The organism is Corynebacterium senegalense (assembly GCF_900411315.1).
GTDB lineage: Bacteria > Actinomycetota > Actinomycetes > Mycobacteriales > Mycobacteriaceae > Corynebacterium > Corynebacterium senegalense.
This window is the reverse complement of the sequence record NZ_LS990887.1, coordinates 224444-280775: the sequence shown is the minus strand read 5'-3', so window position 1 is coordinate 280775 and position 56332 is coordinate 224444. Positions and strand designations below refer to the sequence as shown.

The following is a 56332-nucleotide window of genomic DNA, read 5'->3' as shown; positions in this document are numbered from 1 at the left end:
TCGCCAGGCTCCTCCAGTACCGCGCCTACCAGCAGGTCGCCGACCTCCTCGGCGAGTGGCAGAGGCACGCTTTACGACGCTACCCCCGCGCCACCTCCGTCGAGCCGCAGTTCGCCGACCTGCTGCCCCCGGTGACCCTCGGCCACACACCTGCGACCTTCGCCCAGCTGGCCGCGGGAGTCTTCCGCCCACGCCCGCCCGAGGGCGTGCGCACTGACCACGTGCACGCCCAGGCTGTCTCCGTGCCCGAGCAGGCGGGCAAGATCCTGGACACGCTGCGCCTCATCGGGGCGGGGCAGTGGGTGGGCTTCGCCTCGCTGACAAAGGACTGCCTGCGCTCCATGGAGGTGGTGGGGCGCTTCCTCGCGCTGCTCGAGCTCTACAAGGCCCGGGCGCTGGAGGCGCAGCAGGAGGAGGCCCTGGGCCCGCTCGAGGTGTCGTGGACGGGCCTGGAGGTGGACCCGGCCGTCGTGGCTGCGAGCAATTGGAGTTAGCATCGGTGCCCATGGACCCTGCCGCCGACTTGCCCCCGGAACTGTCACCTGACTTGCCGATGGTCTCCCAGCTGCGCTCGCGGCTGGAGTCCGTCATGCTCGTGCTGGACACCCCGGCGGATGCTGCTGCGCTGGCGCGGGCGCTGGGGGCGGGCCAGGGGGACGTCGAGAAGCTTCTGCGGGAGTGGAAGGGCGAGCTCGACGCGCGCGGCAGCGGCATCGACCTGCGGGAGAGCGCGGAGGGCTGGAGGCTCTACACCCGGCCGGAAAACGCCGAGGCGGTGGAGGCGTTCCTCCTCGACGGCTCCCAGACGCGGCTGTCGCGCGCCGCAATGGAGACACTGGCCGTGGTGGCCTACCGCCAGCCGGTTACGCGCTCGCAGGTGGCGGGGGTGCGCGGCGTGAACGTCGACGGGGTGATGCGCACCCTCGCCCTGCGCGGGCTGATCGCGGAGGTTGACCCCGACGAGGCCTCGGGCGCGCACCGCTACGTCACCACCGAGCTCTTCCTTGAGCTGCTCGGGATCGACTCGCTCGACAGACTGCCCGATCTGGCGCCGCTTCTGCCCGACATCGATTCGATTGAGGACGCTTGGTAGCGTCGCTGGTAGCCTGAACCGGGTACATGCACGAACGTGCACAACCGCATATGACAGTAAGGATTCTCCGATGACTCCTCCCGCTCGCCGTGACGGCACACCGGATAGAGAGAAGGACACCACGTTCTACATCTCCTATGCGAAGCCGGCGAAGAAGCAGAACGTCCGCCTGGACGAGCGCCGCGCCGCGGAGCCCCACCCCCTCGAGGACAACTGGTGGGACGAACCCGACGCGCCGGAACCAGCCGCCCGCCCCGGCGCCGCCGAGGGCGAGCGCCTGCAGAAAGTGCTCGCGAAGGCCGGGGTGGCCTCGCGACGCCACGCCGAGGTGATGATCGACCAGGGCCGCGTCGAGGTCAACGGCAAGATCGTGACCCAGCAGGGCATGCGCGTCAACCCGCGCGTGGACATCATCCGCGTCGACGGCACACGCATCAACGTCAACGAGGAGCACGAGTACTTCGTGTTTAACAAACCGCGCGGCGTCCAGTCCACCATGAAGGACGAGATGGACCGCACCTCGGTGGGCAGCTACGTGGCCGAGAAGACGGCCTCGGGGCAGCGCCTCTTCCACGTCGGCCGACTCGACGCCGACACCGAGGGCCTGCTGCTGCTCACCAACGACGGCGAGCTGGCCAACCGACTCATGCACCCGCGCTACGGGGTGCGCAAGACCTACATGGCCACAGTCCTCGGCGAGGCCAAGCCCGCGCTGATCAAGCAGCTGAAGAAGGGCATCGAGCTTGACGACGGCCCCGCCGCCGCCGACTACGTCCAGATCGTCGACGTGCACAACGGCCAGTCGATCATCCGCCTGGAGATCCACGAGGGCCGCAAGCACCTCGTGCGCCGCATGCTCAAGGCGGCCGGCTACCCGGTGCAGCGCCTCGTGCGCACCAAGGTGCACACCGTCCAGCTCGGCGACATGAAGCCGGGCTCCATGCGCGCCCTGAACAGCGCCGAGCTGACCTCGCTGTACAAGGCGGTGGAGATGTGATGAGAGCCGACCTGCTGACCCTGTCCAACTTGCCCGACGGCGGCCTCGTCCTCGCCGTCGACGGCCCCTCCGGCACCGGCAAGTCCACCACCTGCCGGGCGCTGGCCAAGCTGCTGGGCGCGAAGTACGTCGACACCGGCGCGATGTACCGGGTGGCCACCCTCGCGGTGCTGCGCGCGAGCGTCGACCCGGCCGACACCGACGCCGTCATCGAGGCGACCCGCGACCTGCCCCTGAGCGTGTCGGACGACCCCGACTCCACCGAGGTTCTCCTCGCCGGGGAAGACGTCTCCCGCGAGATCCGCGAGGCGGACGTGACCCGCAACGTCTCGGCCGTCTCCGCGATCCCCGAGGTCCGCGTCAACCTCGTCGAGCTGCAGCGCCGGCTCGCCCGCGAGGCGCACCGCGCGATCGTGGAGGGCCGCGACATCGGCACCGTCGTGCTCGCCGACGCGCCCGCCAAGGCCTACCTCACAGCCTCGGCGGAGGTGCGCGCCCGCCGCCGCTACGACCAGGACGTCGCCGCGGGCCGCGACGCCGACTACGACACGGTGCTTGCCGACGTCAAGCGCCGCGACGACCTCGACTCCTCCCGCACGGTCAGCCCCCTGCGCCCGGCGGAGGACGCCCAGGTGATCGACACATCCGACATGGACCTCGACGAGGTGCTGCAGGCCCTCGTGGAGCTGATTCGAAGGAGCGCGCAGTGAGCCACGAGACGAACAACGACGGCGTCGAGCAGAATTTCGAGCAGCCCTTCGACGGGGGATTCGACGAGCTCGCCGGTGACTTCGACACCGATTTCGACATCGATTTCGACCCGGAGACCTTCGATGCCGGGGCCCTGGGCTCCGAGGAGCTCAGCGAGGAGGAGTGGGCGCAGGTCGAGGAGGCCTTCGGCTTCTCCCAGCCCGGCCACGTGGAGGAGGCGCTTCCCACGGTCTCGATCGTGGGCCGTCCGAACGTGGGCAAGTCGACCCTGGTGAACAGGTTCATTGGGCGTCGTGAAGCCGTGGTCGAGGACCACCCCGGCGTGACCCGCGACCGCGTCAGCTACATGGCCGACTGGGGCGGGAGGCGGTTCTGGGTGCAGGACACGGGCGGCTGGGATCCCGACGCGAAGGGCATCCACGCCGCGATCGCCCGCCAGTCCGAGGCCGCGATGGAGACCTCCGACGTGATCGTGATGGTGGTCGACTCCCACACGGGCGTGACCGAAACCGACGCGGTGATGGCCCGCAACCTGCAGCGCGCGGACGTGCCGGTGCTGCTGGTGGCCAACAAGTTCGAGTCGGAGTCGCAGTGGGCGGACGTCGCCGAGTTCTACGCCCTCGGCTTGGGCGACCCGTGGCCGGTCTCCGCGCTGCACGGCCGCGGCGGGGCCGACGTGCTCGACGAGATTCTCCGGGTCTTCCCCGACGAGCCGCGCGCGGCGAACTCGATCACTGAGGGCCCGCGCCGCGTCGCACTCGTGGGGCGGCCGAACGTGGGCAAGTCGAGCCTTCTGAACAAGCTGTCCAAGAAGAACCGCTCCATGGTGGACAACGTCGCCGGCACGACCGTCGACCCCGTCGACGAGCTCATCCAGCTCGACGACGCCCTGTGGAAGTTCATCGACACCGCGGGCCTGCGCAAGAAGGTGAAGAACGCGCAGGGCCACGAGTACTACGCCAGCCTGCGCACCCGCGGCACGATCGAGGCCGCCGAGGTCTGCGTCGTGCTCATCGACGCCTCCCAGGAGATCTCCGAGCAGGACCAGCGCGTCATTTCAATGGTGCTGGAGGCCGGCAAGGCCATGGTCATCTGCTTCAACAAGTGGGACCTCATGGACGAGGACCGGCGCTACTACTTCGACCGCGAATTCGACGAGATGGTCGGCCACCTGCCGTGGGTGACCAAACTCAACATCTCGGCCGACACCGGCCGGGGACTGCACCGCCTAGAGCCGGCGATGCGCGAGGCCCTGGAGAATTGGGACAAGCGCGTGTCCACCGGGCAGCTGAACAACTGGCTGCGCGAGGCGATCGCGGCGAACCCGCCGCCGATGAAGAACAACCGCCTGCCGCGCGTCCTCTTCGTCACGATGGTGACCACGCGCCCGCCGACAATCGTGCTGTTCACCACCGGATTCCTCGACGCCGGCTACCGGCGCTACCTGGAGCGCAAGTTCCGCGAGTCCTTCGGCTACCACGGCACCCCGATCCGCATCGCGGTGCGGGTGCGGGAGCGCCGCCAGAAGCGCTAGCCGCGGCGGTAGAGGAAGGCGTCGGTGCGGTAGGGCAGCGGCACGAGCTGCCCGGGGCCGAAGCCGAGGCGCTCGTAGAGGTACCAGGTGAGGTTGGCGGTCATCTTCTCCCTGGTCCGCTCCCCGGCGCGCAGCCAGTAGGAGCGGGTGGCCATGAGGTCGAACAGGTCGAAGGTGCTCACCCCCTGGATCCAGGTCAGACGCCGCTCCTCCCGCAGGCGCCAGGGCGCGCGCACGTCGGGGTAGAAACCCTGGCGCTGCACGTCGCCCGAGTGCATGATGCGGCTCAGGCGCAGCACCCAGGGGTGGCGCACGTCGAGGGTGTTCCAGCACAGCAGCAGCGCCCCGCCGGGGCGCACGACGCGGTCGGCCTCGGCGCTGGCGCGGGTGGGGTCCACCCAGTGCCAGGTCTGGGCTGCGGTGTAGGCGTCGACGGTGGCGTCGGCAAGCGCTGTTTGCTCCGCCGTCGCGCGCCACGCGGGGATGCCCGGGTGGTTGCGGCGCAACGCGCGGACCATGTCGGCGGAGGGGTCGCAGGCGAGCACGCGGTGCCCGGCGGTGGCGAGTAGCGAGGTGAGCTTGCCGGTCCCGGCGCCGACGTCGACGACGGTGGCCGGGCTCGGGGTTCCCGTTTCCGCCAGCAGCGCGGTAACTTCTACAGGGTACGACGGCCGGGCGAGGTCGTAGGCGCTCGCCCCCGTGCTGAAGGAGCCCGCCGAGGACCTCCTGTGCGCCGCGTCGCGGAACGCGGGCGTGTCCTTCGTGCTCGGCTTCATGGGAGATAATCTAGCAACGCCCCACGGGCGGGGAGGAGACTCGGGTGCCACACACGGTGCGGGTAGCAGCGGCCGCGGTCGCGTTCGCGGTGCTGCCCTTCATCGCGTCCTGCGACGCCCAGGGCCACACGCAGGCAGGCTTGCCGACGCCCGTTCGCACCGTCCAGGACGCCAGCGCCGTCCAGGCCCGGGTGGAGGGCACCCCGGCCACGCAGCGCCGCACGATCACCGCTGGGGGCCTGCAGCGCAGCTATCTCCTGACGATCCCGCCCGGTGCTTCGGGCGCGCGCAGGCTGCCGCTCATCTTCGTCTTCCACGGCTACAACGAGGACGCGGAGTCCATCCACCGCTATTCGCACTTGGACCGGGCGGACGCACTGGTTGTGTACATGGACGGCAGGGACAAGGCTTGGGCGCCCGCCCCGTATGCCACGACGACGGGGGAGCAGGACCTGGCGTTCGTGGACGCCGTGCGCGCCCAGCTGGACGGGGAGTTCGGCGTCGACCGCGCCCGCGTCTTCGCCGCCGGCCTGTCCAACGGCGGTGGGTTCGCGGCGTACGTGGGCTGCCAGAGGGCGCAGGACTTCACGGCCATCGCCACCGTGTCGGCGGCCTTCTACGAGCGGGTGTCTGAGGGGTGCTCCCAGATCCCGCTGAAGCACATCGACTTCCACGGAACGAACGACACAGTCATCGGGTACAACGGAGGCACGCGGCACCAGACGGTCTACGATTCGGTGGACACCATGCTCGACGAGGCCGCCGAGCGCAACCACTGCTTCCCGGCCGCGGTGACGTCGAACCCGTCGGCGAACCTCACGGAGCGCCGCTGGCAGCAGTGCGACGCGGCGCTCGTGCACTACCGGGTCAGCGGCGGGCAGCACGTGTGGCCGGGAGGCGGCAACGACCCCACGCGGACGGTGACCGAGGACTTCGCCACCCGCCGCATTCTCGAGTTCTTCGGCGTCAGCTACCGTTAGGACGATGGTGAACGACCGAGGTGCCGTGCTCGTGGTGTACAACCCCGCGAAGGTGAACGAGCGGAAGCTGCGCGAGAGCGTCGCCACCCACGCCCCGCGGGGCACGCGCGTGGAGTGGGCCGCGACGACGCCCTACGACGACGGCCACGCCCAGGCCGCGGCCGCCCGCCCGGGGATCGGCACCGTGGTGGTGGCCGGCGGGGACGGAACCGTCCGGGCCGTCGCCGCGGCCCTGGCCGGATCCGGGGTGAGGCTAGCCGTCGTGCCTGCGGGGACGGGCAACCTGCTGGCGCGCAACCTCGGCATGGACCTCGACCTGGACGCGTCAGTGCGCCGGGCGTTCGCGGGCCGTGAGCGTCCCGTCGACTTCTGCGCCGTCACGCTGCACCGGCCGGACGGCACCAACGAGCGCTCGGGTTTCACCGTCATGGCGGGGCTGGGGATCGACACCGGGATGATCGAGCACACCGACGAGCGGCTGAAGAAGCGGATCGGCCCGCTGGCCTACGGGCAGGGCATCCTCAGGTCGCTCGCCCGGGGGCGCAACGTGAAGGTGACCTACACCGTCGACGGCGAGCGGGTGGGCGAGACCCGCCTGCACACCCTGATCCTGGGAAACTGCGGCCAGCTGCTCAACGAGTTCCCGCTCTTCCCCGCGGCCAGGCCCGACGACGGCCTGTTCGACCTGGTCGCGATGGCCCCGCGGGGACCGTTCGGGTGGATCGACATCGGGAACCGCCTCGTGGCCGCGGCTGTTCGCGCCGCGCTGGGTAGGCCCCGGCCCGAGGAATCCCCCAGGCGGGTGGTGCCGCGCCGCGCTGGCGTGCTCGAGTACGCGCAGGGCACTCGAGCCACCGTGCAGCTGGCCGCGCCGCACCTCTTCGAGCTCGACGGGGACCCGGTGGGCGAGGTGAGCGCGGTGGAGGTGGAGATCCGCCCCGGCGCGCTGCGCGTGATGGGGGAGTAGCCCGGCGCGAAAAAGGCCGGGAGCGTGCGCTCCCGGCCTGTCTTTCTGTCGGGCTAACAGGATTTGAACCTGCGACCCCTACACCCCCAGTGTAGTGCGCTACCAAACTGCGCCATAGCCCGTGTACTGCGGTAACCTGTGGTGCCCGCGGCAACTCGGATAGATTACATCACGCACGGAGGAAAGGTGTAATCGCCTGGTCAGGGCGCGTTTCGTAGACGGGTGAATTACGCCAGTGTGGTTTCGATGCTGGTGCCGCCCGCGAAGCCGTCGATGCGGGATCCCTGGGCCGCGGCGAGCAGCGCCTGCTTCTCCTCGGCGCTCAGCGCGCCGGTTAGGGTCACCTCGCGGGTGAACGAGGTGCCGCCTAGGTGGGTGACCTCGACGCGGACGTCGTCAAGCTTCATGCCCTTGGCGGCCTCTCGGATCGCCTGCGAGCTGGAGACAGCGAGCGCGCTCATGAACAGGCCCGTCGATGTCACGCCCTGGCCCTTGCCGCCGGAGTTCTTCGCGCGGTCGGTGGTGATCGCGCGGTTGGAGGTGCGCACCACGTCGCCGTAGCGGGTGCCCCGCGCACTGTAGGAGACCGCGTTGGTGTCCGTGGTCGGCTCGGCGACGAACTGGGGGTCGATGTACTGGCGCGCCCACGACCCGATGATGTCGGCGGCGCGCTGCGCGGTGCCCTGGCGGGTGAGCAGGTGGTCGGCCTTGTCCAGGGCCATGAGCGACTTCGGGTAGCGGGTGAGGCGGAAGATGGTCTGGGCGTTGTCGATGCCCACCGTCTGGTCGATCGGGGAGTGCACGAGCAGCAGTGGCTTGCGCAGGGTGGGCAGGTAGGTCTGCGGGTCGGTCTCCGCCAGGTCAAGGAGGAACTCCCGAGAGATGGTCAGGTCGCGCCCGCCCAGGGTGACCACCACGGATCCGTTCGCGTCGGCCTCGCCGATCTTGTCCGCGTAGTGCAGCACCGAGTGCGCCGGGTCGAAGGGGGCGCCCACCGCGGCCACCGCCTTCAGCGTCTTCTTCAGCTCGGGGCGCGTCGCCGCCTTGAGCGCCGCCGCCCCGCCGAGGGAGTGGCCGATGAGCAGCTGCGGCGCCTGGTAGTGCTCCGCCAGCCACTGCGCGGCCTCGACGATGTCGTCGACGTTCTGGCTGAAGGTGGTGTCCCGGAACTCGCCCTCCGACTGGCCCAGGCCGGGAAAGTCGAAGCGCAGGGTGGCGATGCCGTGCTCTGTGAGCTTCTTCGAGATGCGCGATGCGCCCGGGGTGTGCCGCGAGCCCGCGAAGCAGTGGGCGAAGATGGCGTAGGCCTCGGCCGGGTGGTCGGGTTGGTCGATCGTGCCGGCCATCATGGTCCCGGTGGACGACGGGACCTTGACGTTGAGGGAAAGCATGGGGGAGAAGGACCTCCTGGGTCGGTAGCGCTGCTGCGGGGCCGGCTCGCGCGGCGAGGGCGGCCGACGGAACTAGAGGATATTGCAGGAAGAGCCCGGGCGGGAAAGTGGCTGCCGTAATGTGGTGGGGTGACGCAGACGCCGAGGAAAGGACGTGCCGCAGATGGGTGCTTTTGACTGGTTCTGGAAGGCCATGGGGTCGAGTTCGGAGCGCAACGACAAGGCGTCGAAAAGCATTGTTTCCTCGGCCCACGAGCTGATCGGCTCGTTCGAGCAGCGTGACGACGCCTCACTCGCCGCCGCCGTCCGCGAGACCGTCGAGGGGGGAGAGGTGCGCGACAAGGCGGCGTTCCTGGCGATCCTCTCCGTCGCATCCTCGCGCACCCTTGGCATGACCCCCTTCGAGGTACAGAACCAGGCGGTCCTGCGGCTGCTGGAGGGCGACGTGATCCAGATGGCCACCGGCGAGGGCAAGACCCTCGTCGGTGCGATCGCGGCGACGGGCTACGCCCTGACCGGGCGGCGCGTCCACGTCATCACCGTCAACGACTACCTCGCGCAGCGCGACGCCGAATGGATGCGCCCGCTGGTGGAGTTCTTCGGGCTCAGCGTGGGCGCGGTGACGGAGGCCTCGACGAGGCGGGAACGCGCCGGCGTCTACCGGCGCGACATCGTCTACGCGCCGGTCGCGGAGGTCGGCTTCGACCACCTGCGCGACAACCAGATCACCCACCGCAGCCAGACGGTCCAGGCCCCCGCGGACGTGGCGATCGTCGACGAGGCCGACAGCGTGCTCGTCGACGAGGCCCTCGTCCCCCTCGTCCTCGCCGGCTCGCAGCCCGGCACCCAGGCCACCGGGCGGATCACCGAGGCCGTGTCGCACCTGCGGGAGAAGAAGGACTACGTCATCGACACCGAGGGCCGCAACGCCGTCCTCACCGACGAGGGCGCCCGCCGCGTGGAGGCGCTGCTGGGCATCGACTCGCTGTACTCAGACGAGCACATCGGCGACACCCTGGTCCGCGTCAACCTGGCGCTGCACGCCCGCGCGCTGCTCATCCGCGACATCCACTACATCGTCGACGAGGGCAAGGTTTCGCTTGTCGACGCCTCCCGCGGCCGCGTCGCCGAGCTCCAGCGCTGGCCGGACGGCCTGCAGGCGGCCGTCGAGGCGAAGGAGGGCCTCGACGTGTCCGAGGGCGGGCGCATCCTCGACTCGATCACCCTGCAGGCGCTCATGGGCCGCTACCCGCGGGTCTGCGGGATGACCGGAACCGCCGTGGAAGCCACCGACCAGCTGCGCTCCTTCTACGGGCTGCACGTGTCCGTGATTGACAGGGCCCAGCCGCTGCGGCGCTTCGATGAGGCGGACAGGATCTACGCCACGATGGAGGAGAAGGACGCCGCGATCGTCGAGGAGATCGCGCACCTCAACTCGCTCGGCCAGCCGGTGCTCGTGGGCACCCACGACGTGGCCGAGTCGGAGGGCCTGGCGGAGGCGCTGCACGGGCGCGGGATCGCTGTCAACGTGCTCAACGCGAAGAACGACCAGGAGGAGGCGCGGATCATCGCCGAGGCGGGCGACGTGGGGCGGGTGACGGTGTCCACCCAGATGGCGGGCCGCGGCACGGACATCCGCCTCGGCGGGGCGGACGAGGCGGACCGCGCCCAGGTGGCGGGCCTCGGCGGCCTCGCCGTGATCGGCACCGCGCGGCACCGCACGGCGCGCCTGGACAACCAGCTGCGCGGCCGCGCAGGACGGCAGGGCGACCCCGGCCTGAGCGTTTTCTTCGTCTCGCTGGAGGACGACATCGTCGCCACCGGCGGCGCCGGCGAGCAGGTCACGGCGCACCCGGGGGAGGACGGGCGGATCGAATCGGGGCGTGTCTCCAGCTTCGTCGAGCACTGCCAGCGCGTCACCGAGGGCCAGCTCCTGGAGATCCACTCCCAGACCTGGAAGTACAACAAGCTGCTCGCCGACCACCGCGCGATCCTCGACGAGCGGCGCGCGGCGCTGCTGGACACCGACCTCGCCTGGCGCGAGCTTGCGGAGCGCAGCCCGCAGCGCGCCGCCGAGCTGGGCGAGCTGCCCGCAGAGGTCCGGGAGCAGGCGGCCCGGGAGATCATGCTGTTCCACCTCGACGACGAGTGGTCGGAGCACCTCGCCCTCATGGACGACGTCCGCGAATCGATCCACCTGCGCGCCATCGCCCGCGAGACCCCGATCGACGAGTACCACCGCATCGCCGTGCGCGAGTTCACGGACCTGGCCAACCGTGCGGTGGACCGGGCCGTTGAGACCTTCAACGAGGTCACCATCGACGCCGAGGGCGCCCACCTGGCCGACGCAGGGTGGAAGCGCCCGAGCGCCACGTGGACCTACATGGTCTCCGACAACCCCCTGGCGGGGTCCGGAAATTCCTTCATTTCGGGCGTGGCTAACATCTTCCGCTGAGCCCGCCCGAACGGGCGCCGGGGGTATGCTGCGGTTTGGGTGCGAACGAGTGCCTTTGTCCGCAGCCGCCCGGCCCAGCCGGTACTATGTCTAACAGTTGATTTGAAATCCCTCGACAGCGTCAGGAGAAATTCATGAGCGAGAACACTGGTACGCCGGAGACTCAAGTAGAAACCACTTCGGTGTTCCGTGCAGACCTGCTGAAGGAAATGGAGTCGGGCGCCGCCGCGTCGGACTCCGTGGGGGGCGCCGAGAACCTCCCCGAGGGTGCCGCCCTGCTCGTTGTCAAGCGCGGCCCGAACGCAGGCTCCCGCTTCCTGCTCGACCAGGACACCACCACCGCCGGCCGCCACCCGGAGGCCGACATCTTCCTGGACGATGTCACCGTCTCCCGCCGCCACGCGGAGTTTCGCCGCAACGACGGCAGCTTCGAGGTCGTCGACGTGGGCTCCCTCAACGGCACCTACGTCAACCGAGAGCCCCGCAACTCCCAGACGCTGTCCAACGGCGACGAGATCCAGATCGGCAAGTTCCGCCTTGTGTTCCTGACCGACTCCGAGTAGAGCCCGCCCGCAGGACGCAAATCGGCCGTGCGCGCGGGCGCGTTCGGCTACACTCTCCCCAACGGCCCGGGCGCAACGCCGGGGCACAAGCCAGGACTCCGAAAGAAAACTCGAGCAGACATCGTGAGCGCACTTCGCAAGACTTCCCCGCAGCAGCCTGCCGCGCGCGCAGGCGCCAAAACCATGTCAATCGGTGTTGTCCTCAACCGGCTGCGGGAGGAATTCCCCGACGTCACCGTCTCGAAGATCCGCTTTCTGGAGTCCGAGGGCCTGATCACCCCGCAGCGCACCGCCTCCGGCTATCGCCGCTTCACCGACGAGGACGTGGAGCGCCTGCGCTACATCCTGGTCACGCAGCGCGACAACTACCTGCCCCTGAAAGTCATCCGCGAGCAGCTCGACGCGATGGACTCCGGGCAGGTCACCGCGCTCATGTCCGCGAGCAACGCCGAGCCCATCGTATCGCCCGAGACCTTCCGGGCCCCGGCGGCGACGCGGCTCAGCGACGTCGACCTCGCCGCCCAGGCGAACACCGAGCTGTCCACCGTGGACCAGCTCGTCGGCGCCGGGCTGCTCTCCCCGGACGCCTCCGGCCACTTCGGCGCCGACGACGTCCGCGTGGTCACCACCGCCCTGGCGCTCACCGAGTTCGGTCTGGACATCCGCCACCTCAAGTCGCTGCGGACCACCGCCGGCCGCCAGGCCGACCTGATCTCGCAGGTCACCGAGCCGGTCGCCAAGTCGCGCACCGCGTCGGCGAAGCAGAAGGCGGAGGAGATCGGCCACCAGATGACCGCGCTGGTCGTCTCCCTCCACGCCGACCTGGTCAAGAACGAGCTGCGCAGCCGGCTCGACGCTTAGGGCGCGCATGGTTCCCGTCACCCTCACCGGGGTTTACACCCTGGGTCCCGAAAATTTCGTGTGCGCGCTGCTCCACGCCGAGGATCCCGCGCGTTACATCCCGGTGTGGCTCCCGCCTGTCGAGGGCGCGCACCTCGTGGCCAGGGCGGCCGGGTGGTCCCCGAACCGCCCGACCGCGCACGACCTCCTCGCGGAGGTCGTGGGCGAGGGGCTGCAGTCGATTGAGCTGTCCAGCTACTACAACGGCGTGTTCATGGCCACACTCACTCTCGGGGACGGCACCGAGCTCGACACCCGCGCCTCCGACGCGCTGGCTGTCGCTCTGATCCTCGACCGGGACATCGAGGCGGACGAGACGGTCGTGGCCCAGGCCGGGATGAGGCTGACTGCGGACGCCGCGAAAACCTACTTTGACCTGGACGTCGTGGAGGAAGAGACCGGGGCCTCGGCCAGCGGGGACGAGGAGAAGGACGCGGCCTTCGAGCAGTTCATGCGCGACCTGGGGGTCGACGAGGACGAGCTCGATGGCGGGGACGAAGGCGAAGTTTAAGCCTAAAGTTTAGGTTGAGACCTGGGCGTGTCGCGCCGTGCCGGGGTTGACCGCGCCCTAAGCTTGCTTTTTAATAAGCACAAGCGCGCAACGCAAAACTTCATGGGAGTAATTACGTGAGCAACCAGCAGCCGCACCCCGGCGAGTCCGCAGTCCAGGAGACGCTTTTCGACGTCGGCCCCTCCGACGAGGTGGGATACCGCGTACCCATTGCCTGCCAGGTCGCCGGCATTACCTACCGCCAGCTCGACTACTGGGCGCGCACCAACCTCGTGCGCCCCTCCATCCGCGGTGCCCGCGGCTCCGGGTCCCAGCGCCTGTACTCCTTCAAGGACATCCTCGTCCTCAAGATCGTCAAGGGCCTGCTGGACACGGGGATCTCCCTGCAGAACATCCGCCTTGCCGTCGACAAGCTGCGCGACCGCGGAGTCAGCGACATCGCGGAGATCACCCTCGTCTCCGACGGCACCACCGTCTACGAGTGCCGCAGCAACGAGGAGATCATCGACCTGCTCGGCGGCGGGCAGGGCGTGTTCGGCATCGCGGTGCCGCAGATCATGCGCGACCTCACCGGCACCATCTCCTCCTTCCCGGCCGAGCGGGTGGCCGAGGACGGCGCGGGCGACAACGTCATCGGACTCGACGAGCTGGCAGCGCGCCGCCGCCGCAAGTCCTCCTAGGAAACGCCCACGAGCCCCGGCCGGCTGGCCGGGGTTTTCCTATGACCGGGTGCCGGCCGCGGTGCGGATGGCGGCGGGCAGGGCCGCGGCGTCGGCAGCGTTGGCGTTACTGCGCGCGGCGGCGGTGACGGCAGGATCCTCCTGTCCTTCTCCGACGTGGACGACGTCGACCTGAATCCCCCGGGCGGCGGCGTTGCGCAGGGAGGCGGCGAAGGCCTCGTCGTCGCCGCCGTCGGCAGTTCCGGTGGTGATGAGCACGACCCGCACGTCGCCGCCGACCTCCCCCGCGTAGGCGAGCGCCGCCGCGAGCGCCTCGCGGGTCTGCGGCTGCCCGTCGGTGAGGAACCGGCCGGAGGCGGTCGCGACCTCGTCGGCGTTCGGCGTCAGCGCGACGTTTTCCCGGTAGGCCTTGGTCACGCCGGGGGACAGGGGCGAGGAGTAGTTCCACAGCCCGATCCGGTGCCCGTCGGCGGCCACGGCGCGCGCGGAGGCGCCGATCCCGTCGGCTGCGGCCGGCAGGTACGGCGCCATCGCCGCGGAGGTGTCGAGCAGGAAGAGGGTGTCCGTCATCGGGGCGGCGGCGCGCTCGGCGGTCTCGGAGGGCGCGGTCTCGGCCGTGCCGCCCGAGGGAGTGGCGGCGGCCCAGACGGTCTCGGAGATCGTGGGCTGGTCCGCGACCTCGCCGGAGAACTTCTCGGCCGCCGCGCGGGCGAAGTCCTGCCCGGCGCGAGCCTGGTCCTCGGTGACGGGCCCGCCCTGGTTCAGGGGGATCGCGGAGTACACCACGTAGCTGCCCAGGCCGGTGAAGCCGAGTCCCTCCGGCACCGAGTCCTCCAGCGTGGCCGCGTAGCGGGCGCGGTCGCCGGCGATGTCCGCCACGCGGGCGATGCGCTGGCCGCTCAGCGCCTTGACCGCGCTCTCGTCGTCACCCGCCAGGGCGGCGGCCACCACGGCCGAGGCGGCGGGTTCCTCGTCGACGGGGAAGGCGACGGCCGCAAGCTGGACCTCCTCCCTGGTTCCCGGCACCGCCGCGCCCGCCACGCCGGCCTCGCGCTGGGCCACCGGGGCGGGGTCGGAGACGGAGGCGGTGCGGTTCTCGCGCGCCAGCTCCTGCTGGGTCACCGGCGTATTCGGCGCGATGTGGACGGCCGCCTCCGCCGGCGAGCTGACCAGCGTCGGGGTCACACAGTAGTCGCGCACGACGGGGGAGGCGGAGGCGTAGTCGTCGATGAGCTGGCGCGCGACATCGTCGTCGGTTGCGCTGACGGGCAGGCTCAGCTCTCCGGAGACGCACTCGGGTGCCGCCGCCTCCTCCCCGTCGGAGCCCGGGCGGGCGACGAGGAACCAGACCAGGGCGGCGACGGCGACAATCGCGACCGCGACCGCCGACAACGCGCCGGCGGACAGGGAGTAGTTGTTCTTGCCGCTGGAGTGCCGACCCATGGCAGTGACCACCTCACGTATCTCGGAAATTTACCTGCTCGTCATACTATCGGCGAACAGCGCGTCGAGGAGCGCGACAAGCCGGACCCGCAGGGGTTCGGCCTCGGCCGCGAGCTCGCGCTGGCGCCGCACGTACTCCGCCTTGCCCTCGGCGGTCTCGATCGCCACGACGCCGAAGCCCAGCCCCCGGCAGTCGTAGGGCGAGGCCTCCATGTCGAGCCGGCGCGCCTTCGCCGCGAGCTCGAAGCAGTCCAGCAGCAGGTCCCCGGGCGTGACCGGGCCCATCGTCGAAGCCCATTTGTACAGGTCCATCGTGGCGTGGACGCACCCCGGCTGGTCGCTGCCCGCCTGGCCCTCGCGGGTGAGCACCGTCAGGTTGAGCGGACGCGCGGCGGGGGTGAAGAAGCGGTAGGCGTCGAAGTGGCTGCATTTGAGCTGGTGGAACTCGACGACGCGGTTCGTCCCCTCGGCACCGAGGCGCAGCGGCAGCCCGTGGCGCGGGGCGTCGGTGCGGTAGAGCATCGCCCATTCGTGCAGCCCGAAGCAGTCGAAGTGGGGCTGGGCTCCGCCTATCGACGCCACCAGGGCGCGCACCTGGCGCAGCCCCTCCTCGCGGTGGGCGAGAAGCGCCCCGGTATCCAGCCGGGCGGTGCCGTGCTCGTCGACGCGGTAGTCCCGCCAGCCGCTGGTGGGGGAGGCGGGAGCCGTGGTGGCGTCGAGAAGCGCCGTGCCGAGGCCCGGGTGCCACCGCGAGAGCTGGCTGGGGCGGAGCCGGTAGTAGTCGAAGAGGAAGTCCCACACCGGGTGCTTCTGCCCGGCCCGGCGCCGCTCGAGGTGGGGGCGGACCCACCTCGCGGCGCGGTCCTCGTGCTCGGCGGCGGCGCGGAGCCACTGTGGGCGGGTGAGCTCCGTTTCCACACTAGGCCCCCTCGTGTGTCCAGTCGGACACGGTGCCGACGTACTCCTCGATGATGTCCTCCAGGGCGAGCACCCCGACCAGCTCCCCGTCGTCGCGGACCTGTGCCATGTGGGCCGAGCGGCGGTGCATGGCCGTCAGCGCGTCGTCGAGGCTGCCCGCGCCGTCGACGATGCTCAGCGCGCGGATGCGGGAGGTGGGGATGAGGGCGTCCTCCTCGGCGTCGGGCGCCATGAGGTCGAGGATGTCCTTGACGTGGATGTAGCCCACCAGCACGCCCTCGGCGCGCTCGACCGGGAAGCGGGAGAAGCCCGTCTCGCGCACGGCCTCCTCGATGGCGCTCAGGGGGATGCCGCGGCCCGAGTAGGCGATGGTCTTGAGCTTGTCGAGCGGGATCATCACCTCCTTCAGGCTGCGCGAATCCGAGCGCAGGGCCTTCGCCAGCCGCAGGGTCTCTTCCGCGTCCAGGAGGCCCTCCTCGCGCGACTCCTGGATCATCGTGGCGAGCTGCTCCTGGTCCACCGTCGACTCCAGATCGTCGCGCTGCTCGATGCCGAAGGCGTGGAGGGTCACGCGCGCCACCCAGTTGAGGAACTCGATGATCGGCCGGGTCGCCTTCACCCACAGCGTCATGGCGGGGGTGAGCCACAGGGCCAGCGATTCGGGCCCCGCGATGGCGATGTTCTTCGGCACCATCTCGCCGAAGAGGATGTGCAGGTAGGAGATCAGGCCGAGCGCGATGACGAAGGAGACGGGGTGGAGCAGGTCCGATGGGAGTCCGAGGTACGTGAACGGGATCTCCACGTAGTGCGCGATGGCGGGCTCGGCGACCTTGCCCAGCACCAGCGAGGCGACCGTGATGCCGAACTGGGCGCCGGCGAGATAGATGGAGAGGTGCTCGGTTGCCTCCAGCACGCCCTGGGCCTCGCGCTTGCCCTGGGCGAGGAGGGACTCCAACCGGTCGCGGCGCGAGGAGATGAGGGCGAACTCCACGGCCACGAAGAAGGCGTTCGCGGCGAGGAGGAGGACGATGAGTAGGATGGCGACGACGATGCTCACGATGCGGCCTCCTCCTTCTCGCGGGGCACGGGGGTGAGGATGACGCTGTCGACGCGCCTGTCGTCCATCACCGAGACGCGCGCCATCCACCGCCCGGCGTTGCCGGACCCGAAGGCCTCCTGGAAGTTGCTGGAGCCCTCCGGCAGGAGGACCTTGTCGCCGACCCGCGGGATACGGCCCAGGGTGGACATGACCAGCCCGCCGAGGGTTTCGTAGGGGCCCTCGGGCGCGGTGTAGGACGTGCGGGCGCTCACCTCGTCCAGGCGCACCAGCCCGGAGATGGCCCAGGAGGAGCCGAAGCGCTGGAAGTCGCGCTCGGACTCGCGGTCGTCGTACTCGTCGTAGACCTCGCCGAGGATCTCCTCGACGACGTCCTCGATGGTGACCAGGCCCTGCGTGCCGCCGTACTCGTCGGCCACGAGCACCACCTGGGAGCCCGCCGAGCGGACGCGGTTGAGCACGGCGTCACCGTCGAGCGTGCCGGGCACGAAGGGGACGGGGCGGGCCAGCTCGCCGAGCTTCGTCGTCGGGCGCTCCTGCCTCGGCACGGAGAACGCGTCCTTGATGTGGACCACCCCGACCGTGTCGTCGAGGTCGCCGCGGCGCACGGGGAAACGGGAGTGGCCCGTCTCGTGCGCCATGGCGATGAGGTCCGCGACGGTGTCCTCGGCGTCGAGCGAGTTGATCTTCGAGCGCGGCGTCATCACCTCCTCGGCGGTGGTCTCGCCGAACTGGAGGGAGCGGTCGATCACGCGTGCGGTGTCGGCGTCGAGGCCGCCCGCCTCGGCGGAGTTGCGCACCATGGCGCCCAGCTCCTGGCCCGAGCGGGCGGAGGCGAGCTCGTCGGCCGGCTCGAAGCCCAGCCTGCGCACGAACCGGTTCGCCGACGCGTTGAGCGCCTTGATGAACCACTTGAACACCGTGTTGAAGGCGTTGACCGGCGGCACAACCAGGCGGGCCGTGTGCAGCGGTTCGGTGATGGCGGCGTTCTTGGGCACCAGCTCGCCGAAGACCATGGAGAGGAACGTCGCCACCACGAGCGCCAGGACGAGGGCGACGGTGGTGGAGGCGGACTCACTCAGCCCGACGAGCTCGAGCAGAGGGGTGAAGAAGGAGCCGAGGACCGGCTCCGCGAGGTAGCCGGCGGCCAGAGTGGTCAGGGTGATGCCGAGCTGAGCCCCGGAGAGCACGAAGGAGAGGTTGGCGTGGTCGCGCGCGACGGCCTTGGCCGTCTTGTCCCCCTTGGTGCGCACGTGCGCCTCGACGGCCGAGCGCTCGAGGCCGGTCATCGCGAACTCGATGGCCACGAACAGCCCGGTTGACGCCGTCAGCAGGACGAACCCGAGCAGCGCGATGATCGATATGAGTATGTCCATCATGATTTAGGACGCCACCCCCGCGGCGGGAGGTGTGCTAGCGTCCGTCACTCCTTTTCTGCCGCCGCCCCGCGGCGGGGCGGCCCTTTCCTCTGCGCGCGTTCCGACGCCCCGTCGCGGCCCCGCCCGCCTGCGCCGGCTGGCCGGGAGGGGGCAGGGGAGTGCCGGAGGGGCGGCGCGCTCCTGTGATTTTAACCAAGACGTCGGACTCCGGGGTGACGCGCAGCGTGGTCGCGTCCACGGCGGCCTTGCGCAGCAGCTGCGCGACCTCCTTGGCCTGTTCGTCCATGGCCAGCGTCACGACGGTGCCCGAGGTCCCGGCGCGGGCGGTGCGCCCGGCGCGGTGCAGGTACGCCTTGTGCTCGGCGGGCGGGTCGACGTGGACGACGAGGGAGACGTCGTGGATGTCGATCCCTCGCGCCGCGATGTCGGTGGCGACGAGCACTGGCGTCGAGCCGTCGGCGAAGCCCTCCAGCGCCCGGGTGCGTGCGCCCTGCCCCTTGTCGCCGTGGAGGCCCTGCGCGTTGATGCCGACGCGGCGCAGCTTCTTCACCTGCCTGTCCACGCCGTGCTTGGTGCGCATGAACATGATCGTCTTGCCCTCGCGCGCGGCGATGCGCACGACGACGTCGTTGCGTTCCTCGCGCCCGCCCACCTGCAGAACGTAGTGCTCCATGGTGTCCACTGCGGCCTCGACGGGGGCCGTGGAGTGGGTGACGGGCTCGCGCATGTAGGCGCGCATGAGCTTCTCGACGTCACCGTCGAGCGTCGCCGAGAACAGCAGCGTCTGGCCCCCGCGCGGCACCCGGTCGAGCAGTTTGCGCACCTGGGGCAGAAAGCCCATGTCGGCCATCTGGTCGGCCTCGTCGAGCGCGGCGATCTCCACGCGGTCGAGGAAGAGCTTCTTCTGGTTGATGAGGTCCTCGGCGCGCCCGGGGGTGGCCACGAGCACGTCCACGGGCGCCGCTAGGGAGCGGACGTGGTGGTTGATGTTCACGCCGCCGACGACGTCGAGCACGCGCATCCCGAGCGCGGCGGCGGGGTCTTCGAGTCGTTCGCGGATCTGGGCGGCGAGCTCGCGCGTCGGGGCGAGGACGAGCCCGCGCGGGCGGCCCGGGGTGGAGGGCGCGCCGGAGAGGCGGGCGAGCATGGGCAGCCCGAAGGTGAAGGTCTTGCCGGAGCCGGTCGGCCCGCGGCCCAGCACGTCGCGCCCCGCGAGGGCATCGGGGATCGCGGCCTCCTGGATGGGGAAGGCTTCCGTGATCCCCTGCTTTTCCAGGACGCGGACGAGGGGGGTGGGCAGGCCGAGTTCGGCGAAGGATGTCATTGCTGGCAGTGTACCCGGCTGCTGGCGCGCACTAGTAGTCGAGCTCCTCGCGGTCGCCCGACCACGCGGTGTGGAAGGTGCCCTCCATGTCGATGCGCTTGTAGGTGTGCGCGCCGAAGAAGTCGCGCTGGCCCTGGATGAGTGCGGCGGGCAGCCGCTTGGCGCGCAGCGAGTCGTAGTAGGACAGCGAGGAGGCGAACACCGGCACCGGCAGACCGAGCTGGGTGGCCACGACGACGACGCGCCGCCACGAGTCGACGAGGCCCTCGAGCTCGCGCTTGAAGTACGGGTCGAGCAGGAGGGAGGCGAGCGTCGGCTCGTTCTCGTAGGCCTCGGTGATGCGGTTGAGGAACTTCGCCCGGATGATGCACCCGCCGCGCCAGATGCGGGCGAGATCTCCGGGGTTGATGCCCCAGTCGTGCTCCATGGAGCCCGCGTTGATCTCGTCGAAGCCCTGCGCGTAGGCGACGAGCTTGGAGGCGTAGAGGGCTCGGCGCACGTCCTCGACGAAGTCGCCCGGCTCGATCCCGAGCTGCTCCAGGGTGGAGAGCGTGCCGGCGGGCAGGCCGCCGTCCTGCGCGGCCTGGCGCTGCGCGAGGGCGGACGACAGGGCGCGGGCGAAGACCGCCTCGCCGATGCCGGTGACGGGGACACCGAGGTCGAGGGCCTCCTTCACCGTCCAGCGCCCGGTGCCCTTCTGGCCCGCGGCGTCGAGGATGATGTCGATGAAGGGCTTGCCGGTGCGGCGGTCCTTCTGGCGCAGCACCTCGGCGGTGATCTCGATGAGGTAGGAGTCGAGGTCGCCGCGGTTCCACTCGGCGAAGACATCGGCGATCTGGCCCGGCTCGTAGCCGGCCGCGTAGCGCATGAGGTGGTAGGCCTCGCTGATGACCTGCATGTCCGCGTACTCGATGCCGTTGTGCACCATCTTGACGAAGTGCCCGGTCCCGTCCGGGCCGATGTGGGTCACGCAGGGCACGCCGTCGACCTTGGCGGAGATCGACTCGAGGAGGGGTCCCAAGGTCTCCCAGGTCTGGGCCGGCCCGCCGGGCATGATGGACGGGCCGTGCAGCGCACCCTCCTCGCCACCGGAGATGCCGGCGCCGACGAAGTTCAGCCCGCGTGCCGCAACCTCGCGCTCGCGGCGGATCGTGTCCGTGAACAGCGCGTTGCCGCCGTCGATGATGATGTCGCCTTCCTCCATGGCGTCGCAAAGTTGCGCGATGACGGCGTCGGTCGCGGGGCCCGCCTGCACCATGATGATCGCCTTGCGTGGCCTCTCCAGCGAGGCGACGAACTCCTCGATGGTCTCGGAGGCGATGAAGGCCCCCTCGGAGCCGTGCTCCGCGATGACGGCCCGGGTCTTTTCCGGCGAGCGGTTGTAGATGGCCACCGTGTGACCCTTCGAGGCGAAGTTGCGCGCCAGGTTGGATCCCATGACGGCCATGCCGATGACGCCGATCTGTGCCGCCCCGGCGGGGCTGTATGCGAGGTTTTCGGGGGAAGTCATGGGCACAATACTACGCACGAGCCCTCCCACGTCGCCGCGCGGCGCGTAGAATCGTCCTGCATGGAACACAGGTTTGGCAACGAGATCCTCACCGAGCCGCTCAGCGCGGATGAGCTGGAGCAGCTCCGGCAGTTCGATTCGGGTTTGTCGCACACCATCGGCCTCGTCATCACGAAGGTCTCCAGCGCCAGCGCGGAGGGCTACATCGACATCGGGCCGCAGCACCATCAGCCTATGGGCCTGGCCAACGGCGGGGTGTTCTGCTCGGTGGGCGAGACCCTCGGCTCCGTGGCCGCCGTGGCGGCCGCGGGCGTCCCGGCGGTGGGGATGAGCAACTACACCGACCTGCTCAGCGGCGTCCACGAGGGGCGCGTCGAGGCCGTCGCCCTGCCGGTCCACCTGGGTTCATCGACCCACCTGTGGCGCGTGGAGATGCGCGCGGGTGGCAGGCTCGCAGCGGTGACCAACCTGAAGCTGATGGTGCTGCGCGGCCGTTAGAGCCAGTGGTTCTTGCGGAACCACCAGTACATCACGCCCATGACCGTCGCCATGACGATCAGCGCGGCGGGGTAGCCCCACTGCCAGGACAGTTCGGGCATGTTCTCGAAGTTCATGCCGTAGATGCCGGCGATCATCGTCGGCGCGGCGGCCATGCCGACCACCGCCGAGATGGTCCTCATGTCGCTGTTCTGCTGCATCGACACCTTCGCCACGGAGGCGTCGAGGAGCGAGGAGAGGCGCTCGTCGAAGCCCGAGACGTGGTCGCTGACGATCATGGCGTTGTCCTGCACGTCCCGGAAGTAGGAGCGCAGCGTCTTGCGCAGCAGGTCCTTGTTGTTCATCAGCCCGTTGCGCAGCGCGGGCCCGAGCGGGTCGATGGCGTGGCGCATCTCGAGCACCTCGCGCTTGTACATGTAGATCTTGTCGATGTTGATCGAGCGCCGCGGGGTGAAGACCTCGTTTTCCAGGTCGTCGACGTCCCTGCTCAGCGCTTGCGCAACGCGCAGGTAGTTGTCCACGACGTAGTCCGAGATCTTCCACGCCACCGCCGCCGGGCCGAGGATGGCCAGCTCCTCGTCCTCCTCCAGCTGCGAGGACAGGTCGGGCAGGGGAGCCTTGTGGCGGATCGTGATGGCGAACTTCGGGCCGATGACCACCTGCACCTCGCCCGTCGAAATGATCTCGCGGGCGTCGAGGACTTCCTCGTCGTCGCGGTAGTAGACGGAGCGCACGACCATGAACAGCTGGTCGTCGTAGCGCTCAACCTTCGGGCGCTGGTGGGCGTCGACGATGTCGTCGACGATGAGCTCGTGCAGCCCGAAGATCTCCTGCAGCCGCTCCATCTGCGCGTTCGAGGGCTCGCGCAGCGAGAGCCACACGAAGGAGTTCTCGTGCTGCTCCGCGATCTCCAGGGCGTGGGTGATGCGCGCCTCGCCGGGCAGCCGCTTGCCGTCGACGAAGATGCGGCAGAAGTCGGTGGAGCGCTCGATCGGGACGGGGACGGAGGGGGGAGCCGGGATCGCCGGGCGCTTGGAGCGCTGCAGCGGGCGCGGAATCAATGGCGGCATGGTGGGTCCTCCCTCCGTAAGAGCTCAGTCGTAAGAAAGCCTACGTGGAGCGCGTGTGTACAAAGTCGTGGTGAATACTACGCCCCCGCGCGGAGCCGCCCGCCATCGAGCAGGAAACGCTGCGGGAACCTAGAAGACGCGCAGCCCGCGGCCGCGGAACGTCGCGCGGACGCGCTCGAGAGTCTCCTGGGAGGGAGGGGAGACGTCGTCAAGCTCGTAGGGCAGACCGATCTTCTTCCACTTGTCGGCGCCCATGTTGTGGAAGGGGAGGACCTCCACGCGCTCGACGTTGTCCGTCCACCGGCCGACGATGTCGGCGACACGCTCGACGTTGTCCTGCGCGTCCGTGAGGCCCGGCACGACGACGAAGCGGATCCAGACCCGCTTGCCCAGCGCGTTGAGGCGGTCGCCGAAATTGATGGTCGGCTGCAGCTCGCGCGAGGTGACGTGCTTGTACGTCGGCTCGTCACCCGACTTGACGTCGAGGAGGACGAGGTCGACGTTGGCCAGGTCCTCGTCCGTCAGCCGCGCCCCCAGGTAGCCGGAGGTGTCCACGGCGGTGTGGATCCCGGCCTCGTGGACCATGGCCAGCAGGCGCCGCGTGAACGCGATCTGGAACAGCGGCTCGCCGCCCGAGAAGGTCACGCCCCCTCCCGTCGCGTCGAAGACACGCTTGTAGCGGATGATCCGCTTGGCGACGTCCTCGACGCGCTCCAGGGTCCCCTCCTTCATCTCCATGGTGTCGGGGTTGTGGCAGAACTTGCAGCGCAGGGGGCAGCCCGAGAGGAACACCGTCATGCGGGTGCCCGGGCCGTCGACGGCTGTGACGAGCTCCCAGGAGTGCACCAGCCCGATGTCCCCCGTGCGCCGCGCCTCGAGGAGCTCGGGGCGAGTGATCTCCAGGTCGTCGGTGGACAGACCGCCCAGCCCGGCAGCGACGCCGCGCTGGCGTTCGTGGCCGTGCACGGGCTGGATGGTTACTGTGCCGGTCGTGCCGTCGTGAGCCAAGATGTCAGGCCCCCTGGTGGAAGGTGCGGGAGATGACGTCGCGCTGCTGCTCCTTGGTCAGCTTGACGAAGTTGACCGCGTAGCCGGAGACGCGGACGGTGAGGTTGGGGTAGTTCTCCGGGTGCTCCATCGCGTCCTCGAGGGTCGATTCGTCGAGGACGTTGATGTTGGCGTGGTAGAGGCCGGAGTCCATGTTGTGCGCGGTGCGGGCGGAGCGCATGTCGGCGAGGCGCTCGTCGAAGGTGTGTGTGGACATGGTGATGTGTCTCCTTGTCGGGTTAGTGGTTCTGGGTGAAGGTGTCGGCGTTGTCCATGATGAAGCCGGCGTCGAGGACGCCGACCAGGTTGGTCACCTGCTCGTCCTTCGTGCGGCCGAGGCCTGCGGGGGTGATTGTGTTGGTCAGGGAGATGCCGTCGAGGGCGTCGTTGTAGTCCAGCTTGCCCACCGAGAGCATCGAGGCGACCATGCCGTGGCTGTCGGCGCCGTTTTCGGGGTTCGCGCCCGGGGCGAACGGCGTGCCGGCCTTGTGCCCGGAGGGGAAGGAACCGGTCGCCTTGCCGTAGACGACGTTCGAGGTGATCGTGAGTACCGACTGCGTCGGGATGGCGTCGCGGTACATGGGGATCTCCTTGATCTTCTCCATGACCGTGTGGACGATCGTCGCGGCGATGTCGTCGGCGCGGTCGTCGTCGTTGCCGTAGACGGGGAAGTCGCCCTCGGTGATGTAGTCCACCACCAGGCCGGTTTCGTCGCGCACGGGTGTGACCGTGGCGTACTTGATGGCGGAGAGGGAATCGGCGACGATCGACAGGCCCGCAATGCCGCAGCCCATCGTGCGCACGATGTCCGAGTCGTGCAGCGCCATCTCGATGGACTCGTAGGCGTAGCGGTCGTGGCAGTAGTGGATGATGTTGAGCGCCTCAACGTAGGTGCCGATGACCCAGTCGAGCATGAGCTCGTACTTCGCCCAGACCTCGTCGAAGTCCAGCGGGCCGTCGCCCTCGATCGGGGTGTGGCCCTCGGTGATCTGCTTGCCGCTGACCTCGTCGCGGCCGCCGTTGATGGCGTAGAGCAGGGACTTGGCGGCGTTGACGCGCGCGCCGAAGAACTGCATCTGCTTGCCCACCTTCATGGGGGAGACGCAGCATGCGATCGCGGCGTCGTCGCCCCACTTGTCGCGGATCTGTTTGTCGGACTCGTACTGCAGCGAGGACGTCTCGATCGAGATGGCCGCGCAGAACTCCTTGTAGCCCTCCGGCAGGGTCGGATCCCAGAAGATGGTGATGTTCGGCTCCGGTGCCGGGCCGAGGTTGCGCAGCGTCTGCAGCAGGCGGAAGGAGGTCTTGGTCACCTGGTGGCGGCCGTCCTCGGAGAAGCCCGCGTCGGACCAGGTGGCCCAGTAGGGGTCGCCGGAGAAGATCTGGTCGTAGTCCTCGGTGCGCAGGAAACGCACGATGCGCAGCTTGATCACGAGCGCGTCGATGATCTCCTGTGCGTCCGTCTCGGTGATGTGCCCGGCGGCCAGGTCGCGCTCGAAGTAGATGTCGAAGAAGGGGGAGAGACGCCCGATCGACATGGCGGCGCCGTCCTGGCTCTTCACCGAGGCGAGGTAGCCGAAGTAGGTCCACTGCACGGCCTCCTGAGCGGTCGTGGCGGGCCCGGAGATGTCGAAGCCGTAGCTGGCGGCCATCGTCTTGAGCTTCTTCAGCGCCTTGATCTGCTCGGAGTGCTCCTCGCGGTAGCGGGCCCAGTGCTCCGAGAAGCCCTCCTCGAGGTGGGCGTCCTTCGCTGCCTCCTTCTCGGCGATGAGCGCGTCGACGCCGTAGAGGGCCACGCGGCGGTAGTCGCCGATGATGCGGCCGCGGCCGTAGGCGTCCGGCAGGCCCGTGATGATGTGGGAGGAGCGCGCCGCGCGGATGCGCGGGGTGTAGATGTCGAAGACGGCGTCGTTGTGCGTCTTGCGGTACGAGGTGAACACCTTCTTGATGTCGGGGTTGACCTCCTTGCCGGCCTCTCGGATGGCCTGCTCGACCATCCGCCAGCCGCCGTTGGGCATCATGGCGCGCTTGGTGGGCACGTCGGTTTGCAGGCCGACGATGACGTCGTCGTCCCCGGAGATGTACCCTGCGGGGAAGGCGTCGATGTCCGCTGGGGTGTCGGTGTCGACGTCGTAGACGCGGCGCGCGCGCTCGACGGCCAGGTAGGTCGAGTCGAGGTGCCTCCAGAGCCGGAGCGTCTTCTCCGTCGGCCCCGAGAGGAACGATGCGTCGCCGTCGTAGGGGGTGTAGTTGCGCTGGATGAAGTCGCGGACGTCGATCGAGTCCGTCCACGGCCCGGGCGCGAAGCCCTCCCACGCTGTCTGCGGTGCGGTTTCTGTAACTGTCACTGGGGGTGGAGTCCTTTCCACTTTGAGAATCGTCGAAGTGGCGAGTGCTCACCAGATGCTGACACAGCCTGCGGTCACGCCGTGGTTGGTCGGCGAAAAAAGCGACAACCACTTCGACCCTCATTGTAGGGCTGCACCCCCTCCCGCGTCACGCGCGACGGCCATGAGCTGCGGAAACGAAAAACCGGGCCCGCTGTGAAGCGGGCCTGGCGGCGAGAAAGAGACTAGTTCTCGCCGTTGGTGTCGCGCGTCTCCGGCAGGGCCTTGGCCTCGCCGGAGGCCAGCTCGCGCAGCTTCTCCAGGGCGGTGCGGCCGTGCATCTCCTGCAGCGAGGTGGCGAGGTTGTAGCGCTTCGGGCTCAGGGCGTTGAGCGTCCAGGTCAGGGCCGAGACGACGCGGTTGCGCCCGCCGGCCAGGAAGGAGACGTGGACGGCGAGCCACATGAGCCAGCCGATGAAGCCGGTGATCTCCACCTTGCCCATCTTCACCACGGCGTTGAAGCGGGAGACGATGGCCATGGAGCCCTTGTCGAAGTACTCGAAGGCGTCGCGATCGGCCGGGGCGAGGTCGTGCTCGACCTGCTCCTTGATGATCTTGCCCACGTACTCGCCGGACTGGATCGCCACCTGGGCGACGCCGGGGAGGCGGTCGCGGCTCATCATGTCGCCGATGATGAACACGTTGGACTTGTCGCCGACGGTGAGGTCCGCGTTGACCGGGACCTTGCCGTTGCGCTCGGCCTCGACGCCGACCTGCTCGGCCACGAGCTTGCCCAGCGGGGAGGCCTGGACGCCGGCGGACCAGATCTTGGTCGGCGACTCGATGGTGACCTCCTGGTCGGACTTGGTGTCCTTGTAGGTCACGGAGTCGGCGTCGACGTTGGTGACCATCGCGTTGAGGACGACGGTGACGCCCTTCTTCTCCAGCTCGCGCTGGGCCTTCTTGCCGAGGCGCTTGCCGAAGGGGGGGAGCACCTGGGGCATGCCGTCGATAAGCACGATCTTGGCCTGCGAGGGGACGAAGTTGGAGAACTGGCCGTCGAAGGAGCGGTGGGCCATCTCGGCGATCTGGCCGGCGAGCTCGACGCCCGTCGGGCCCGCGCCGACGACGACGAAGGTGAGGAACTTCTCGCGCTCCTCGGCGGTCTCGGCCAGCTCGGCGCGCTCGAAGGCAGTGACGAGGCGGCCGCGGATCTCGAGGGCGTGGTCGAGGGTCTTCATGCCGGGGGCGAACTCGGCGAAGTGGTCGTTGCCGAAGTAGGACTGCCCGGCGCCGGCGGCGACGATGAGGGAGTCGTAGGCCAGGCTGCGGGTGAACTCGCCCTCGTCGAAGGTGACGCTCTGCGCGTCGACGTCGATGGCGGTGACGTCGCCGCGCACGACGTTGACGTTGTCCTGCTCGGCGAGGATCTGGCGCACGGAGGTGGCGATCTCGCCGGAGGAGAGGAGACCGGTGGCCACCTGGTAGAGCAGCGGGGCGAACAGGTGGTGGTTGGTGCGGTTAATGACGGTGACGTCGACATCAGCGTCAGCGAGCTCACGGGCCGCGAAAATGCCGCCGAAGCCGGCGCCGATGATCACGACATGGTGGCGGTTGCCCGCCGGGCGAACGGCCGTATCAGCCATGGATTTCGTCTCCTTGGGGTGAAGTTCAGTTTTACCGCAACCATCTTACGCCCCCAGGCGCAATCGTCTATCGCTCAACCCCGTCGTGGCGCGCGCCCGCGGCCGCGGTCCGGTTTAAGGTGTGGGGCGTGGTTTCTCCTCGCGTTCCCTCCTCCCACCTCGAAATGCTCGACGCCCTCGACGCCGCCGCCTGGCCCGGGGTGGCCACGGTGCCGGCCGGGTGGCAGACGCGGCTCAGGGCGCGCGCCGCGGAGGCCCAGTTTGCCCGCGTCTGCGCGAGGGCGGGCATCGAACTGGACCCCTCCGCCGGGGCGGACCTCGTGGTCGAGCACGCGGAGCTGTTCGCGCGCATCGCGGACGGCGGCTGGGTGGGGCTCGCGGAAGGCTACATGGCGGGCGAGTGGAGGGCTGATTCGCTTGTCGACGTCCTCGCGGCGCTCCTCGAGGCGGGCTACCGGCCCCGCGGCCGTGCCGCCGGACCGGGCCGCGCGAGCGGGGGAGACGTGCCCCCTGACCTGGTGCAACACTACGCCGGCGACGGCATGAGCGCCTTCGCCGGGCACTTCGCCACGGGCGTGGCCACGACGCAGCGCGAGATGGTCGCCTCCCACGTTCCGGGCGCCGGGCGCGGCTCCGAGCCCGCCTCGCATTTCGTCGACGTGACCAGGATCGAGGCGCCGCTGGCCACGGAACGCGGCGACCTGGCCAACGCGCAGCGGCGCACGGTGGAGATGCTTCTCGGGGCCGGCGCCGTCGGGGCGGGAACCCACCTTGTCGAGTACCCGGCCTCCGGCGGGGCGGTCGCGATCGCGGCGGCACACCGGCGCGCGACGGTCGACTGCATCACCGCCGACGCCGCCGTGGCCCGCGGGATGGATGAGCGGATCACCTTCGCCGGCGTTACGGGCGCTGTGCGCGTCGAGGCGGACGTGGACGCGGGGCTGCGCAGGCGGGGTTACTACGACGCCGCGGTGGGCGTCGAGAAGCTGGAGACGTTCGGGCCCCGCGAGAAGGGGGCGTACCTCGCGGCCCTCGGGACCCTGATCCACCCGGGCGGGCGCGCGGCGCTGCAGACGGTGACGCGCACGGAGAAGTACAGCCCGGCGGCGGACGCGGCGCTCGATTCGCTGCGGGCCTACGTGTGGCCGGGGCTGAGCTTCTCGACGCCCGAGGAGATCGCCCGGGTGGTCGACCGCGAGACCGGCCTGCGCGTTATCGCGGAGACCCACGCGCCGCAACACCTCGAGCGCTCGCTGCGGCTGCAGCGCGAGACCTTCGACGCGCACCTGCGCGAGGCCGCCGCGGACGGCTTCGACGCGGTGTACCGGCGCCTGTGGCGGTGGCAGTTCGCGCTGCGGGAGGCTCTGGCGCGGTTGGGGATGACGGACCTGGTCCAGCTGACGCTCGTGCAGCGGAGCCGGCGGGGCAGGCGCTAGCCGGGGTTACTTGACATAATGTGCATTATCGGACAATCGCAGAAAGATATTTACGTAACGTTACGTAAATACGCGCAGGCCCTGGCTAGCTCTTCTTCTGCAGATTGACCTTGATGTTGACCTCGCCGTCGTCCGCGATCTTCGCGGCGACCAGTTCCGGCGTCTCCACGCCGTACTCCGAGCGCTTGATTGGGATGTCACCGGCAACGAGAACGTTCTCGCCGGAGCGCGCCACGTTGAACGGCTGGCTCACCTCGCGGGTCTGCCCGCGGATGGTCAGGTCGCCGGTGAGCTCCACCTGGGTCACGGTGCCGTCGTCGGGCACCTGCGAGACATCCGCCGGCTTCGTCAGCGTGAACGTCGCCTCCGGGAACTGGTCGGTGCTCAAGATCTTCGAGCGCACGTTGTTGTCGCGCACGTCGCTGTCCGTGGTGAGCGTGGCCATGTCGACGGTGATCTCGCCGGAGCGCAGCGTCCCGCCCTCGACGGTGACCCCGCCGCTGACGGAGCGCGTCGAGCCCGACGTGACCTTCTTCTCGGCCGGTAGGATCTCGAAGAAGGTGAAACCCGCAGACGTCTGATTCGGGCCCGGCTTGGTCGAGACGGCCCACTCGCCGTCGACGTCCGTCGTGGCCGACCGCAGGTGAGATTCGTCGATCCCCTCGGTCTTGACCCCTCCGCCGCCGCCGAGCAGCGCGGAGATGAGCGGAACGAACGCCAGACCGGCGAGGGCCACGATGAAGATGAGGCCCACGACGATCAGCGGGGTCCGGGAAACCCTGTACCACGGTCTGTCCTGGTTATTATTCACGTTGCTCACCTTAACTCCTCCAACTTCCGGGCGATAGTGACCAATTCGTCACACAAGTGACGAATCTCCTCGGGGTCCGCCCCCTCCTCGTGCGCCGTCGCCACGTCTTCCGCGGCGCAGCGCAGTTCGAACAGCCTGTCGCGCATCTCGTCCGCCCGGTCCGGGTGCAAAATGACGGCGCGCTCCGGTATCGGGGTGCCCGAGACGTTGTTGCGCTGCTCGTACGCGCGCTGCTTGCAGGAGTCGCCGCAGTACTTGCGCTTGCGGCCCCTCCCCTTCTGCTCGGGCAGCGGCGCCCCGCACCACTCGCACACGGCGTCCCTGGGCGCCCTCAGATCCGACACAGGCCAAGCCTAATACACCTCGCCGGGAACAAAGCAGGCGGCGCGGCCGTTATACTGAAGCGACTGTTTACGTAAAGGAAGGGATGAGACAGCATGGCTGATCGTGTTCTGCGCGGTAGTCGAATGGGTGCTGTGAGCTACGAGACGGACCGGGACCACGATCTCGCGCCGCGCCAGATGGCCAAGTACCGCACCCCCAACGGTGAGGTTTTCGACGTCCCCTTCGCCGACGACGCCGAGATCCCCGAAGAGTGGATGTGCAAGAACGGCCAGGTGGGCACCCTCATGGAAGGCGAGGGCGTGGAGGCCAAGCCGGTGAAGCCGCCGCGCACCCACTGGGACATGCTGCGCGAGCGCCGCTCCATCGAGGAGCTCGACGTGCTGCTCGAGGAGCGCCTCGAGCAGCTGCGCAAGCGCCGCCGCACCGCGGCGCGCATCGCGAAGGAGCAGCAGGAGGCGCAGAACAAGGCGTAGCGCCTCAGCCACAACGACAAAGCCCGGGCCATCGTGGCCCGGGCTTTCGCGTTCTACTTACCGCGCCCGACTCGCACGCCCTCGCGGACGAACTCGACGAGCTGGTCAGCGGCCCGCGCGGCGCGGCGCGGCAGCTCCCCCACTCCCGCATGCTTCAGCTCGTAGGAGGCCAGCTTCGCGCCCTCGGCGGCGAGGTTCACCGCCGTCTCCGGGGCCTCGCCCGCGCTGCGGCGCAGCTTCCACAGGCCCGCGTGGTCGATTTCGTAGCGCAGCAGCGCCCCCGCCTCCTTCGCGGCTTCGCGCGCGAACGCCGACTTCTTGGCCCAGCCCCACTTGGTCACCTCGACCAGCGAGTCCTTGGCGAAGCCGGAGTCCAGCTTCGACTCGCCGAGGGTGCGGTCGACGAAGGTGATGGGCACCTCGCGGACGTCGAAGCCCGCCTCGGCGGCCTGGTGGGCCATGTCGACCTGGAAGATGTAGCCCTTTGAGGAGAGGGCGTCCAGGTCGATGGTTTCCAGCACGGTGCGTCGGAAAGCCCTGAAGCCCGCCGTCATGTCGGCGACGTCCCCGCCGAGTGCCAGCGCGATGTAGCGGTTGCCGAGCTTGGACAGCAGGTAACGGTTCCGCGGCCAGTTCTTGACCTCCCCGCCCTCGACGTAGCGCGAGCCGATCACGAGGTCCGCGCCCTTGTCGATCTCGGCGAGCAGCAGTCCCAGCTCCTCTGGGGCGTGGGACCCGTCGGCGTCCATCTGGCAGATCACCTCGTAGTCGCGCTCCAGCGCCCAGCGGAACCCGTCGCGGTAGGCGGCGAGCAGCCCCTCCTTGCCCGCGCGGTGGAGCACGTGGACCTCGGGGTGGGCGGCGGCCAGCTCGTCCGCCTTGGCTCCGGTGCCGTCGGGCGAGTTGTCGTCCACGACGAGAACGTCCGCCTCGGCCCCCGAGGAAAGGACGCGGTCGACGATGAGCGGCAGGTTCTCCACCTCGTTGTACGTCGGGATGATCACCACGGTGGTGTTGGCCACGGGCTGTTCTCCTTAGGATGTTGCGTTTCCAGCGGGTTCGCCCGCTGCCTGATTCCTCCTAGCAGCATACCCGCCCCGGTTGTGCACCAGGGACCAGAGCATCGCCCCGGCTCCCCCGGCCACGAGCAACCACTCGATGAGCGCCCCGAAGCGCACCGCGGGGGTGAGCGTGTCGCGCAGCGGCAGGGTCTCGACGAGGGCGGCGGGCTCGAAGATCCCCGTCTTCTGGGTCACGCTGCCGTCCGGCAGGATCATGGCCGACGAGCCGGAGGTGGCCGCGACGATGACCGCGCGGTCGGTCTCGATGGCGCGCATGCGGCTCATCGCCATCTGCTGGTACGTCATGTCCGTGAACCCGAAGGTGGCGTTGTTCGTGGGCGTGGCGAGGATCCGTGCCCCAGCGTCAACCGCCGTGCGGTAGGCGGCGTCGACGGCGACCTCGTAGCACGTCGCCAGCCCGAGCGGGACAGCGCCCGCGTGCACGAGGCCGCTGCCCGCGCCCGGCTTGAAGTCCCCGGCCATGTCCACGTAGGAGGAGAAGTGCCGGAAGAAGTCGCGCATAGGCATGTACTCGCCGAAGGGCTGGAGGTACTTCTTGTGGTGGTACTCCCCCGGGCCCGTCTCCGGGTCGAAGACGACCATCGTGTTGCGCGCCCCCACCTCGTCGCGGGTGATGGTACCCACGACCACCGGTGCCCCGATCGCCTCCACCGCCTGGGAGATCAGCTGCGCGGCGGCGGAATCGGTGAAGGGGTTGACGTCGGAGGAGTTCTCCGGCCAGACGACGAAGTCCGGGCGCTCGCCCGACTCGGCGAGCGCCACGGTCTCGTTGACGTGGTTGGCCAGCACGGCGCGGCGCTGGGCGTTGAAGTCCAGGCCCATGCGCGGGACGTTGCCCTGGATCGCGGCGGCGCGCACCTCCCCGGTGTTCTCCCCGGGCCCCGGGGCCGCGGCGCCGGCGGCGAGGCCGAAGGCGGTGGGCACCAGGGCGCAGGCGGCAGCGGCGGCACGCCGGGTGGGGCGTCGAGAAGCGATAAGCGCGGCGAAACCGCAGGCGGTGAGTACCGTCGCCACCCCGACGAGCGCGGGGCCGCCCCACGCGGCGAGGTGGCGCAGCGGGCCGTCGATCTGGCCCCACGCGAGGCACACCCACGGAAAGCCGCCGAAGGGCAGCCGCGAGCGGAGGAACTCCCAGGCGAGGTAGACCAGTGGGAAGGCGACGAAACCGAGGGGGCGGCGCGCGAGCAGCACCCCGAAGACCCCAACAGGCAGCGAATACAGCGCGAGGAAGACCGCCAACGCGATGTACGGCGCCGCGCCGACGAACTCGCCCACCCACGGCAGGAGCGCGAGGTAGAGCGCGAGCGCGTGGAGGAAGCCGAGCAGCGCGCCGAAGCGGGCCCCGGGCCGCGCGGAGGGCCACCCGGACGGCCACGGCGCCAGAGCGCACCAAAACAGGGCGATCCCCGCGATGCCGAGGTACCACAGGCTGTGCGGCGCGTAGGAGAAGTACACCAGCGCGCCGGAGGCGGCGGCGAGCGCCGGGCGAAGAAGCTTGTCCACCTAGCGGGTTCCCCCGCCGCGGTGCGGGTCACTGCCGGTGTCGGGACCGGTGTCGGGACCGGTGTCGGTGGCACTGTCGGCGCGGTACCACTGCTCGAGCTCGTCGGCGTCGATGACGTCTCCACCGCCGGGCTGCTTGGTGCGGAAGGTGCCGTAGCTGGTGAACTGGCGCGACACGGGCGAGGCCGAGTAGACGCGCATGCTGAAGTCCTCCACCGCCTTGGTCGTCTTCGCGGTGAGGCTGCGGCGCACGAGCGCGCGCGTGGGCGGGAAGATGAGCACGAGGCCCACGAGCGAGGAGACGAAGCCGGGGAGGATGCAGAGGATCCAGCCGGCGGCCAGGATCGCGCTGTCGCCGGCGAAGCGGCCGAGCGAGTTGCGCCCGCCCGCCGCCCGCGTGAGCGAGTTGCGCAGGGCGATGTTGGCCCCCACCCCGCCGAGGACGGAGAGGCCGAAGACGGCGAGGAACGCCCAGCCGAGGCCGATCAGGCGGGCGACGCCGATGAAGGCGAGCACCTCGATGACAAAGTAGGCGAAAAACAGAAGCCGCATGCGGCCAGACTACCCGCCCAGCCTGGACAGCAGCCATTGCACGTCGGCCGGGGCGTGAAGGAAGTAGGGCACGATGTGGTTGGCTCCCGTCCGCCCCGGCACGCGCGGCGGCCGGCGCGTCTCCAGCCCGACGCCCCAGCTGCGGGCGAGGCGCCTGACCCCGTCGTAGGGCACGACGTCGTCGTGGAGGCCGCCCCACAGCCGAGTCGGGATGCGCAGCGGGCGACGGGTGCCCAGCTCCAGCTCGTCGAGGCGGCGGCCGGTCAGGGGCAGCGACTCCAGCAGCGTCGACATGGACACCCCGGAGGCCGTCCACGCGCGCGTCGAGGCCCAGGGCTGGCTCAGCACCGCCCCGGTGGCGCACACCCGGCCCTCGGAGAAGACGGCGGCGATGCCCTCGGGGCTGAGGTGGGAGTACAGCTCCTTGGCGATGCTGTCGTCCCACGCCGCCAGCCCGGCGACCGCGTAGAGCGCCACCACGGCCACGAGCGAGCCGTCTACGTGCGCGAGGACCTCGGGAAGGGAGACGGGCGGCGCCCCCACCACGGCGGCGAGCGGCTGGAGCTCGGGGGCGTACTCCGGCTCCTCCAGCCACCCGGCTGCCGCTCCCCCGCCCTGCGAGTAGCCCCACAGGCCGAGGTTCGCGGCGACCACCCCGAGCTCGTCGGCGGCGCGCACCGCGTCGGCGAGGGCGCGGGCGGAGGAGAAATGGTCGGCGTAGAGCTGGACGTTGTCCTCGGGGTCGCGCGGGTAGTCGGTGAGAACGACGTTCGCCCCCGCGGCCACGAGCAGGTTGATCACCGGCTGCTCGTACGCCGCGATCGCGTCCAGCGGGTGCGTGCGCAGCGCGAGCCCCACTGTGCAGGAGTACGAGGGGTCGCAGCGCGGGGCGACGCCCTGGGTGGAGGGCGCGAATGCGACGGTGGGGCGCGGCCCCCTCCCCGTCCAGGGCACGTGCGAGCGGATCACCGCTCCCGTGGCGGTCAGGCAGCGGGCCCGTGAGTCGGACGTGGCGTAGCTGATCCGGTGCGCCGTGGCGGGGTTGAGACGCGTGCGCAGGCCGACCGGGGACACCTCGGCCGCCTCGATGAGCGTCCCCGGCGTCACCCCGGTCAGCCACGTCGCGGGCGCGAACTCCGGGTCCGTGCGCGGCGCGAGGTGCAGGGCGTCGACGGCGAACGGCAGCGTGGCGCGCAGCAGGTGAGACAGCACCGCTCCCCCTTAGCGCGGCATGCGGCGCCACACCGGGCGCGGCACCAGCCGCATCACGGCCGCCAGCAGGCGCAGCCGGCCGGGGACCCAGACGGTGCAGCTGCGGTTGCGCCCGGCCGCCGCGACGACGGCGTCGGCGACGACGTCGGGGGTGACCGACATGACGGCCGGCTTCATCCCCTCGGTCATCGAGCCGATGACGAAGCCGGGGCGCGCCGTGATGAGGTTGAGTCCGGTCCCGTGCAGCCGGTCGGCCAACCCCTGACAGAAGGCGTCGAGGCCCGCCTTGGTCGAGCCGTACACGTAGTTCGCCCGGCGCGGGCGCCACCCGGCGACGGAGGAGAAGGCGTAGATCTGGCCGCGGGGCATGACGTCGGCAAGCACTGTGAGCGCGTTGATCTGGGCGAGGTAGTCGACGGTGGCGATGCGCGCGGCCTCGCGCTCGTCGTGTTCGGCGAGCTTCTGGTCCCCGAGGATGCCGAAGGCCACGATGGCGGTGGTCACCTCGCCCGCCGCCTCGATGACGCGCCGGTGCGAGTCGAGGTCCGTCGCCTCGAAGGGCACCACCTCAGCGCTCGTCGCGCCCGCCTCGAGCATGCGCTTGACGACGCCCTCCCCGCGCCCCGGGTCCCGCAACGCGAGCACCACGCGGCGCCCGCGGCACACCCTGGCGGCGACCTCGCCGCCGATGTCGCTGGTGGCTCCGAGAAGTAGAACTGTCATGTCGCCCAAGTCTATTGCCGGCGCGGCGTATTGCTAGCGCAGCTGCCGCGGCTGCCTGTTCAGGCGGCGCGCCCCGTCCGCCGTCAGGGTGACGATGTCCTCGATGCGCATGCCCCAACGGCCGGGCAGGTAGATCCCCGGCTCGATGGAGAAGGCCATTGCCTCGGCGAGGACGCGGTCGCTGCCGGCGACGATGAACGGCTCCTCGTGCAGGGACAGCCCGATGCCGTGGCCCGTGCGGTGGGTGAAGTGCTCGCCGTAACCGGCCGCGGCGATGATGTCGCGGGCGACCGCGTCGAGCTCGCCCGCGGTGATGCCGGGGCGGGCGGCGGCGACGGCGGCATCCTGCGCGCGCTGCAGGACGGCGTAGGCGCGCAGGAACTCCCCGTCGCGGACCCGCCCGACCTGGTAGGTGCGGGTGCAGTCCGAGTGGTAGCCCTCCCCGAGCGAGCCGCCGATGTCCACCACCACGGGGTCGCCCTCGCGCAGGACCCGGTCGGAGTGGCTGTGGTGCGGGTTCGCCCCGTTCGGGCCGGAGCCGACGATGACGAAATCCACGGCGTCATGCCCGTCCAGGATGAGCCGCTCGAGGTCGCGCGCCACCTCCTCCTCTGTGCGCCCGGGTTCCAGCAGGCCGGGGACCTGCGCGTGGACGCCATCGATCGCCTCGGCGGCGCCCTGCAGCTGCGCCAGCTCGTCGGGCTCCTTTGCCGCGAACACCTCGGAGAGGACCGACAACGCCAGCACCGTGGACGGGAGGAGCTCCTGGAGGCGCAGCACGTGGTCGGCGGTGAGCGAGGAGCCCAGCCCCACCCGGCCGGGGCCCAGGCCCCGAACAGCCAGCTGGTACGGGTCCTCCCCGTCTCGCCACCCGAGGACCTCCACGCCCGGGAGGTCGAGCCCGGTGGCGTCGGTCAGCGGCGCCACGAGCCGCGCGGTGCCGTCCGGGGCGACGGTCAGCGCCGTGAGCCGCTCGTGCGAGCTCGTCCACGAGCCGGTCAGGTAGGCCAGCTCCGGGCCGGGGCCGACGAGGACACCCCCGAGACCCTTCTCGGCGATGAGTCGCGCCACCCGCGCGATCCGTTGGCTGTGGGTGCTGGAAGTCATGGGCCCCAGGCTAGTTGCCGATGGCGACGACGCCGCGGCGGATGGAGTCGATGGCGCGGCGCGCGGCTCGGCGGATCTCCTCAGAATACCCGGTCTTGGCCACCTGCTCAAGAAGATCGATGACCTGGCGGCACCAGCGGACGAAGTCGCCCGGGGTGAGCTCAGCGCCGGATTCCGCGGCGGCCGCCATCGCATAGCCGAGCGGCGCACCGGCGGTCCACTGGTGGACGGCGAGGCTGAACCCGGCGTCGGGAAGCCGCGTCGGCGGCAGATGGTGGCGCTCCTCGTCGGAGACGAGCTCGCCGTAGATGCGCATGGTGTCGTTCATCGCCTCCGCCATGCGTTCCGTGGCGGGCTCCGGGGAGCCGCCGGTGGCCTTGCGGTTCTCGAAGACGCACATGGAGGCCACGCCGGCCAGCTCCGCGGGGTCGAGCTCGTCCCAGATCCCGCGCTTGAGGCACTGGGCGACCAGCAGGTCGGAGACGGTGTGGATCGCGGCGAGACGCTCCCCCTCCTCGGTGACGCGGGCCTCTCCACCGTCGATCTCCACGTAGTCCATCTCCGTCAGCAGCCCGATGATGCGCTCGAAGGTGCGGCCCAGCGAGTCGGTCGCCGAATCCACCCGGGCGGCCACGGCCTCGAGCTTGCGCTCCTCGCGCATCAGCTCCTCCCCGACGCGGGCCAGAAGCTCGCGGTCGGTGGCGGGCCACACGTGCGCGGGGTGGCTGCGGATCGCCTCGCGCAGCGCGGTGACCTTCTTGTTCGGGCGCACCCTTGCCTGCTCGCGCAGCTTCTTCGGCCCGCGCAGGTTGGCGCCGTGCAGCATGCTCGCCACCTTCCTCGCGTGGCGGCGGGGCTGGTCCTGCATGTGGCGGGGCACCTTGATCCGCCCGACGACGACCGGCGGGTTGCGGAAGGCGGCGGCGTCGATGCGCCCGGACCAGCCGCGCTCCGTGGTCACCCACGGGCGCGGGTCGTTGCGCTTTCCGGCCACCTGCACCACGGCCGCGAGCTCAGGCTTCTTCTTGCCCGGCAGGGCGATGACTTCCCCGACCTGCAGGCGGCCCAGGATGGTGCTGGTTTCGGCGGCCCGGTCCTCCAAGGCGTGGCGGCGCGCCTCTCGCTCCGCGTCGGTGAGGTCGCGGCGCAGGCGGAGGTAGTCGGTCAGCTCGGCCACCGGGTCGTCGCTGGGCGGGGCGAAGGAGGCGATGTCGCGCTCGAGCTGGGCCCGCAGCTTTGCCACCTTCGCTTCACGACGCTCCACCTCGCGCACCTCCCCGACCACCGAGCGGTCCGTCTGGAACTGCGCGAAGGACTGCTCGATGAGGCGGATGGAGTCCTCGTAGCCGTTCATCTTCAGCATGTTGATCGCCATGTTGTAACCGGGCGCGAACGGCGAGATGAGCGGGTAGGTGCGGGTGGAGGCGAGCCCGGCGACCTCGCGCGGGTCCATCGCCGGCGCCCACTGAACCACAGCGTTGCCGATGGTGTCGATGCCGCGGCGGCCCGCGCGCCCGGTGAGCTGGGTGTACTGCCCCGGCGTGAGGTCAACGTGGGCCTCGCCGTTGAACTTGACCAGCTTTTCCAGCACCACGGTGCGCGCCGGCATGTTGATGCCCAGGGCCAGCGTCTCGGTGGCGAAGACGACGCGGACGAGCCCGCGAACGAACAGCTCTTCGACGATGTGCTTGAAGGCGGGCAGCAGGCCGGCGTGGTGGGCCGCGAAGCCCCGGGACCACGCGGTGCGCAGCTGCCGGAAGTTCAGCACCTGGAGGTCCTCCTCCGGGATGTCCTTCACGCCCTCGTCGACGATCGCGCGGATCTCCTCCTGCTCCTCGGGGCTAGTCAGCTCCTTGCGGGATCGCAGGCACTGGTACAGCGCGCCGTCGCAGCCGGCGCGGGAGAAGATGAACACAATCGCCGGCAGCATGTCGCGGCCCTGCAGCGCGGAGACCAGTTCGGGGCGCCCGATCGGGCGGATCCTGTCCTGCGGGCGCTCCTTGCCGCCGCGCCGCCCCGCAGAACGGGCGCGGAAGCCCCGGCCCTCCTCGTAGTCGCGGCGTCCCTCCTCTCCCCGCCCCTGCTCGATGCGCGAGATGGCGTGCTCCAGGTCGCGGTTGACACGCCCGTCGGTGCCCGGCTCGAACATGGGGAAGACCTTGCGCCCCACCATCATGTACTGGCTCAGGGGAATGGGGCGGTGCTCCGAGACGATGACCCGGGTGTCGCCGCGGACGGTGCCGAGCCACTCGCCGAACTCCTCCGAGTTGGACACCGTGGCGGAGAGGCCGACCACGGAGACCGAGTCGTCCAGGTTGAGGATGACCTCCTCCCACACGGCGCCGCGGTCACGGTCGGCGAGGTAGTGGATCTCGTCCATCACCACGTGCGAGAGCCTGTCCAGCTGCGGCGAGGAGGCGTAGATCATGTTGCGCAACACCTCGGTGGTCATCACGACCACCTCCGCGGAGCCGTTGATGCTCACGTCGCCGGTCAGTAGGCCCACCGCTTCCTCGCCGTGCTCGGCGACGAGGTCGTGGTACTTCTGGTTGCTCAACGCCTTGATCGGCGTGGTGTAGAAGCACTTGGTTCCCCGGCGCAGCGCGGTGAACACCGCGAACTCCCCGACGATGGTCTTGCCCGAGCCCGTGGGGGCGCACACCAGCACCCCGTGATCTGCCTCCACAGCCTCGCAGGCCTCCACCTGGAAGGGATCGAGGGGGAACGCGCGGGTTGCTCGGAACTCGTCCAGCAGGGAGTCAGATGAAGCCATGCCCCTTAGAGTACGTCGTTGAAGTACTCCTCGGGACGCGGCTCCGGCGCAGGGGCGGGCGAGGCCGTGACCGGCGCGGGCGCGGCGATCGGGCCGGACGCCTGGTCGTCGTCAAGCCCCAGCCACTCGGGCCGCGAGCTCGCCGCGCGCTTGTCGTGCACCCGGCAGAACTGGAAGGCGAGCTCGACGAGCAGGGTCATCGAGGCGGCGAGCGCGACCATGGAGAAGGGGTCCTGGCCGGGGGTCATGAACGCGGCGAAGATGAACAGGCCGACGATGATGACGCGGCGCTTGTCCTTCACGTGCTCGTAGCGCAGCACCCCGGCCAGGTTGAGCATCACGATGACGAGCGGGAGCTCGAAGCTCACGCCGAAGATGGTCACCAGCGCGAGCAGGAAGCCGTAGTACTCCCGCCCGGTCAGGGCGGCGACCTGGAACTCGTTGCCGATGGACATGAGCACGTACAGGCCCTTGTCCAGCACCACGTAGGCCAGCACCGCGCCGGCGACGAAGAGCGTCACCGCGAGGGTGACAAAAACGAAGGTGTAGCGCTTCTCGCTGCGGTGCAGTCCGGGGGTGATGAAGGCCCAGATCTGGGAGAGCCAGACCGGCGAGGAGAGCACGAGCCCGGCGAGCGCGCCGACCTTCAGGCGCAGCATGAACATCTCGAAGGGGGTCGTCGCCAGGAGGCGGCACTCCCCGTCGCCGGTGAAGTCCGCGCGCAGGTCCGCGGGCAGGTTGCAGTACGGGCCGCGGATGATCTCGCCGAGCGGGGCCATGCCAAAGGGGGCGCTCTGGTACCAGATGAACCCGATCACCGTTCCCACGCACATCGCCGCCAGCGAGATCATCAGGCGGCGGCGCAGCTCGGTGAGGTGCTCCACCAGGGTCATTTCCCCGGTGGGGTTCTTCGCCCTCCTGCGCCGCTTCCGCGCGGGTGTGCGTGCTGCCTCAGTCACTGCCGCGCTTCTAGTTCTGCGGGCGCGGTTGGTTCTCGGGGCGGTCCCAGAAGCCCTCCTGGACCTGGGAGGCGCTCTGGGTCTCCGGGGAGCCCTGGGTCAGCTCCGCCTGCTGCTGGGCGACGGGCTTGTCGTCCTTCTTCATCTCGTTGACCTCGGACTTGAAGATGCGCGCCGAGCGGCCCATCGAGCGGGCGAGGTCCGGCAGCTTGTTCGCGCCGAAGAGCAGCAGAATGATCGCCAGGATGATGAGGATTTCAGTCCAACCAAGGCTCGCCATGGTGTTCCTTTCGCAGGTTCGCTGTAACAACGGATCATCTTAGCCCCTGGGCGGCCGTGCGCGCCCGCTGGGCGATCTCGGCAGCTAGCTCTACGGGTTCTGTCAGGCGCAGCCGGTCGCCCTGGCTGAGGCAGAAGCGGATCAGCCACTCCGGGCTGCCGTAGGGCATGCTGGCCCGCACCCAGCCCGCCTCGTCGGCGGCGTCGCCGAGGTCGATCTCCCAGTAGTCGGCGAGCCACGTAGCCTCTGCGCGGATCGCCAGCTCGGCCCTGGGCGCCCGCGCGAAGCCGAAGGGATCCCCGGGCGCCGCGCTGTTCGGGGCCGTCTCCGCGGGCGCGTCCACCGTCTCCGCCGCGCGGATCCTGTCGAGGCGGAAGGTCTTTTCCCTCCCCTCCTCCAGCGCGCGGAGGTAGGTCTCGCCGTCGCGGTGGAACAGCTCCAGGGGCGAGACGGTGCGCGTGGTCGTCGCGTCGGAGCTGGCCGAGTAGTACCGAAGCTGGAGTTTGCTGCCCTGCGCCAGGGCGCGGGAGACGGCTGCGGCGGCGGCCTCCTGCTCCCCGGCCGGGTGCTCGGCATCGTCGATGCCGCGCCCCCGGGTCACCGCGCGCAGCTTCGCGGCGGCGGAGTTGACGGCGGCGTGGTCGATGAGGCCGGGCATCGTCTCCAGCGTCTCGAGGGTGAGCAGCAGCGCGTTGGCCTCGGTGGGCGTCAGGCGCAGCGGCCGGTTGAGGCCCTGGTCGTCGATAAGCGTGATGCCCGTCCACGAGGCCACGAGGTCGATGAGCTCGCCGGGGCCGTTGCCGACGCCCGAGAGGCTGAGCCGTGTGAGGTCCGCCATGACCTCGTCGTGGCTCGAGCCGAGGTCGCGCGCGATCTCCATCGGGGTGGCGCCGGGGTGTTTGCGCAGGTACGGGACGAGGTTGAGCGAGCGCACGAGACCCTCGAGCTTCGCGGGGCTATCCTTCATCACTCGCCTCCAACAGCTTCACGACGTCACCGCGTACGTCCCCCGGCTCGATCGCCGTGACGTGCGGGGCGAGGCTGGCCAGGGTGCGCACGAGCCAGTCGCGCTCGACGCCCTCGAGGACGATCCACCCGTCCTCGCGCCTGCCCCGCTCGGCCAGCTCCGCGCCCGCGCCGGAGTCGGCGGACAGGGCCACGCGTGCGTCGGCGAGCGGGCCGCGCAGGGTGTCCTCGACGATGTCCTGCAGGGGCCGGTCCGGCTCGACGAAGCCGGAGGTGGCCGCCTTGCGCACGTTGGTCACGCGCATCGCGCGGAAGGCGCGGGCGTCGCGGCGGTCGGTGTCCCACCCGACAATGTAGGCGCGGTTGTTCAGCGCGACGATCCCCCATGGGTACATGGAGCGCTTCTGCGCCGGCGCGGTGGGGGACGCGGTGTAGTCGAAGGTCATCCGCCTCTTGTTGCGGGCGCAGGCGGTGACGGCGTTGACCACGTCGGCATCGAGGCGCAAAACGTCGTTGTCCACGGAGCTCAGAGCCGGGCTGTCGAAGGTGCGCGTGGCCCCGGAGGCGGCGATCTTGGTCCACCCGGAGCGGGCGAAGGCGCCGAGGCTGCCGCTGCGCCCGAGGTCGCCGGCGAGACCGAGGACGGTGGCCTCCTCGTCCGTGAACTCGATGGCGGGCAGCTCGTAGGCGTCCTTGTCCACCCAGACCAGGCCGTTTTCCATGCGCGCCGGCACGCCCGCGCGGCGGACGGTCTGCACGTCGCGGGCGAGTTGGCGCTGGAAGGCCTCGGTGCTGCGGGGCTTGTAGCCGCTGACGTGCGCGTAGACCCAGTCGTAGTCGCGGGGGCGCTCGGCGCCGAGCAGGGCGAAGGTGAGGTTGGTGAGCCTCTCGATGGCGTCCGTGTCAGTGCTCACCGCTTACCGCTCCTGCCCCACGTAGTCGATGAGCGCGTCGACGCGCTCGTCCTCGGTGGCGAAGGGGTCGAGCAGCTCGACGGTGCGCGGTTCCGGGCGGTTAACCTTGAGGCGCACCCAGTCGACGTTGTGGGCGGCCCCCGCCTCGCGCACAGCGGCGAGGAAGTCGCCGCGCAGCTTCGCGCGGGTGGTCTGGGGCGGTGTGGCCGCGGCAGCCTGCACGGCGTCGTCCGTGATCCACCGCGCGGCCAGGCCCCGGCGTTCGAGCAGGTAGAACAGGCCGCGGTCGCGGCGGATGTCGTGGTAGGCGAGATCGACGTGCGCGAGCTTGGGGTGGTCCCAGTCGGCTCCGAGCCTGTCCTTGACGCGGGTGAGCAGCGCACGCTTGATCACCCAGTCCACCTCGGTGTCGACGGCGGAGAAGTCCTGCGTTTCCACGGCGTCGATGACCCGGCCCCACAGCTCGAGCACGCGGGCCATGTCGCTGTTGTCTCCCCCGCGGTGGTCGATCCAGCGCGAGGCGGCCTCCCAGGTCGCGCGCTGGACGTCGAGCGCCGTCACCTCGCCGCCGCGCTTGAGCTTCAGCGCCGTGCGGCCCGTGGGGTCGGCGGCGATCTCGCGGATGTGGGAGATCGGGTCCTCCAGCTCGAAGTCGGGCAGGTCGAACCCGGCCTCGAGCATCTCGATGACCAGCAGGGTCGAGCCGATCTTCAGGGCGAAGGTGGGCTCCGACATGTTCGAGTCCCCCACGATGACGTGCATGCGGCGGAAGCGGTGCGAGTCACCGTGCGGTTCGTCGCGGGTGTTGATGATCGGCCGGGTGCACGTCGTGGCCGAGGAGACGCCCTCCCACACCTGGTCGGCGCGCTGGGAGAGCAGGAAGCGCCCGCCCTTGACCAGGCCGGCGCCGCAGATCAGCTGACGCGTGATGAGGAAGGGCAGGAGCTGGCGCGAGAAGCTCTTCAGCACCAGCTCGCGGCTGACCAGGTAGTTCTCGTGCGCGCCGTAGGAGTTGCCGCGGGAGTCCACGTTGTTCTTGAACAGGTAGACCTCGCCGCCGATGCCGTCGCGCTCCAGCGCCTCCTCGGCGCGGCGGGACAGGTCGTCGAAGATGAGCTCGCCGGCCTTGTCGTAGGCGAGCAGCTGGGCCACCGAGTCGCACTCCGCCGTCGCGTACTCCGGGTGCGAGCCCACGTCGAGGTAGAGGCGCGAGCCGTTGGCGGTGAAGACGTTGGAGCTGCGGTGCTGCGCGACCACGGGGCGGAACAGGTAGCGCGCGATCTCCTCGGGGCTGAGCACCGGCGCGCCATCGCGAAAGGCGGTGACGCCGAACTCGGTTTCCACCCCCATGATGCGGCGCGTGTAGACGGTGGCCATTGCGCGCTACTCGCCGCCCTTTTGCACGTAGGAGCGGACGAACTCCTCGGTGTTGGTGTCGAGAAGCGCGTCGATCTCGTCGAGGAGGTCGTCGGTGCCGCCCGTGTTGATCTGCGCCTGGCCGGCCTCGAACTCCTCGGCGGGCTCCTCGCCGCCGTTGCTGCCGTGGATCTGCTGCTGCTTAGACATGCACCCAGCCTAACCGAGCGCGGCGAGCAATTCGTCGACTGTCCGGGCCTTGTCCACCACCTCGCCCACCTCGGCGGCCGTGAAGCCGTCGACCGCGTCGATGTGCACCTTCCGCGGCCCGGCGCCGGTGGCGAAGATGACGGCCTGCCAGTTGGAGGCGAGCACGTCCTCGGCGAACTTTCGACTCACCGCGCCGCGGAACCAAGCCCGCGAGTCAACCGGCGCGTTGTCGGCGGCGGCCTCGATCTCCCCGGGCGCGGCGAGGGTCTTCATGCTCCCCTTGCGCACCAGGGCGTGGTAGAGCGACTTCGCCGGGTCGATGTCCGTGTACTGCAGGTCGATCGCCTTGAGCTTCGGGTCGCCGATGTCCACCCCGCGCGCGAGGAAACCCCGGATGAGCGCGTACTTCGCGGTCCAGTCGAGGCGGTCGGCGGTGGACAGCGGGTCGCGCTCGAGGTCGTCGAGGATCTCGGCCCACAGCTCGAGCACGCGCTTGTCGACGTCATCCCGGGCGCTGCACCGCGCCAGGTACTCGCGCTGGATCGCGATGGCGGTGAGGGTGCGGGCGTCGACAAGCGACAGCTCGTGCGTGCAGGTCGGGTCGTGCGAGACCGCCTTGATCTCGTCGACCGGGTCGACCAGGGCGAGGTCGCGGAAGTCGACGCCCGCCTCGATGGCGTCGAGGACGAGCTTGGTGGCGCCGAGCTTGAGGAAGTTCGAGTACTGGCTCATGTTCGCGTCGCCGACGATGACGTGGAGGCGGCGGAACTCGCGCTCGTCCGCGTGCGGCTCGTCGCGGGTGTTGACGATGCCGCGGTTGAGCGTGGTCTCCAGGCTGACCCGCTGCTCGAAGTAGTCGGCGCGCTGGGAGATCTGGAAGCCCTCCCGCTCCCCCTCCTGCCCGATGCCGACGCGGCCAGCGCCGATGATGACCTGGCGGGTGACGAAGAAGGGGATCAGGGCCCCGGAGAGCGTCGGAAAGTCCGTGTGGCGGGAGTACTGGTAGTTCTCGTGGGAGCCGTAGGAGGCGCCCTTGCCGTCGACGTTGTTCTTGTAGAACTTCAGCGGCGGGCAGGGCGCCTTGTCCTTGAGCACGCTTGCCCCCTGATCGTAGAGGGCGGCGATGTTCGCGGCGGCGCGGTTGAGAACGATGTCGCCCGCGGCGTCGTAGACCATCGCGTCCCACGCGTTCGAGACCTCCGGGCTGGAGTACTCCGGGTGGGCGTGGTCAACGTAGAAGCGCGCCCCGTTGGAGGTGACCACGTTGGCCACGCCGATGGCGTTCGCGTCGACCACCGGCACGGTGTGGTAGCGCTTCAGGTCGAAGCCGCGGGCGTCCTTCAGCGGGTGCTCGTCCTCGTAGTCCCAGCGGGCGCGGGCCCCCGTGTGCATCGCGGCGTAGGCGACCACCGCGTGCGTCGAGGTGACGATCGGGCTCAGGCTCGGATCGGACGGGCAGGTGATGCCGTACTCCGTCTCGGTTCCCATGTAGCGGCTCATGCGACCTAGGTTACTTTCGCCAGGAACCTCTCGTGGAGGGTGGTGTCCCCGGTCAGCTCCGGGTGGAAGCTGACGGCCAGGGCCGTGTCCGTTTCCACGCCGACGATCGCCTCGCCGCGCCGGGCGATCACGCGGGCGTCGCCGCGCACCTCGAGAACCTCGGGCGCGCGGATGAACGCGGCCGTCACCTCCCCGTAGGCGGTGGGGATCTTCTCGACGTCACTGACGATCTGCCGGCCGAAGGAGTTGCGCCGGACCGTCATGTCGATCACCCCGAGGCTGCCCTGCCCGGGCGCCGGGTCCTCGATCTCCGCGGCGAGGGTGATGAGCCCCGCGCAGGTGCCGAACACCGGCAGGCCCCCGCCGAGGGCCTGCTGCAGCGGCTCGAAGAGGCCGAAGATGCGCAGCAGCCTGTCGATCGTGGAGGACTCCCCGCCGGGGATGACCAGGCCGTCGACGCCGTCGAGGTCGGCCGGGCGGCGCACGTGGGTCACGCCGGCGCCGAGCTGCCCGAGCATCTCGGCGTGCTCACGCACCCCTCCCTGCAGGCCGAGGACGCCTACCCGCGCGTTTACCACCCGCGCTCCGCCAGGCGGTGCGGGGCGGGCAGGTCGGCGACGTTGATGCCGACCATCGCCTCGCCGAGCCCGCGGGAAGCCTCGGCGACAACCTCGATGTCGTCCCACGCGGCGGTGGCCTTCACGATTGCCGCCGCACGTGCGGCCGGGTCGCCGGACTTGAAGATGCCGGACCCGACGAACACGCCGTCGGCGCCGAGCTGCATCATGAGCGCCGCGTCGGCCGGGGTGGCGACGCCGCCCGCGGTGAACAGCACCACCGGCAGCTCACCGTGCTCGGCGACGTAGGCGACCAGCTCGTAGGGGGCCTGAAGCTCCTTGGCCGCGACGTAGAGCTCGTCGCGGTTGGAGTTCCAGAGGCCGTGCAGCTTCGCGATCTCCGCCTTGATCGTGCGGATGTGCTTGGTGGCCTCCGAGACGTCGCCGGTGCCCGCCTCGCCCTTCGAGCGGATCATGGCCGCGCCCTCGTTGACGCGGCGCAGCGCCTCGCCGAGGTTGGTCGCGCCGCACACGAACGGCACGGTGAACCCGCGCTTGTCGATGTGGTTGACGTAGTCCGCCGGGCTGAGCACCTCGGACTCGTCGATGTAGTCCACCCCCAGGTGCTCGAGGATCCGCGCCTCGACGGTGTGCCCGATGCGGGCCTTGGCCATGACGGGGATGTCCACAGCCTCGATGATCCCCTCGATGAGGTCGGGATCGGACATGCGGGCCACGCCGCCCTGGGCGCGGATGTCGGCGGGCACGCGCTCGAGGGCCATGACGGCGACGGCGCCCGCGTCCTCGGCGATGCGCGCCTGTTCGGGCGTGACCACGTCCATGATCACCCCGCCCTTGAGCATCTGGGCGAGGCCGGACTTCACGGTATTTTCGGTGTTCTCAACGGGAGAGTTTTCAGACATGTTCACCATGCTGCTGCACCAACTGGTAGATTGCTAGAGCCACTTTCCCCCTATTCCTTTGGACCAGTTGTGTTTTCCGTCGACCGCTCGCTGCCCTCTCCCCTCCCCGTGCAGATCGCCGCCGGCATGCGCGGGCTCGTCTCCACGGGCCAGCTCTCGGCGGGCGACACCGTGGCCTCCACCCGCGAACTGGCCCGCCAGCTCGGGGTGTCTCGCGGGACCGTGGTGAGCGCCTACGACCAGCTCCTGTCGGAGGGATTCCTGCTGGCCACCCAGGGGGCGCCGACGCGGATCCACCCGGACCTGGCCCGCGCGGGCTCCCCCGGCCCGGCGGCCCACGCGCCGCGCCCGCGCGGAAGGGCCGGGCGGGTCGTCTCGCTCAAGCCCTCCTCCGGCCACGCGGGAACGATCCGCCCGGCCGCGTGGCGCCGGGCGTGGCGCGAGGCGGCGGCCGAGCCCGCGGCGCGGGTGGACAAGGCGGGGCAGCCGGAGCTGCGCACGGCCATCGCCTCCCACCTGCTGCTCGCCCGGGGCCTCGCCGTCGATGCGGGGGACGTGGTGGTCACCGGCGGGTCGCGCGAGGGCCTGCTGCTCATCCTCATGTCCCTGGGGCGCAGCCTCCGGGTGGGTGTGGAGGACCCCGGCCACCCGGGGCTGCGGCGCGTGATACCGGTGGCCGGACACACGCCGGTGACGTGCCGGACCGACGCCGGGGGCCTGGTGGTCTCCGCGCTGCCCGCAGACCTCGACGCGCTGCTGGTCACCCCGTCCCACCTCTACCCCCTGGGCGGCTCCATGCCCGCGCCCCGGCGGGCCGAGCTGCTGGACTGGGCCGCGCGGACGGGGTGCGTGCTGATCGAGGACGACTTCAACACGGAGCTGCGCTACCGCGTCTCGCCGCAGCCCACGCTGGCCACGCTCGCCTCCGAAGCGCGGGTGCTGACCCTCGGCACCTTCTCCACGCTGCTGAGCACGCAGCTCTCCGCGGGTTACGTGGTGGCGGGCCAGGCGATGGCGGCGACGCTGCGCGGCACGCGGGAGGTGCTGGGCATGCCCGTCTCCCCTGTCACCCAGCGCGCGATCGCGAACCTCCTCGACGGCGGGTACGTGCGCCGCAACACGCGGGCGGTGCACAGCCGCCTGGCGCGGCGCCGCGAGGTGCTTGGCGACGCCATCTGCCCCGCCCTGGAGGCCCTGGGCGCCACCGCCATCGAGAAAGACGCGTCGACGGGGGTCGACCTCGCGGTTCGGTTCCCCATGCCCGCGGCGGAGGAACGCGTCGTCGACTGGCTCGCGGGGCGGGGGATCGAGTGCGGGAGGATTGGGGCGTCGGAAAGCGGCGGGCTGATCATGAGCTTCGCGCACCTCGACGACGACGACTTCGAGCGGGTGCACCGCGCCTTCGCGTCCGTCAGCACGCACAGGAGCTGAACTCCTCTTTCGTCCGGGCGTCGTCGTTGCGCTCGGGCAGCCCGTGGTCGTAGCTGACGTAGCGCGTGCCGTCGGCGCGGACGAAGTGGACGTCGCCGCCGTCCTTGAGGATGCTCACCCACCCGTCGCTGACCAGCGCGTGACACGCCGAGCACAGCGGGAGAAGGTTGTCCAGGTCCGTCAGACCCCCGTCGGCCCACTCGCGGATGTGGTGGATTTCGATGAAGCGCTCGTGCGAGCAGCCCGGCATGGCGCAGCGCCCCCGCCACATGAGCATCAGCGCGTTGACCTGGGCATCGGTGGCCAGGCGAACGGCGCGACCGGTGTTGAGCACCAGGCCCGTCTCGTCGACGGTGTTCACCCGGTAGTTGGCGTTAGAGAGGAAATTCTTCACGGCCTCCGAGCCGGCGCCCGGGTTGTTCGGCAGGTAGGCGCGCCCGTCGGTGGTCATGACGACGTTGACGTGTGCACCTGGGGCGCGCAGCGGGTTCTTCGGCCCGCTCAGCGCGATGTTTACCAGGCCCATGAACGAGCTGACCAGCGCCGCGTTCAGAGGCAGACCGAAACCCGAGCACCCCGCCGCGCGCGACTCCTGCCGGTCCATCTCAGCGTCGAGGAGGCTGTCGTCGATGGTCCCGTCCGCGCCGACCAGGTCCTGCAAGTCCGAAGCGTGCCAGGCGAGCTCCCCCACCTTCATGGCCGCCATGACGCGGGCACCCTCCGCGGCGTTGAAGTCCGCCCACAGGCCCACCCGCCCGTCCTCTCGCACCTTGAGCCGCACGTAGGACTCCCGCCGCGGCGCAGCCTGCCGCTCGCGGAACCGGAGGAGCGCCAACTCGAGTTCGTGGTACGCCAGCGTGCAGGCGAGCTCGACCAGCTCGGCCTCGTTGCCGCGCTCCAGCAGCGGCAGGATGAGCCGCACCCGCGAGTAACTCGTCCGCCCCTCCAGGAACGCCCCGGCGAGCAGCTCGAACTGCTTCATCGTGCGCGCCACCTTCACGTACTCGTGCGCGGTCGAGTTGGGCAGGGCGAATGTGGTCACCATCCACATCGCGGTCGAGCTCGCCCCGTGCCGGCGGGCGAGCCCCATGGCGTCGAAAAGCGCGATGGCGTACAGGATCTCGGCTTTCTTGCGCGTGAACAGGCCGAAGCCTTCTTCGATGCGCCGGGCCAGCTGCCGTGGCGCGAGCTGGTTCAGGTTGTCGATGTGCGGCGTTGTCATTGTTCCCCCTCGAACGTGAATGTGTGTTCGAGCGGGAGTGTAGCAAGGGGGTCGGACACGGCTCCGCCGACGCTTCTAGCAGCGAAAACCATGAGAAAAAGTCCGCACTGCAGACCTCAAGGGGCATGCGGTGAACCACCCGAAAAGTCCGCACTGCGGACGCCGTCAAGCGCGTGACAGCCCCCCGAAAAGTCCGCACTGCGGACTTTTCAGCCGATCACCTCCGCGCTCACCACCCGGCGGCCGTGGTGGCCGGTGATGCGCGCCCACTCGTCGGGGTTGGACGTGTTCGGCAGGTCCTCGCTCTCGTTCTGCTCGGCCCGCACGGCCGCGCGGAGATGCTCGGCGCTTACGCCGCTTGTCGACGCCCCCGAGATGTGGTCCTTGATCGCCAGCTTCTTGGCGCGGTCGACGATGTTGGCGATCATCGCCCCGGAGACGAAGTCGGAGTAGTGCAGGATGCGCTCCGTGCCGTCGGCGAGGGTGAGGCGGATGAACGGGCGGGGTTCGAAGAGGGCGGCGGCCGCGGCGTCGATAAGCGTGGCGGTGTCGGTGGCGTGCGGGATGTCGTCGGTGAGGTAGCGGGCGAAGATGTCGCGAGCCTCGTCGCGGGTGGGCCGCGAGACGCGGATCTTGATGTCCAGGCGCCCCGGCCGCAGGATGGCCGGGTCGATGAGCTCCTCGCGGTTGGTCGCGCCGATGACGATGACGTTGGCGATGTCCTCCACCCCGTCGATCTCGGTGAGCAGCTGCGGCACCACCGTGGTTTCCATGTCGGAGGAGACGCCGGAGCCGCGGGTGCGGAAGATGGACTCCATCTCGTCGAAGAAGACGATGACGGGGCGGCCGTCGGAGGCGAGCTCGCGGGCGCGCTCGAAGATGAGGCGGATGCGGCGCTCGGTCTCGCCGACGAACTTGTTCAGCAGCTCCGGGCCCTTGACGTTGATGAAGTGCGCGCTGCCGCCGTCGCCGATGCGCGTGGACAGCGAGTTGGCCACCGCCTTGGCGATGAGCGTCTTGCCGCAGCCGGGCGGGCCGTAGAGCAGCACGCCCTTGGGCGGGGTGAGGTCGTAGGCGCGGTAGAGGTCCGGGTGGGAAAACGGCAGCTCGACCGAGTCCTGGATCGTCTCGATCTGGCTGGTCAGGCCGCCGATATCTGCGTAGGTGACGTCCGGGACCTCCTCCAACGAGAGCTGGTTGACCTCCGTCTTGGCCACCTTCTCGTAGGCGAAGCCCACCCGCATGTCGCAGATGACGGTGTCACCGGCACGGACGGTGCGCAGCAGCGGCTCCGCCAGCCTCACCAGGGATTCAGCCCCCTGCTGGTCGGCCACCACCGCCCGGTCGGTGCCGATGCGCTCCACGAGCGTGGCGAGCTGGCCGGTGTCCTCGTAGCCGCAGGCCTCCACCACGATCGTGCCGTCGCCGAGGCGGACCAGGGTGCCGGGGGCCAGCGCCTCCGGGGAGACGTTCGGCGAGACCTTCACCCGCATGCGGCGCCCGCTGGTGAACACCTCCGCCTCGCCGCGGGCGCCGGAGAGATAGATTCCGTAGGTGCTGGCGGGCTCCTCGAGGGCCTCGAGTTGGGCGTAGAGGTCGTTCAGCTTGTCCCGGCTGGCCTTGAGCAGCTCGGCGAGCTTCTTGTTGCGCGAGCCCATCGCCTGGTTCTCGCGCTTGAGTTCGCGCAGCTGGGGGCCGAAAGCGTCATCCTCGATAGCCATGCATCCAGACTAGCGGCGCGCCTTGCGCTGCGGGCGCGGCGGGGTGACGCCGTCCGCGAGGCGGCGGGTCCACACGAGGAAGGCGGTGTGCGCGTTCATGCGGTGCTCGGGGCGGGTGGCCAGGCCGTCGACCTTCCACTCGCGCAGCAGGGTTTCCCAGGCGCGCGGCTCGGTGAAGCACTTGGCCTCGCGGATGCCCTCCATGATGTTCATCAGCTGGGGCACGGTGGCCACGTACGTCATGAAGACGCCGCCGGGGATGAGGAGGTCCTTCACCGTGTCGATGAAGTGCCAGGGCTCCACCATGTCCAGGATCAGCCTGTCGACGGGCCCGCCCAGGTCCTCCTGGGTCACCGCGCCGAAGTCGCCCAGGCGCGGGGTCCACCACTCGGGCTCGCCGCCGAAGTACTCCGCCACGTTGCTGCGGGCGTACTCGAGGTGGTCCTCGCGAATCTCGTAGGAGAACACGCGGCCCTCCGGCCCCACCGCGCGCATCAGCGACATCGACAGGGCGCCGGATCCCGCGCCGGCCTCCAGCACGCGGGCGCCCATGAAGATGTCGCCCTCCACGAGGATCTGCGCCGCATCCTTCGGGTAGATCACGGCCGCGCCGCGCGGCATGGACAGGACATGGTCGACGAGCAGGTGGCGGAAGCACAGGTAGTCCGCCCCGAGGGTCGACTTGACCACGGAGCCTTCGTCGGAGCCGATGATCTGGTCGTGGTGGACGATGCCCTTATGGGAGTGGAACTGCCCGCCGGGGGTGAGCTCGATGGTGAAGTGGCGTCGTTTGGCGTCGGTGAGCTGCACCTTGTCGCCAGCCTGGAACGGACCGGAATACATGCGGGGACCTCCTGGGGTGATGGGCCGGACGCGTTAACGGTAGTCGCCGCGGTAGAACGACTCCAACGCGCGCTCGAACCACTCCATGTCGCGCACCCCGCACAGCTCCCGCGCGGAGTGCATGGACAGCAGCGGCACGCCCGCGTCCACGGTGGGGATGCCCAGCCGCGTCGCCGAGATCGGCCCGATGGTCGACCCGCAGGGCACGTCGTTGTGGCCCACGAATTTCTGCACGGGCACGTCCACGGCCCGGCAGGCGCGGATCCACTCGGCCTCCGTCACCGCGTCCGAGGCGTAGCGCTGGTTCGCGTTGATCTTCAGCACGGGTCCGCGGTTGAGCAGCGGGCGGTGCGTGGGGTCGTGCTTTCCCGGGTAGTTCGGGTGGACGGCGTGGGCGGCGTCGGCGGAGACCAGAAGCGAATTCGCGAACACCTCCGCGGGATCCCCCAGCTCGGCGGCCAGCATGTTCAGCACGCGCTCCAGCAGCGGCCCTCCCGCGCCCGTCGGGGTCGCCGAGCCGATCTCCTCGTGGTTGAACGCCGCGAGCACGAGCACGTCGCGCGCCGCGTCCTTCGCCTTGAGCAGGGCGCTTAACGACGCCCACACGCTGCTCAGGTTATCCAGGCGCCCCGCCGCCAGAACATCGCCGAGCACCGCGCCGCGCTGCGTGTCCGCGCTGACCAGCTCGTGCGCCAGGATGTCCCCCGCCTCGACCCCGGCCGCGCGGGCGAGGACCCCGCTGAACGGCAGGTCCCCGCCGAGCACCGGCTGCGTGTGCACCTGCCGCTCCAACGCCGGCGCGTCGCCCCGGTACAAGTGGATGGCCAGGCTGGGCACCCGCGCCACGGGGCCGGTGTTGACGAGGCGCTGCGTGCCGTCGGCGAGCACCACCCGCCCGGCGAAGGTGAGGTCACGGTCGAACCACGTCTGCAGTATCGGCCCGCCGTAGACCTCCACCGCGACCTGCTGGAACCCCTCGCGCAGGACGTCCGGGTCGGGTTTGACGAACAGCCCGGGCGAGTCCGTGTGCGAGCCGACGATCCGCATCCGCGGGTTCGCGTTCTCGGGCACCCACCAGGCGACGACGGCCCCGCCGTCGACGAAGACGTGGCCTCCGGGGCTCGTGGCCCGGTCGAGGGCGAAGGAGGCGTCGTGAAGCGTGCCCGCGACGTTGGCCGCAGCGTGGAAGGGGCTCGGGCTGGCCGCGAGGAAGTCGAGAAAGTCCATGACCCCACTCTATGATGAGGGGACCATGAAGCCACTCGCCCTCTCCCCCTCCCGCGCCTCCGACTACAAGCAGTGCCCGCTGCTCTACCGCCTCCGGGCGATCGACAGGCTCCCCGAAGACAAGACGGAGGCGCAGGTCAAGGGCACCCTCGTCCACGCGGTGCTGGAGGAGATGCACGGCTGGCCGCGCGAGGAGCGCACCTACCCCGCCGCCGTCAAGCGCATCAGGCCGCACTGGGAGAGAATGTGCGACGACGACCCCACCACCGCCGAGCCGATCGACGACACCCACCAGCTCTTCGTCGACGCGCGGGCCCTGATCCGCGGCTACTTCGAGATGGAAAACCCCCTTGGCTTCGACTCCCACGAGCAGGAGATGTACGTCGACACGGTGCTTCCCAACGGGGTGCCCGTGCGCGGGTTCATCGACCGCGTCGATGTCGCCCCGACCGGCGAGGTGCGCGTCGTCGACTACAAGACCGGGAAGAAGCCCCTGCCGCGCTACTCTGCGGACGCGCAGTTCCAGATGCGCTTCTACGCGCTGGTCTATTGGCGCCTGTTCGGCGAGATCCCCGCCCAGCTGCGGCTGATGTACCTGAAGGTCATCGACTCGCTCTTCCTCAGCCCGTCGCGCGAGGAGCTGGAGTACTTCGAGCGCGACCTCGGCGACCTCTGGGCGAAGATCGAGGGCGACGGGAAGGAGGGCACCTTCCGGCCGAACAAGACGAAGCTGTGCGGCTGGTGCTCCTTCCGAGACCTCTGCCCCGCCTTCGGCGGGACGCCGCCGCCCTACCCGGGCTGGCCGGGCTCGACGGCGGACTAGCTGTATTGACCGGAGGCGTTGATCGAGACGTGGGCAGAGGTGGAAGGAGTCACTAGTCGCGAGTCCAGCTGGTCCGCAGATCGACGTGAAGCGCGAGGCTGCGGAATGAGCGATGGTCTGACAAGCTTGGCTTATGACAGGGACTGATGAGTTCGTCGTGTTCCCAGTGCCGCCCGCCATGCGACAGGTTGTCCGAGGCGCCACGGGATATCGCGTCACCGGATTCCAGCCTGGTGTTCACCTCGGTATGCCGACTTCTTGTGTGACGCTCATCATCGACTTCAGTGAAGGCCTCCTGGTCGGTGAACCCGGTGCGTTCCAGGTGACAACTCATGACATCGTGCGCCGCGGTGCCCTACTGGCTGGACTTCATTCCCACGCAACCCGGGTGCATCACGATGGCTCGCAACACGGCATCGAACTAAACTTGGATCCCTTGGCCGCCCAGAGATTGTTCGTTTTGCCAGTGGCATCGCTTGCCCAAGGATGCCACACACTCGACGACGTGTGGCCGCGCGCTGGATGCTTGCGGGAGCGATTAGGTGCCACGGACGATTGGACGCTACGGGCAGGCATCCTGTTTTCCGTTCTGCAGGCCGGACTCCGGTCCGACCCGGACCCGGTGCCACCCGAGGTTGCCCAAGCATGGCGGCAGATCATCGCATCCCGTGGACAGGTACGCGTGGAAGCTGTGTCGCGGGAAGTAGGTTGGTCGTCCCGACGCTTGCAGCAGCAATTCCACACTCACCTGGGTGTCACACCGAAGGAAGCCTCCCGGATCGTGCGCTTCGATAATGCCCGTCAACTCGTCACCACCAACACTCCTCTGGCGGACGTGGCATTCACTGCAGGTTTCACCGACCAGCCCCACCTTGCACGAGATTGGCGAGCTATCACAGGCACGAGCATCACGTCTTGGTTGCGCGACGACCAGATGGCGCGTGGCCAATGAAAGTGCTGTTCGTATTTGTCCAAGACGGGTGCCCCTCTCTTCGACAATACTGGTGTCATGACCATGACACCCCAGAACAGCCAACGCACCGACCACAGCATCTGGCCCGCCCTCTTCTCCGACGATCCTCATGCCCTGCGCCGCTTCCTCACCGGTCTCGGTTTCGAGGAGGGGATCGTGGTGCCAGCGCAGAGCAGTACACAAGCCGGAGGGGAGGTTGTACACTCTGAACTCCTCTGGCCCGAGGGTGGCCGCATCATGATCGCCAGCATTTCCAACGACCACCCCTCCCCCCATCAGGTTGACCTTTATGTGGTCACAGATCACCCCGATGAAGTGTATGCCAAGGCCATCAGGTTGGGCGCCGAGATCACCCACCCCTTGGCCGAGCAAAATGACCACGACTCCCGCGGGTTCAGTCTCAGGGATCCCGACGGCAACGGGTGGTCCTTTGGCACTTACGGCGGTTGAACCGCACTGTCCAGCGCAGATACTGCACCACCAGACCAAACGATGAGGGCAGCGGGTATCCCGCTGGCCCTCGTCCTATCCAGAAGAGCCCCTATATCCCACGCGAACGCTGCGCTCACTCCCCGCCACCTCAACCGACTGACCCACGTCGACCGTGCCACGGATGAACCCATCCGCCGCTAC

The 56332-nt window shown here is 69.7% G+C and carries 54 protein-coding genes, 1 tRNA gene and 1 pseudogene (2 of these 56 cut by a window edge); 20 read left to right on the top strand and 36 right to left on the bottom strand.

The window, feature by feature from the left end; translation table 11 throughout:
• The 5 genes from DYZ02_RS01395 to der all read left to right on the top strand — a co-directional run.
• Positions 1-494, top strand: partial view of a segregation and condensation protein A gene (locus DYZ02_RS01395; RefSeq protein WP_115684667.1) — the 3' portion only. The gene continues 328 nt to the left of window position 1, outside the view; the window shows 494 of its 822 coding nt (coding positions 329-822); the start codon falls outside the window, past its left edge; its stop codon occupies positions 492-494.
• 11 nt (positions 495-505) lie between these two features.
• Positions 506-1093 carry an SMC-Scp complex subunit ScpB gene (gene scpB / locus DYZ02_RS01390; protein ID WP_245945518.1) on the top strand — a complete coding sequence of 196 codons (588 nt, stop codon included), beginning with the start codon at positions 506-508 and terminating at the stop codon, positions 1091-1093.
• 70 nt (positions 1094-1163) lie between these two features.
• Positions 1164-2090 carry a pseudouridine synthase gene (locus DYZ02_RS01385; RefSeq protein ID WP_115684665.1) on the top strand — a complete coding sequence of 309 codons (927 nt, stop codon included), beginning with the start codon at positions 1164-1166 and terminating at the stop codon, positions 2088-2090.
• On the top strand, positions 2090-2800 hold the full coding sequence (gene cmk, locus DYZ02_RS01380) for a (d)CMP kinase (protein ID WP_115684664.1): 711 nt from the start codon (positions 2090-2092) through the stop codon (positions 2798-2800). The genes DYZ02_RS01385 and cmk overlap by 1 nt, the downstream gene beginning before the upstream one ends.
• A complete protein-coding gene (gene der, locus DYZ02_RS01375; protein ID WP_115684663.1) occupies positions 2797-4335 on the top strand; it encodes a ribosome biogenesis GTPase Der in 1539 nt (512 codons plus the stop codon). Before cmk ends, der begins: the two co-directional genes overlap by 4 nt.
• Here der and DYZ02_RS01370 read toward each other — a convergent pair.
• Entirely contained in the window at positions 4332-5111 is a 780-nt protein-coding gene (locus DYZ02_RS01370; RefSeq protein WP_115684662.1) for a class I SAM-dependent methyltransferase, read from the bottom strand. The genes der and DYZ02_RS01370 overlap by 4 nt on opposite strands.
• Positions 5112-5155: 44 nt before the next feature.
• Here DYZ02_RS01370 and DYZ02_RS01365 point away from each other — a divergent pair, with 44 nt between their 5' ends.
• Positions 5156-6091 (top strand): CE1 family esterase, encoded by a 936-nt coding sequence (locus DYZ02_RS01365; RefSeq protein WP_115684661.1) that lies wholly within the window; start codon positions 5156-5158, stop codon positions 6089-6091.
• 4 nt (positions 6092-6095) lie between these two features.
• Positions 6096-7058, top strand: a complete 963-nt coding sequence (locus tag DYZ02_RS01360; RefSeq protein WP_115684660.1) for a diacylglycerol/lipid kinase family protein — start codon at positions 6096-6098, stop codon at positions 7056-7058.
• Positions 7059-7106: 48 nt separating this feature from the next.
• Here the strand turns inward: DYZ02_RS01360 and DYZ02_RS01355 are convergent.
• Positions 7107-7180 (bottom strand) — tRNA-Pro (locus DYZ02_RS01355).
• 105 nt (positions 7181-7285) lie between these two features.
• Positions 7286-8449, bottom strand: a complete 1164-nt coding sequence (locus tag DYZ02_RS01350) for a bifunctional alpha/beta hydrolase/OsmC family protein (RefSeq protein WP_115684659.1) — start codon at positions 8447-8449, stop codon at positions 7286-7288.
• 163 nt (positions 8450-8612) lie between these two features.
• Between DYZ02_RS01350 and secA2 the strand changes: the two genes are divergently transcribed.
• The 5 genes from secA2 (at position 8613) to DYZ02_RS01325 (ending at position 13558) form a co-directional block, all read left to right on the top strand.
• Positions 8613-10904: an accessory Sec system translocase SecA2 gene (gene secA2 / locus DYZ02_RS01345; protein WP_115686316.1), complete on the top strand. Its 2292-nt coding sequence runs from the start codon at positions 8613-8615 to the stop codon at positions 10902-10904.
• A gap of 134 nt (positions 10905-11038) precedes the next feature.
• Positions 11039-11467: an oxoglutarate dehydrogenase inhibitor Odhl gene (gene odhI, locus DYZ02_RS01340; RefSeq protein ID WP_115684658.1), complete on the top strand. Its 429-nt coding sequence runs from the start codon at positions 11039-11041 to the stop codon at positions 11465-11467.
• Between the two features lie 183 nt (positions 11468-11650).
• Positions 11651-12328, top strand: a complete 678-nt coding sequence (gene ftsR / locus DYZ02_RS01335) for a transcriptional regulator FtsR (protein ID WP_115684657.1) — start codon at positions 11651-11653, stop codon at positions 12326-12328.
• 7 nt (positions 12329-12335) lie between these two features.
• Complete coding sequence (locus tag DYZ02_RS01330) at positions 12336-12878, top strand: bifunctional nuclease domain-containing protein (protein WP_115684656.1); 543 nt, start codon at positions 12336-12338, stop codon at positions 12876-12878.
• A 116-nt stretch (positions 12879-12994) separates the two neighbouring features.
• A complete protein-coding gene (locus DYZ02_RS01325) occupies positions 12995-13558 on the top strand; it encodes a MerR family transcriptional regulator (protein WP_115684655.1) in 564 nt (187 codons plus the stop codon).
• 39 nt (positions 13559-13597) lie between these two features.
• Here DYZ02_RS01325 and DYZ02_RS01320 read toward each other — a convergent pair whose 3' ends face one another.
• From DYZ02_RS01320 to gndA, 6 genes are read right to left on the bottom strand one after another with little or no spacing between them, the layout of a single operon-like run.
• Positions 13598-15001: a hypothetical protein gene (locus DYZ02_RS01320; protein WP_115684654.1), complete on the bottom strand. Its 1404-nt coding sequence runs from the start codon at positions 14999-15001 to the stop codon at positions 13598-13600.
• A 30-nt stretch (positions 15002-15031) separates the two neighbouring features.
• Positions 15032-15919, bottom strand: a complete 888-nt coding sequence (locus tag DYZ02_RS01315) for a 3-methyladenine DNA glycosylase (RefSeq protein ID WP_115684653.1) — start codon at positions 15917-15919, stop codon at positions 15032-15034.
• Position 15920: 1 nt separating this feature from the next.
• A complete protein-coding gene (locus DYZ02_RS01310) occupies positions 15921-16976 on the bottom strand; it encodes a hemolysin family protein (RefSeq protein WP_115684652.1) in 1056 nt (351 codons plus the stop codon).
• On the bottom strand, positions 16973-18352 hold the full coding sequence (locus tag DYZ02_RS01305; RefSeq protein ID WP_115686315.1) for a hemolysin family protein: 1380 nt from the start codon (positions 18350-18352) through the stop codon (positions 16973-16975). Before DYZ02_RS01305 ends, DYZ02_RS01310 begins: the two co-directional genes overlap by 4 nt.
• 37 nt (positions 18353-18389) lie before the next feature.
• Positions 18390-19679 carry a DEAD/DEAH box helicase gene (locus tag DYZ02_RS01300; protein ID WP_115684651.1) on the bottom strand — a complete coding sequence of 430 codons (1290 nt, stop codon included), beginning with the start codon at positions 19677-19679 and terminating at the stop codon, positions 18390-18392.
• Positions 19680-19710: 31 nt separating this feature from the next.
• Complete coding sequence (gene gndA, locus DYZ02_RS01295; protein ID WP_115684650.1) at positions 19711-21189, bottom strand: NADP-dependent phosphogluconate dehydrogenase; 1479 nt, start codon at positions 21187-21189, stop codon at positions 19711-19713.
• Positions 21190-21249: 60 nt separating this feature from the next.
• Here gndA and DYZ02_RS01290 point away from each other — a divergent pair, with 60 nt between their 5' ends.
• On the top strand, positions 21250-21687 hold the full coding sequence (locus DYZ02_RS01290) for a PaaI family thioesterase (RefSeq protein WP_115684649.1): 438 nt from the start codon (positions 21250-21252) through the stop codon (positions 21685-21687).
• Here the strand turns inward: DYZ02_RS01290 and corA are convergent.
• The 5 genes from corA to DYZ02_RS01265 all read right to left on the bottom strand — a co-directional run bounded on the left by corA (position 21684) and on the right by DYZ02_RS01265 (position 27777).
• The gene (gene corA / locus DYZ02_RS01285) at positions 21684-22757 is read right to left on the bottom strand and encodes a magnesium/cobalt transporter CorA (protein ID WP_115684648.1); all 1074 of its coding nucleotides are present in this window, start codon (positions 22755-22757) and stop codon (positions 21684-21686) included. The two genes, DYZ02_RS01290 and corA, sit on opposite strands and share 4 nt — an antisense overlap.
• A gap of 129 nt (positions 22758-22886) precedes the next feature.
• A complete protein-coding gene (gene pflA / locus DYZ02_RS01280; protein WP_115684647.1) occupies positions 22887-23765 on the bottom strand; it encodes a pyruvate formate-lyase-activating protein in 879 nt (292 codons plus the stop codon).
• A gap of 4 nt (positions 23766-23769) precedes the next feature.
• On the bottom strand, positions 23770-24021 hold the full coding sequence (gene grcA2 / locus DYZ02_RS11655; protein ID WP_115684646.1) for an autonomous glycyl radical cofactor GrcA2: 252 nt from the start codon (positions 24019-24021) through the stop codon (positions 23770-23772).
• 22 nt (positions 24022-24043) lie between these two features.
• Complete coding sequence (locus DYZ02_RS01270; RefSeq protein WP_115684645.1) at positions 24044-26152, bottom strand: pyruvate formate lyase family protein; 2109 nt, start codon at positions 26150-26152, stop codon at positions 24044-24046.
• 224 nt (positions 26153-26376) lie between these two features.
• Positions 26377-27777 (bottom strand): NAD(P)/FAD-dependent oxidoreductase, encoded by a 1401-nt coding sequence (locus DYZ02_RS01265; protein WP_115684644.1) that lies wholly within the window; start codon positions 27775-27777, stop codon positions 26377-26379.
• A 128-nt stretch (positions 27778-27905) separates the two neighbouring features.
• Between DYZ02_RS01265 and DYZ02_RS01260 the strand changes: the two genes are divergently transcribed.
• Positions 27906-29213 carry a class I SAM-dependent methyltransferase gene (locus DYZ02_RS01260; RefSeq protein ID WP_425450991.1) on the top strand — a complete coding sequence of 436 codons (1308 nt, stop codon included), beginning with the start codon at positions 27906-27908 and terminating at the stop codon, positions 29211-29213.
• Positions 29214-29298: 85 nt separating this feature from the next.
• On the opposite strand, the gene DYZ02_RS01255 is transcribed toward DYZ02_RS01260, so the two are convergent.
• On the bottom strand, positions 29299-30033 hold the full coding sequence (locus DYZ02_RS01255; protein WP_245945517.1) for a YceI family protein: 735 nt from the start codon (positions 30031-30033) through the stop codon (positions 29299-29301).
• Positions 30030-30368: a hypothetical protein gene (locus tag DYZ02_RS01250; protein ID WP_425450990.1), complete on the bottom strand. Its 339-nt coding sequence runs from the start codon at positions 30366-30368 to the stop codon at positions 30030-30032. The genes DYZ02_RS01255 and DYZ02_RS01250 overlap by 4 nt, the downstream gene beginning before the upstream one ends.
• A 93-nt stretch (positions 30369-30461) precedes the next feature.
• On the opposite strand from DYZ02_RS01250, the gene DYZ02_RS01245 reads away from it, so the two are divergent.
• The gene (locus DYZ02_RS01245) at positions 30462-30842 is read left to right on the top strand and encodes an RNA polymerase-binding protein RbpA (RefSeq protein ID WP_115684642.1); all 381 of its coding nucleotides are present in this window, start codon (positions 30462-30464) and stop codon (positions 30840-30842) included.
• Positions 30843-30895: 53 nt separating this feature from the next.
• On the opposite strand, the gene DYZ02_RS01240 is transcribed toward DYZ02_RS01245, so the two are convergent.
• The 16 genes from DYZ02_RS01240 to pdxS all read right to left on the bottom strand — a co-directional run bounded on the left by DYZ02_RS01240 (position 30896) and on the right by pdxS (position 47459).
• Positions 30896-31864 (bottom strand): polyprenol monophosphomannose synthase, encoded by a 969-nt coding sequence (locus tag DYZ02_RS01240; RefSeq protein WP_115684641.1) that lies wholly within the window; start codon positions 31862-31864, stop codon positions 30896-30898.
• A 12-nt stretch (positions 31865-31876) separates the two neighbouring features.
• Positions 31877-33427: an apolipoprotein N-acyltransferase gene (gene lnt, locus DYZ02_RS01235; protein ID WP_115684640.1), complete on the bottom strand. Its 1551-nt coding sequence runs from the start codon at positions 33425-33427 to the stop codon at positions 31877-31879.
• Positions 33428-33979 (bottom strand): FxsA family protein, encoded by a 552-nt coding sequence (locus tag DYZ02_RS01230; protein ID WP_115684639.1) that lies wholly within the window; start codon positions 33977-33979, stop codon positions 33428-33430.
• Positions 33980-33988: 9 nt separating this feature from the next.
• Positions 33989-35191, bottom strand: a complete 1203-nt coding sequence (locus DYZ02_RS01225; protein WP_115684638.1) for a lipase family protein — start codon at positions 35189-35191, stop codon at positions 33989-33991.
• 9 nt (positions 35192-35200) lie between these two features.
• Entirely contained in the window at positions 35201-35914 is a 714-nt protein-coding gene (locus DYZ02_RS01220) for an SDR family oxidoreductase (protein WP_115684637.1), read from the bottom strand.
• A 33-nt stretch (positions 35915-35947) separates the two neighbouring features.
• Positions 35948-37021: a M24 family metallopeptidase gene (locus DYZ02_RS01215; protein WP_115684636.1), complete on the bottom strand. Its 1074-nt coding sequence runs from the start codon at positions 37019-37021 to the stop codon at positions 35948-35950.
• 10 nt (positions 37022-37031) lie between these two features.
• A complete protein-coding gene (locus DYZ02_RS01210) occupies positions 37032-39794 on the bottom strand; it encodes a DEAD/DEAH box helicase (protein WP_115684635.1) in 2763 nt (920 codons plus the stop codon).
• A 5-nt stretch (positions 39795-39799) separates the two neighbouring features.
• On the bottom strand, positions 39800-40687 hold the full coding sequence (gene tatC / locus DYZ02_RS01205; protein WP_115684634.1) for a twin-arginine translocase subunit TatC: 888 nt from the start codon (positions 40685-40687) through the stop codon (positions 39800-39802).
• Between the two features lie 76 nt (positions 40688-40763).
• The gene (gene tatA, locus DYZ02_RS01200; RefSeq protein WP_115684633.1) at positions 40764-41033 is read right to left on the bottom strand and encodes a Sec-independent protein translocase subunit TatA; all 270 of its coding nucleotides are present in this window, start codon (positions 41031-41033) and stop codon (positions 40764-40766) included.
• A gap of 34 nt (positions 41034-41067) precedes the next feature.
• Positions 41068-42000: a helix-turn-helix transcriptional regulator gene (locus DYZ02_RS01195; protein WP_115684632.1), complete on the bottom strand. Its 933-nt coding sequence runs from the start codon at positions 41998-42000 to the stop codon at positions 41068-41070.
• Positions 41990-42913, bottom strand: a complete 924-nt coding sequence (locus DYZ02_RS01190; protein WP_115684631.1) for a helix-turn-helix transcriptional regulator — start codon at positions 42911-42913, stop codon at positions 41990-41992. The genes DYZ02_RS01195 and DYZ02_RS01190 overlap by 11 nt, the downstream gene beginning before the upstream one ends.
• A 3-nt stretch (positions 42914-42916) precedes the next feature.
• On the bottom strand, positions 42917-44290 hold the full coding sequence (gene pafA, locus DYZ02_RS01185) for a Pup--protein ligase (RefSeq protein ID WP_115684630.1): 1374 nt from the start codon (positions 44288-44290) through the stop codon (positions 42917-42919).
• A 6-nt stretch (positions 44291-44296) separates the two neighbouring features.
• The gene (locus DYZ02_RS01180) at positions 44297-44479 is read right to left on the bottom strand and encodes a ubiquitin-like protein Pup (protein WP_115684629.1); all 183 of its coding nucleotides are present in this window, start codon (positions 44477-44479) and stop codon (positions 44297-44299) included.
• Positions 44480-44488: 9 nt separating this feature from the next.
• On the bottom strand, positions 44489-45979 hold the full coding sequence (gene dop, locus DYZ02_RS01175) for a depupylase/deamidase Dop (RefSeq protein WP_115684628.1): 1491 nt from the start codon (positions 45977-45979) through the stop codon (positions 44489-44491).
• A 5-nt stretch (positions 45980-45984) separates the two neighbouring features.
• Complete coding sequence (gene pdxT, locus DYZ02_RS01170) at positions 45985-46557, bottom strand: pyridoxal 5'-phosphate synthase glutaminase subunit PdxT (protein ID WP_115684627.1); 573 nt, start codon at positions 46555-46557, stop codon at positions 45985-45987.
• Positions 46551-47459, bottom strand: coding sequence for a pyridoxal 5'-phosphate synthase lyase subunit PdxS (gene pdxS, locus DYZ02_RS01165; RefSeq protein ID WP_115686311.1), 909 nt, complete (start codon positions 47457-47459; stop codon positions 46551-46553). The genes pdxT and pdxS overlap by 7 nt, the downstream gene beginning before the upstream one ends.
• 69 nt (positions 47460-47528) lie before the next feature.
• Here pdxS and pdxR point away from each other — a divergent pair, with 69 nt between their 5' ends.
• A complete protein-coding gene (gene pdxR, locus DYZ02_RS01160) occupies positions 47529-48890 on the top strand; it encodes a MocR-like pyridoxine biosynthesis transcription factor PdxR (protein ID WP_245945516.1) in 1362 nt (453 codons plus the stop codon).
• Here pdxR and DYZ02_RS01155 read toward each other — a convergent pair.
• From DYZ02_RS01155 to DYZ02_RS01140, 4 genes are all read right to left on the bottom strand, one after another.
• Positions 48871-50112 (bottom strand): HNH endonuclease signature motif containing protein, encoded by a 1242-nt coding sequence (locus DYZ02_RS01155; protein WP_115684626.1) that lies wholly within the window; start codon positions 50110-50112, stop codon positions 48871-48873. The genes pdxR and DYZ02_RS01155 overlap by 20 nt on opposite strands.
• 209 nt (positions 50113-50321) lie before the next feature.
• Positions 50322-51833 (bottom strand): proteasome ATPase, encoded by a 1512-nt coding sequence (gene arc / locus DYZ02_RS01150; RefSeq protein WP_115684625.1) that lies wholly within the window; start codon positions 51831-51833, stop codon positions 50322-50324.
• A gap of 9 nt (positions 51834-51842) precedes the next feature.
• Positions 51843-52676 (bottom strand): tRNA (adenine-N1)-methyltransferase, encoded by an 834-nt coding sequence (locus DYZ02_RS01145; protein ID WP_115684624.1) that lies wholly within the window; start codon positions 52674-52676, stop codon positions 51843-51845.
• A 33-nt stretch (positions 52677-52709) separates the two neighbouring features.
• Positions 52710-53903, bottom strand: coding sequence for a M18 family aminopeptidase (locus tag DYZ02_RS01140; protein ID WP_115684623.1), 1194 nt, complete (start codon positions 53901-53903; stop codon positions 52710-52712).
• Between the two features lie 25 nt (positions 53904-53928).
• Between DYZ02_RS01140 and DYZ02_RS01135 the strand changes: the two genes are divergently transcribed.
• The 4 genes and pseudogenes from DYZ02_RS01135 to DYZ02_RS01120 form a co-directional block, all read left to right on the top strand.
• Entirely contained in the window at positions 53929-54726 is a 798-nt protein-coding gene (locus DYZ02_RS01135) for a RecB family exonuclease (protein WP_115684622.1), read from the top strand.
• Positions 54727-54988: 262 nt separating this feature from the next.
• Positions 54989-55678 (top strand): AraC family transcriptional regulator, encoded by a 690-nt coding sequence (locus DYZ02_RS01130; protein WP_181896857.1) that lies wholly within the window; start codon positions 54989-54991, stop codon positions 55676-55678.
• A 57-nt stretch (positions 55679-55735) separates the two neighbouring features.
• Positions 55736-56149, top strand: coding sequence for a VOC family protein (locus DYZ02_RS01125; RefSeq protein WP_115686310.1), 414 nt, complete (start codon positions 55736-55738; stop codon positions 56147-56149).
• Positions 56150-56245: 96 nt separating this feature from the next.
• A pseudogene (locus DYZ02_RS01120) lies at positions 56246-56332 on the top strand (integrase core domain-containing protein) (its annotated part continues 466 nt past the right edge of the window); the annotation flags it as partial.

Coding starts and splice junctions, on each gene's coding strand:
- DYZ02_RS01230 (WP_115684639.1), bottom strand. CDS start 33,979: ATGCGGCTTCTGTTTTTCGCCTACTTTGTCATCGAGGTGCTCGCCTTC.
- DYZ02_RS01180 (WP_115684629.1), bottom strand. CDS start 44,479: ATGTCTAAGCAGCAGCAGATCCACGGCAGCAACGGCGGCGAGGAGCCC.
- odhI (WP_115684658.1), top strand. CDS start 11,039: ATGAGCGAGAACACTGGTACGCCGGAGACTCAAGTAGAAACCACTTCG.
- DYZ02_RS01330 (WP_115684656.1), top strand. CDS start 12,336: ATGGTTCCCGTCACCCTCACCGGGGTTTACACCCTGGGTCCCGAAAAT.
- arc (WP_115684625.1), bottom strand. CDS start 51,833: ATGGCTATCGAGGATGACGCTTTCGGCCCCCAGCTGCGCGAACTCAAG.
- DYZ02_RS01155 (WP_115684626.1), bottom strand. CDS start 50,112: ATGACAACGCCGCACATCGACAACCTGAACCAGCTCGCGCCACGGCAG.
- DYZ02_RS01220 (WP_115684637.1), bottom strand. CDS start 35,914: ATGACAGTTCTACTTCTCGGAGCCACCAGCGACATCGGCGGCGAGGTC.
- DYZ02_RS01210 (WP_115684635.1), bottom strand. CDS start 39,794: ATGGCTTCATCTGACTCCCTGCTGGACGAGTTCCGAGCAACCCGCGCG.
- DYZ02_RS01125 (WP_115686310.1), top strand. CDS start 55,736: ATGACCATGACACCCCAGAACAGCCAACGCACCGACCACAGCATCTGG.
- pdxS (WP_115686311.1), bottom strand. CDS start 47,459: ATGTCTGAAAACTCTCCCGTTGAGAACACCGAAAATACCGTGAAGTCC.
- DYZ02_RS01195 (WP_115684632.1), bottom strand. CDS start 42,000: ATGAAGGATAGCCCCGCGAAGCTCGAGGGTCTCGTGCGCTCGCTCAAC.
- grcA2 (WP_115684646.1), bottom strand. CDS start 24,021: ATGTCCACACACACCTTCGACGAGCGCCTCGCCGACATGCGCTCCGCC.
- pafA (WP_115684630.1), bottom strand. CDS start 44,290: ATGGCCACCGTCTACACGCGCCGCATCATGGGGGTGGAAACCGAGTTC.
- DYZ02_RS01385 (WP_115684665.1), top strand. CDS start 1,164: ATGACTCCTCCCGCTCGCCGTGACGGCACACCGGATAGAGAGAAGGAC.
- DYZ02_RS01245 (WP_115684642.1), top strand. CDS start 30,462: ATGGCTGATCGTGTTCTGCGCGGTAGTCGAATGGGTGCTGTGAGCTAC.
- DYZ02_RS01135 (WP_115684622.1), top strand. CDS start 53,929: ATGAAGCCACTCGCCCTCTCCCCCTCCCGCGCCTCCGACTACAAGCAG.
- corA (WP_115684648.1), bottom strand. CDS start 22,757: ATGCCGCCATTGATTCCGCGCCCGCTGCAGCGCTCCAAGCGCCCGGCG.
- DYZ02_RS01305 (WP_115686315.1), bottom strand. CDS start 18,352: ATGGACATACTCATATCGATCATCGCGCTGCTCGGGTTCGTCCTGCTG.
- DYZ02_RS01300 (WP_115684651.1), bottom strand. CDS start 19,679: ATGACATCCTTCGCCGAACTCGGCCTGCCCACCCCCCTCGTCCGCGTC.
- DYZ02_RS01350 (WP_115684659.1), bottom strand. CDS start 8,449: ATGCTTTCCCTCAACGTCAAGGTCCCGTCGTCCACCGGGACCATGATG.
- scpB (WP_245945518.1), top strand. CDS start 506: ATGGACCCTGCCGCCGACTTGCCCCCGGAACTGTCACCTGACTTGCCG.
- tatC (WP_115684634.1), bottom strand. CDS start 40,687: ATGACCCTGGTGGAGCACCTCACCGAGCTGCGCCGCCGCCTGATGATC.
- DYZ02_RS01215 (WP_115684636.1), bottom strand. CDS start 37,021: ATGACTTCCAGCACCCACAGCCAACGGATCGCGCGGGTGGCGCGACTC.
- gndA (WP_115684650.1), bottom strand. CDS start 21,189: ATGACTTCCCCCGAAAACCTCGCATACAGCCCCGCCGGGGCGGCACAG.
- cmk (WP_115684664.1), top strand. CDS start 2,090: ATGAGAGCCGACCTGCTGACCCTGTCCAACTTGCCCGACGGCGGCCTC.
- DYZ02_RS01320 (WP_115684654.1), bottom strand. CDS start 15,001: ATGGGTCGGCACTCCAGCGGCAAGAACAACTACTCCCTGTCCGCCGGC.
- ftsR (WP_115684657.1), top strand. CDS start 11,651: ATGTCAATCGGTGTTGTCCTCAACCGGCTGCGGGAGGAATTCCCCGAC.
- DYZ02_RS01360 (WP_115684660.1), top strand. CDS start 6,096: ATGGTGAACGACCGAGGTGCCGTGCTCGTGGTGTACAACCCCGCGAAG.
- DYZ02_RS01265 (WP_115684644.1), bottom strand. CDS start 27,777: ATGGCTGATACGGCCGTTCGCCCGGCGGGCAACCGCCACCATGTCGTG.
- dop (WP_115684628.1), bottom strand. CDS start 45,979: ATGAGCCGCTACATGGGAACCGAGACGGAGTACGGCATCACCTGCCCG.
- secA2 (WP_115686316.1), top strand. CDS start 8,613: ATGGGTGCTTTTGACTGGTTCTGGAAGGCCATGGGGTCGAGTTCGGAG.
- DYZ02_RS01145 (WP_115684624.1), bottom strand. CDS start 52,676: ATGTATTCCGGTCCGTTCCAGGCTGGCGACAAGGTGCAGCTCACCGAC.
- DYZ02_RS01370 (WP_115684662.1), bottom strand. CDS start 5,111: ATGAAGCCGAGCACGAAGGACACGCCCGCGTTCCGCGACGCGGCGCAC.
- tatA (WP_115684633.1), bottom strand. CDS start 41,033: ATGGCGAGCCTTGGTTGGACTGAAATCCTCATCATCCTGGCGATCATT.
- DYZ02_RS01140 (WP_115684623.1), bottom strand. CDS start 53,903: ATGGACTTTCTCGACTTCCTCGCGGCCAGCCCGAGCCCCTTCCACGCT.
- DYZ02_RS01290 (WP_115684649.1), top strand. CDS start 21,250: ATGGAACACAGGTTTGGCAACGAGATCCTCACCGAGCCGCTCAGCGCG.